Source organism: Yoonia sp. (genome assembly GCF_017854565.1).
Lineage (GTDB): Bacteria > Pseudomonadota > Alphaproteobacteria > Rhodobacterales > Rhodobacteraceae > Yoonia.
Window position 1 is genome coordinate 1 of sequence record NZ_JAFMHJ010000030.1, and the last position, 41,830, is coordinate 41,830.

The following is a 41,830-nucleotide window of genomic DNA, read 5'->3' on the forward strand; positions in this document are numbered from 1 at the left end:
TCTCCTCTGTCATGGAAACCTCCTGTCTGATGATTGAGAAGACCCCAATCATCAGGCAAGTTGGTCAAATCGCAAAATGCGCACTGTTACGAGCGTATCACGCCATCAGCAGAAAGCACCAATGCCGCGGAGCGGCTTCGTCCATGGGCCGTTAGCAGTCATATTGGCGTAGTCCAGCACCCATCAGTCTCAGGTCGAACCGGACCTCCGCTTGGAGTTGCACGAAGGTCCGGTTCTGATCGTTTGCTTGGTACGGAGTGATCAAGCGGTTGCCAAATATGCACCTTTACCGAGGTGGTGATATGACCCCATCACCGTAGGGAACTGATAAGCCCCGGCGATCAGGAAAGGGACGGAACCCTGATCGCCGGGTAAACACTACGCCACCAATCTATAACCACCAGATTCGGTCACAAGAAGGCGCGCATTGGACGGATCTGGTTCTATTTTTTGACGAAGACGGTAAATATGTGTCTCCAATGTGTGCGTCGTCACGCCCGCATTATACCCCCAGACCTCGTGTAACAGCACATCGCGGGGCACAACGCCGTCGGTTGCGCGGTACAGAAACTTAAGGATATTCGTCTCTTTTTCGGTCAGCCGAACCTTCTTATCGTCTTCTGTCACAAGCATTTTCTGGGCTGGCTTGAAGGTGTAAGGCCCAAGCTGGAACACCGCATCTTCGGATTGCTCGTGGGTGCGCAGCTGGCTGCGAATCCGGGCCAAGAGCACGGGGAACTTGAACGGTTTGCTGACATAATCATTGGCACCCGCATCAAGGCCATAAATCGTGTCGGCATCGCTGTCCTGCGCCGTCAGCATCACAATCGGGCATTTTATGCCTTGTTTGCGCATCAGCCGACACAGCTCGCGACCATCGGTGTCGGGCAGGCCAACATCGAGGATCATCAGATCGTAAAGACCTTCCTTGGCCTTGACCATCGCGCTTGCGCCATCATCGGCTTCGAAGACATCGAAATCCTCTGTCATCAGCAACTGTTCACCCAGCGCCTCGCGCAGATCGTCGTCGTCGTCGACCAGTAGAATTTTCTTGAGCTGTCCCATGACATTCTCCTTCGCTATGACTAATCAAGTGTGCTTAAGACACGTATCCGACAAGCCATCGTGCAAATTTTTCACACGGACGTGTGATTTCACCGTGAATTGTTTCACTTTGCTGCGAAAATAGCTATCTGATGAAACAAACACGAGGCGGACATGCATGGGCTTTTCCCCGGATATTACAGAACGGCTGGCCCGCGCACGTGCGGATCTGCGGATGGGCGTGCCGATTGTGCTGGACGACGGTGCCGTTGTGTTGGCCGCCGAGACGCTGGATGCCACGCGTCTGGCATATCTGCGCACATTGGGTGGCGCTCCGGTGCTTGTGGTGACAGGCAGGCGCGCTGAAACGCTCAAGGCGCGCGCCTATGACGGGGATGTTGCCCGCATTTTGCTGCCGCGCGATGTTACCCTGTCGTGGGTCCGGTCCGTCGCAAATCCTGCCGATGATCTGCGCGCCCCGATGAAAGGCCCCCTGCAAAGCCAGCGCGACGGATCAGCCGACCTGCACCGTGCCGCAATTGCGCTGACCAAGGCCGCGCGCCTTCTGCCCGCCGCTGTGGTGCTGCCCGTCGCTGATCCGGCGTCCTTTGCCGCGACCCATAACCTGACGCTTGTTCCGGCGGATGCCGCCGTGGATACCGGCCTTAGCCCGCTGCACGAAATCGTCAGCGCCCGCCTGCCGCTTGCGGTGTCCGAAGCGGGGCGTTTGCACATTTTCCGTCCCGACGATGGTGCCGAGGAACATTATGCCGTTGAAATAGGCCGGCCTGATCGGTCAGAACCTGTGCTGTCGCGGCTACATTCTGCTTGTTTCACGGGTGATCTGCTGGGGTCGCTGAAATGCGACTGCGGTCCGCAGCTGCGTGGTGCTCTGGCGCAAATGGGCGCCGAAGGGGCAGGGGTCCTTCTGTACCTAAATCAAGAAGGGCGTGGGATTGGGCTTGCCAACAAAATGCGCGCCTATTCACTGCAGGATCAAGGGTTTGACACCGTGGAGGCGAACCACCGGCTGGGTTTTGAAGATGACGAGCGGGATTTTCGGATCGGCGCGGAGATTCTCAAACGGATGGGGTTCAATGCGGTGCGCCTGATGACCAACAACCCCGCCAAAGTGGCCCGTATGGAAAGTGCCGGTATCACAGTGACGGAACGCGTGCCGCTCAAGGTTGGTGAGAACCGACACAATGCGGCATATCTTGCAACCAAGGCCGCGAAATCCGGGCATTTGTTTTAGCCCGGCGTTGCCAAACCGTAAGGTGGATTGAAATCCACCCTACGAGATTGATCGGTAGATGAACCGCACTGACCTTGTCCTGACCCCGACCCACCTGCGGTTCATGAACCGCCGTTTCCCCCGCACCATTGGGCGCGGCGGTGTGACCGGTCGCAAGGCAGAAGGCGACGGGGCCACCCCCCGTGGCACGCATTGCATCGTCGGGATGCTGTACCGGCCAGATCGGATGGCGCGGCCCACCGACTGGGCACTGCCGATCCGGCCCGGTGATCTGTGGTCAGATGATGTGCGCGACCCCGACTACAACATGATGGTCCGCGTCCCGCATCGCTTTGGCCATGAAAACCTGCGCCGTGCCGACCCGATGTATGATCTGATCATTCTGACCGATTGGAACTGGCCCTACGCAGTCAAAGGGCGCGGTTCCGCTATTTTTCTACACCAATGGCGGGGTCCGGGGCGACCCACGGCGGGTTGCGTGGCGTTTTCACGGGCTGACCTGTGCTGGATTGCCCGCCACATACGCCACGAAACACGGCTTGTTATCGTATAGCGGCTGGACCTTATGCCTATATTTAGGCAACACTGGAAGGCACGCATATGAAACACCAAGGCCCATTCATGACCCCTGAAGAAATCGCACAACTGCCCTACCGGCCCTGCGTCGGCATTATGCTGGCCAACACGCGGGGGCACATCTTTGTGGGCCAGCGGATTGACCGCGATACCGACGCCTGGCAAATGCCCCAAGGCGGCGTGGACAAAGGTGAAAACACCCGCGATGCTGCCCTGCGTGAACTTCAGGAGGAAACGGGCATTACCCCCAACCTTGTCACCCTCGAGGCCGAAACCGCTGGCCTGATCCCGTATGATCTGCCGCATGATCTGGTGCCGAATATCTGGAAAGGCCGCTATCGGGGGCAAGAACAGAAATGGTTCCTGATGCGCTTTCACGGTGCCGATGATCAGATCCAAATCGCAACGGCCTACCCGGAATTTTCGCGTTGGAAGTGGATCCCGTCAGGCGCGTTGGTCGACGCGATCGTGCCCTTCAAGCGGGCGGTCTATGAACAGGTTCTGGCCGAATTCCAAACCAAGCTCTGACAACAGGAGCCGCCGCATGCAACTTTCCACCCTCGTTGTGATCCTCGCTTCAATCGCCGGACAGGCCGCCGCACTTAGTTGTGTGCAGCCCGCCCCGATTGCGACCTTCCAGCGGGTCGCGGCGGCGCCCGATGCGTATTTCGTTCTTTATGGTGATCTGACCTTTGACGAAGGCGCGCTGCCGCCTGCCGTGTCGAACCGCCGCACGACTGATCCCGCGCCCATCCCCGCCCGGTTTCGTGGCAAGGGACTGACGCTTGATGGCTTCACGTCCGATTACATCAGCCCGGCCACCCTACAGGTCAGTTGTGCCGGGCCATGGTGCGGCACGGCGCGCAGTGGCGGTGATGCGCTGTATTTCGTGCGCGCCGACAGCGACCCGGTGACGATGCAGGCCGAACCCTGCGGCGGCATGATCTTTCAGGACCCGTCGCAGGCGGTGCTGGACGCGCTGACATCGTGCATGCGCGGTGACACCTGCTCAGCGCAGCCGTTCAAGTAACCGCAGCGACGCATAACCATCCGGCGTCAAGCCCTGACTGCGCTGATAGCTTTGGATCGCGGCCACACTGTTTGGCCCGATCCTGCCATCCACACCTTGCGTCGAAAATCCCGCAGACGTCAGACGTTGCTGCAACTCGACCCGCTCGGCGCGCAGCAAGCCGCGTTCGCCGGCGGGCCAGGCGGCCTGTAACGGCGCCAGCCCCCTGATGCGGTCGCCCAAATGGCCCACGCCGATGATATAGGCCTGCGCATTGTTGTACCGCCCGATCACGTCATAGTTGCGGAACACCAGAAACGCGGGCCCACCGGCGCCGGTCGGCGTGATCAGTGCCGCTTCGCCATAATCCGGGACCATCTGCCCATCGACACCACGCACACCCTGCTGGCCCCAATCCGCAGGGGACCGGCGCGCCGCACGCCCCGATTGACCAAAGTCAAAACCACGCGGCAGCCGCACCTCGACCCCCCAGGGCTGGCCCTGCTGCCAGCCAAAACGGCGCAGATATGCGGCGGTCGATGCCAGCGCATCACTGGGATCATCGGCCCAGATATCGCGCCTGCCATCCCCGGTGAAATCCACAGCATAGGCCTGATACGACGTTGGAATGAACTGGGTGTGCCCCATCGCGCCTGCCCATGATCCGGTCATGTTGCGGGGCGCCACATCGCCGCGCTGCAAAATCCCAAGCGCTGCGACCAATTGTTCTTCGAAAAACCGGCCCCGTCGCCCGTCGTAGGCCAGCGTGGCCAGCGTTGAAATCAGCGGCGTATCACCCCGGCGTTGGCCATAATTGCTTTCCATGCCCCAAATCGCGGTGACCACATGGGCATCAACACCATATGTGGCCTCAATACGTCCCAGCAGGTTGGCATATTGCTGGGTCATCCCCCGGCCAGTGGCGACGCGCGTATCGGATGCGGCCGTGGACATATAATCGCCCAAGGGTTTGACAAATTCGGCCTGATTGCTGTCGCGGGCGATACTGTCTGGCAGGTACTGGGCCCCGGCAAATGCCGCGTCGAATGTCCGGTCGGAAATACCGGCGCTGCGGGCACGGCCGCGAAACCCGGCTATCCAATTGCCAAATCCACCGGCCTGCGCGCCAGCACCATGTGCCGTTGCCATACCGGCAAGCGCCGTTGCGATAAATGTTCGACGATGCACTGCAAACCTCCATTATTGGTTTTCGCAGAGATTAGCACACCCGCCGCCGGATCAAAATCAACTCTCCGCCAGATCGGCGGTATATGCCGCCGACGCGCGCGGCCTAATGCCGCGTGCGTTTCACCTTGCGCGCCGTCTTGGCCGCCTTTTTCTTGGCTGATCCCACCTTGCGGCGCGGTGGCTTGCCACGGCCCCGTGACGGTCCGCGCGGCATGGTTTTTTCGTCCAGGGTGATCAGCTCTACGATCAGCCCGCCGGTCACCGGCGCGGCCTCGATCAGCTTGACAGTGACCCGCTGGCCAAGACGGATCACAACCCCGGAATCCGCGCCCATCAACGTCTGGGTTTCGGGATCATAGTGGAAATATTCCGCGCCCAGCGTGCGGATCGGGATCATCGCGTCGGCGCCGGTTTCGTCCAGCTTCACAAAGACGCCAAACTTGGCAATCCCGCTGATCCGACCCCCAATTTCATACCCGATTCGGTCTGACAGAAACGCGGCAAGATAGCGGTCGGTGGTGTCACGTTCGGCGGCCATCGACCGACGCTCTGTGTCGCTGATCTGTTTTGCGGTCTCGGGCAACTGCGCGATATCGTCGGGCGACAAACCGTCCTTGCCCCAGCCATGCGCAGCGATCAGCGCACGATGCACGATCAGATCGGAATACCGGCGAATCGGCGATGTGAAATGCGCATACGCCAGCAGCGCCAGCCCGAAATGGCCAAAGTTATCGGGGTTGTAATAGGCCTGCGTCATCGACCGCAACGTCGCCATATTGATCAGTTCATCATTGTCGGTGCCCTCGGCCTGCGACAATAGCCGGTTCAGGTGCGCCGTCTTCAGCACCTGTCCCTTTGCCAGCGTCAGCCCCGACGCCGCTGCGACCTCGCGCAGTGCCTCCAGCTTTTCGGGTGCCGGTTCTTCGTGGACCCGGAACAGCAGCGGCGATTTCTTGGCGACCAGCGTTTCTGCGGCGGCGACATTGGCCAGCACCATGAATTCTTCGATCAGCTTATGGGCGTCCAGCCGCGCCTTGAAATTGACCGACGCCACCTTGCCGTTGTCATCCAGCACGATTTGGCGTTCAGGCAGGTCAAGATCCAGCGGCTGCCGCGCCGCACGCGCCTTGGTCAGCGCATCGTAAGCAGCATACATCGGCCTGATGATATCATCCATCAACGGGGCAACCTTGTCGCCCGGCTGCCCGTCCATGCCCGCCTGCACCTCTTGATAATTCAGCGCGGCGACCGATTTCATCAGCCCACGGCAGAACTCATGGCTGATCTTGTTGCCGTGGGCATCAATGCGCATCGCAACCGCGACACAGGCGCGTTCGACACCTTCATGCAGGGAACACAGGTCCCCCGACAGCCGGTCGGGCAACATCGGTACGACGCGGTCAGGGAAATAGCTGGAATTGCCGCGCTTGCGCGCCTCGCGGTCCAGTTCCGATCCCGGACGCACATAGTATGCCACATCGGCAATCGCGACCCATATGATGAAACCACCCTCGTTCTTGGGGTCGGGGTCCGTCTGCACGTAGCAGGCATCGTCGCGGTCGCGGGCGTCAAATGGGTCAATCGTGATCAGCGGCAGGTCGCGCAGATCCGTGCGGCCGTCCAGCCCGGCAGGTATCGCAGCATCCGCCTCGGCAACGGCCGCATCAGAGAAGTGATCGGGAATACCGTGCTGGTGAATAGCAATCAGCGACACCGCACGCGGCTCTGTCGGGTCGCCCAAACGGGCAACGATCCGCGCCTTGGGCAGGCCTAGGCGGCCCTTTGGCCCGGCCTGTTCGGCCTCGACCAATTCACCATCTTTTGCGCCGCCAGTCGCGCCGGCGGCGACAACCCACTGCCGGTCCGACCCTTTATCGACGGCCAGCACACGCCCCCCTTCGGACCCTTCCCGGTAGACGCCCAAAATCCGCAATGGGTTGGTCCCGATCCGGCGGATCATGCGGGCGGTGTGGCTGTGGTCTTCGGTCTTATCGACGGTCACGCGCCCGAGAATACGGTCGCCCGCACCTAACGCGGGATCACCCGCGCGCGGCAGCATCAAAATGCGTGGCTCGGCGCCCTGACCTTGCCATTCCAAAGGCCGCGCAAACAAATCACCGTCTGCGTCGGGCACCAAAATCTCCAGCACGGATACCGGCGGCAGGTCTTCGGCATCGCGATAACTGCTGCGCCGCTTGGTCAGCTTGCCCTCCGTCTCCAGCTCTCTGAGCAGGCTCTTGAGGTCAATGCGCGCTGCGCCTTTGATGTCAAAGGCCTTCGCGATATCGCGTTTGGCAGCTTTGGTGGGGTTCTGGGCGATCCATTCAAGGATCTCGGATTTGGATGGGATGCGTGTCATGGGCCAGCATTAGCACGCGGCGAAAGGGCCGTCATCACAATATATACGCCAGCGATTCTGGCGGAAAAGGGTGGGCACGACAGGTAAGGATCAGGCGAAATAATCGGTCAAAATCCGCCGGTAAATCGCCTTGAGTTGGACGATCTGCGCGACCGCGACCCGTTCATCCACCTGATGCATGGTCTTTCCGACCAGACCGAATTCCACGACCGGACAGTGATCCTTGACGAACCGCGCATCCGACGTGCCCCCCGACGTCGACAGAACCGGCTTCCGGCCTGTCTCGGCCTGCACCGCCGCACTGATCAAATCCGACAAATCGCCCGGCGGCGTCAGGAAACTTTCGCCTGATACCTTGACCGTGTTGTCAATCCCAACACCGTATTCCGTGGCGATCTTTGCGGCTTCGCCGTTCAGCCAGTCAATGATGGACTGGCTGGAATGGGCGTCGTTAAACCGCACATTCACGGTCGCACGGCAGGTCGCCGGGATCACATTCGTCGCCGGGTTCCCTGTATCAATAGTCACCACGGCCAAGCTTGACGCATCAAAATGTTCTGTCCCCTCGTCCAGTACATGCGATGACAACCGATCCATCAAACGGGCCATCGCCGGCAGGGGGTTTTTCGCGCGGTGCGGATAAGCGGCATGGCCCTGCACCCCGCGCACCGTGAACCACACCGTCAGAGACCCACGTCGGCCAATCTTCATCGCCTCGCCCATCACATCCGGGCAGGTCGGTTCGCCCACCAGACAAACCGACATCGCCTCGTTGTTGGCAGCCATCCAATCCAGCAAGGCGGTCGTGCCATCCAATGCATCGCCTTCCTCGTCCCCGGTAATGGCCAATACGACCGCACCGTCAGGGGGCGTTTCGGTCACAAAATCAATCGCTGCGGCAGCAAATGCGGCCACACCGGATTTCATGTCCGTGGACCCTCGACCATAAAGATAGCCATCCCTGATCTGGGCGCCAAACGGATCCACGGACCAATCCGCCGCGTCGCCAATCGGCACCACATCGGTATGGCCGTTAAAGCCGAACGTCCGGTTCGCCCCCCGACGACCCCAGCGGGCAAACAGGTTCGCAACGCCGCCGCGATCCACACGGGTGCAGGTGAAACCCGCATCTGACAACAGCCGTTCCAGCAAAACGAGAGCGCCGCCCTCAATCGGCGTGACCGAGGGGCAGCGGACCAGATCAGCGGTCAGGGCAACGGGATCAATGGGCATGGGGCAGGCTCCTTTGCGCTATGGCTAGCGTGAAGGGCGGGGGGATGCAATTCACCGGGTGTGCGAATGTGCGGACGTGGACGTAATCCCCTTTCCATGGGGGTCTGATTTATGTCGCGATGAATTTCCAATGCAGTCCCAACATCATGTCCCAAATCAAAGTCGTGGCGCCTGCTTTCACATCGCGCGAGTTCATAAATGTGGGCGCGCGGGTGGCTAAGAACTAGATTGCGCCGAACACAAACTTGACTAAAAATAGAGCAAAATGGACATAAATTGGCCTAACTTTTGGGCGAAAAAAAAAGTCAACCCATAGTGTTTTTTATAGTAGAGAGTACGAAATGAGAAAAGTTGTTGGAGTCGCATTGCTAGCTGCCCTGTTCGCCGGGCCTGCGCAAGCGCAACAGGCGTCGTCAGGTGTCTCACCCTTTGTCATGAACACATTGTTCATCGTCTTCTGCGGCGTTCTGGTCATGTGGATGACAGCAGGCTTCGCGATGCTCGAAGCGGGCTTTGTTCGCGAGAAAAACGTCGTCAGCCAATGTGCCAAGAACATCGGTCTTTTTGCTATTGCATCGACGGCATTCATACTGAGCGGATACGGCCTCATGTTCCCAAATGGAAACTGGATCATGCCTGGTGTCTTGGGATTTTCTGGTGCCATCGAGATCACGGATGTTGTTGACAGTGGATCCGATTTCGTCGGTCGCGGTCATGCCGGCGCCGCTGATATTTTCTTTCAGTCCATGTTCTGCGTGGCTGTTGCGTCCATTGTGTCCGGAGCCATTGCTGAGCGCGTAAAGATTGTGTCGTTCTTCATCTTCACTGCCGTTTTGACAGCCGTCATCTATCCCATTCAGGCCTCCTGGACATGGGGTGGCGGATTCTTGGCTGCTGACCTTGGTTTTAAAGATTTGGCCGGTAGTACGGTTGTTCACGTCGTTGGCGGTGTTGCAGCATTGACCGGCGCGCTGTTTGTCGGTGCGCGCGAGGGGCGATTCATCGACGGAAAGAAAGTTGCCCTTGGCAATCACTCTTTGCCGCTGGCAACGATTGGGACCTTGATCTTGTGGATGGGGTGGTACGGGTTCAATGCGGGCTCCTACCTCAGCTTTGCATCAGATGCAGACGCAGCTAATGTGTCTCGCATTTTCCTCAATACGAACTTGGCCGCCGCAGGCGGGGTCATTGTTGCAGCGTTTCTGTCGTACCTGCGGGAGTTTCGCTTTGATCTTGCCTTCATGCTCAACGGGGCACTTGGTGGCTTGGTCGCGATCACTGCAGAGCCGCTCTTCCCTACACCCTTCTGGGCGTTTGCGGTTGGCATGGGCGGCGGCTTGATCATCTTCTGGGCCACTCAGATTCTCGACTACTTCAAAATTGACGACGTCGTGGGGGCCGTCCCGGTTCATCTGTTCTGCGGTATCTGGGGAACCATTGCTGCGGGTTTCACAAACCCTGACGCGTCCGTTCTCGGGCAGCTGTCCTCAGTCTTGATCGTCATCACCTATGTTGGCGTGACGACCAGCATTGTCTGGATCGCGTTAAAAGAAACGTTGGGTGTTCGCATATCGGCTGCCAAGGAAGCATACGGCATCGATAAAAGCGACTTCGTACTGGACAACTGATTTTTCAGTTATTGCGCGGCAAAATATGTAGCCAAGGCAAACCAAAATGGTTCGCCTTGGCCACGATAGGCAGGCCGTCGTTTGCTAAATACACAATGAATAATCGGTAAGAGAGTTGCGATAATCGCGGTGGCCTCTTTTGGGAGTACGGTAAATGAAAATGCTGGCGTGCGGTATTGCAATGTCGATTGGGGCTTTAGCGAGCGACGTGATGGCTGACCAAATTTTGACCGTTGATGGAGAAGAATATTTGCTGTCTTCTCTGTTGGAGAATTGCCAGCGCATAACCGGCGATCCCGAGGCGCAGATGGACTGTATCAGCGCTATTTCCCAGCTGCTCGCTGCAAAATCCGGCGAAGCACAAGAAACCGCTGTGTCCGTGACCCAAGCCTTGGATGCTTTGCGGGCTGTGGCCCAGTATCAAGACGACGAGTCGGGCCTGTCGATTACCGGATCGGACTGCAGCATCCACATCGTCTATTTCAACAACTATTTTCACATCAGTCGCCGTAACATTTCAACGATCGACCTGTTCAGCGCACAGTTTGATGCGTCGAAATTGCAGTATGATCAAATTGTCGAGGTTCAAGGAGCGCAAGCTCCGTTGTTACAAGGGTTCATGGCCCCCGGAACGAATGCGACGATGCGTGGTGGTGTCGCCCTCGAGTCGGCACAGCATAACTTTTCACCCAGATCTCCCCGGACGACGATGGACGTTTATGCCAACGAAGTTGTCAGTCAACTGCCGGCCAAGGAAGATCAAACATTCGACTTTGTGCTGATCCATCCGAAACGCAGCCAAGCCAGCGCTGATATCTGGAGCGCTTTTGAGACTGTCGTGAAGGCATGCAAGCAGTGACCGCCCTCTTAAATCGCTCACAGCAAAATTGCCAAAGTGGACTTTGGCCGCAGTAGCGCAAATCGTCAAAGTGGGCGCAGAGCGTCTGTTCGTGGCTGCGCTAAATGACGCCTGTTTGGATTCTGAACATACGTAACGCCTACGCCGCCAAGACCTATTTATCGTCCCCGAAAAACGGCGTCATCTGCGCCACGATCACGCTGTTTTCTTCCAGCGCGCGCTGCATCAGTGCCTTTTCTTCGTCGTCAATGTCGTGCCCCTCTGCCAGCCGTTCGTCCAGCGTGCCATAGCCCGATACATCCAGCGGGGCCAAGTCAGCCTGTTTCAGGATCGCGACGGTTTCGCGTACCGCCTCGGCCTCGTCCACGCCGCTGGCATAGCACATCAGGGCCGCGCCCGTGGCACCATCGGGCAGGCCGTCACCCGCGTTGCGGCCCACCTCGACCAGCAATGTGTAAACCTGCTGACGACTTGGTTTCTTGGTCATTGCGTACCCTTTTCTTCCCAGCGCGACCGGACTGCCCATATGGTCGAAACGATAATGACAATCTGCAACGGCGCATAGATCAGCACCATCAAGAACAGAATTGTCACAAACAGCGGCAATTGCATCACATAGACAAACATCAGTGCAGGTTGCCATATCGCAGCCAGCACCACGGCGATGATGATGATGTCGATAACCACCGGCCCCCACGCCTCGCGGAGCGACGGGTGTTCACCCGCCGCAATGCGTTTGCGCGCCAAGGTCCGGCTGATGATCATCTAATCGCGCAACAGGTCGTTGATACCGGTCTTGGACCGGGTCCGCTCGTCCACGCGCTTGACGATGACGGCGCAATACAGGTTGATGCCGTTCTTTGATGGCATGGACCCCGCGACGACGACCGAATAGGGCGGCACTTCACCATACATGACTTCACCGGTTTCGCGGTCAACGATCTTGGTCGATTGGCCGATGAACACGCCCATCCCCAGAACCGAACCCTCGCGGATGATACAACCCTCGACGACTTCGGACCTGGCCCCGATAAAACAGTTGTCTTCGATGATCGTCGGGCCGGCCTGCATCGGCTCCAACACGCCGCCAATGCCAACGCCACCGGACAGATGCACGTTCTTGCCGATCTGTGCGCATGACCCAACCGTGGCCCAGCCATCAACCATCGTGCCTTCGTCAACATAGGCGCCAAGGTTCACAAACGACGGCATCAGCACAACGCCCTTGCCGATGAATGCCGACCGCCGCACGATCGACCCCGGCACCGCGCGGAACCCCGCGTCGCGCCACTGGGTTTCGCCCCAGCCGTCAAACTTCGATGGCACCTTATCCCACCAGGTCGACCCGCCGTTGCCGCCGGAAATCGGCTCCATGTCGTTCAGGCGGAATGACAACAGCACCGCCTTCTTGGCCCATTGGTTCACATGCCACGACCCATCTTCGCGCTTTTCCGCCACACGCAATGCACCGCTGTCCAACGCATTCAGCGTCTCTTCGATGGCATCGCGGGTTTCACCCGTCGTTGCAGGGCTGATCGTATCGCGGGCATCCCACGCGGCTTCGATTGCGGTCTCAAGGGCGGCGTTGGACATGGGTGGTCTCCAATTTCCTATGGTCAGCTATTGGAACGCGCTATAGACCACAAAAGGCCAAAAGCGCAATGCGAGGAAAAGCAGTATGCAAGACAACCGACGCCACCCGTTCCGTGACAGTCACGAGGACCGGGAAGCAGCAACGCATACGCCCGATACCGCCCAGACACGGGCGCCGTCCTATAAACTGGCCTTCGCCGACGATGACTTCATGTACCGCGAAGAACTGCGCCCCGTGCGGCTGCAACTGGAGCTGCTCAAGCCCGAAATGCTGATGAACGAGGCGGGGATCAACTCGACCATCGTTCTGTTCGGTGGCGCGCGCATTCCCGATCCGGTGAACAAGGCCGGCGCGGGCACCAAAACCCTCGCCGATCTGACGAAATATTATGCCGAGGCGCGGCGCTTTGCCCAGATCATGACCGCCAAATCGCTGGCCAAAGGCGGCAAGGACGACGTGATCGTCACCGGCGGCGGTCCGGGTGTGATGGAGGCGGGCAATCGCGGCGCGGCGGATGCGGGCGGCAAATCCATCGGCTTCAACATCGTCCTGCCCCATGAACAGGCGCCGAACGAATATGTCACGCCAGAGCTGTGTTTCAACTTCCACTACTTCGGTATCCGCAAGATGCACTTCTTGATGCGCGCCTCTGCGATCTGCGTTTTTCCGGGGGGGTTCGGCACGCTCGATGAAATGTTCGAAGCCCTGACCCTCATTCAGACCGGTCGTATGGCGCAGGTGCCGTTCTTGTTATTCGGCCGGTCGTTTTGGGAAAAGATCATCAACTGGGACGCATTGGCCGAAGCCGGCACGATATCGGCCGATGATCTGACGCTGTTCCGCTTTGTCGAAACCGCGGAAGAGGCCGTTGCAGCCTTGGAAAACTGGGCCGGCAGGGGCGAAAAGCGTGGGGTGCTGCCGGGCCGCTAGGGGCTGCTATTACGGTGGTGGCCCGCGCGGCGGGGGGGCATTTCATGAAAAACTCAACGGTCAGCCGGTCCATCTGCCGGGCCTGCGCACGGCATCAGTGCCACAGCCCACACACGACCGGCGGCCCAGCCACACGACGCACGCACGCCAAACCCCTATCAGTGGCTGTGCCCGCCATGACAGCCACAGGGGGCACAGTGCTGCCCTAAACGGCCCGTGCGAACGATGTGGCCATGTGCGAAAACGGTATGCCAAACCGCCGGATGAATTTTGCATGACGAAAGCCAAGGTCGGCCGCACTACAGATTTCCTTGCCTGACCGGTCTGCCAACGTCAGCCCGCCACCGCTTTTCACAAACCGATATCCGTGCTTTCGCAATCGTATCTGCACGTCGTTCCAATCATCCGCTGCCGTCAAATCGTCGGACAACTGTGCGCGCAGCGGGGCCAGCGCCTTGTCCGTCTTGACTGCCTTTGTGCGCAGCCGGCGGCGCAAATCATGCCGCAGCGCATTGCGCAGGATGTCGCCAATCGCCGCATCGTCGCGCCCACCCAGATGTTCCAGGGCGTCGACCAGTTCGGGGGGTAAACCAAGCACTATCTGTTTCATGCCGTCAATGGACCAGAACAGAGTGAATATTAAATTAAAGTCCGGTCTCTGCCGCGATTTCCGCCCGGGTTTTTCGCGCCCGCTCGGTCGCGGATTTCAACTGCCCGCAGGCCGCCATGATGTCTTCGCCACGCGGTTTGCGTATGGGCGACGAATACCCGGCCCGATAAATGATATCGGCAAAGGCGCGAATGCGGTTATTCGACGACCGCTTATAGGGCGCGCCGGGCCATTCGTTGAACGGGATCAAATTGATCTTGGCGGGAATACCTTCAATCAGTTTCACCAAACGGCGGGCATCGGCGTCACTGTCGTTCACCCCTTCCAGCATCACATATTCAAAGGTGATTCGCTCGGAGTTAGACACTTTGGGGTAATTGCGCAGCGCCTCGAGCAGATCAACCAGCGGCCAGCGCTTGTTGATCGGAACCAGCTTATCGCGCACCTCATCGGTGGTGGCATGGAACGAAATCGCCAGCTGGCAACCAATCTCTTCGGCGGTTCGGGCGATCTCGGGGACCACACCAGAGGTGGACAGCGTGATGCGGCGCCGCGATAGCGAAATCCCCTCGGGGTCCATCGCGATCTTCATAGCGTCGCGGACGTTTTCGAAATTATACAGCGGCTCACCCATGCCCATCAGAACGACGTTCGACAAAAGACGGTTCTCGTCCCTTGGCGCACCGGGGACCGGCCATTCGCCCAGATCGTCACGGGCCAACATGATCTGCCCGATGATTTCCGCCGTTGTCAGATTGCGCACCAGCTTCTGGGTGCCCGTGTGACAGAACGAACATGTCAGCGTGCAACCCACCTGCGATGAAATGCACAGCGTGCCGCGATCAGTCTCGGGGATGTAAACAACCTCGACCTCATGACCGCCTGCAATCCGCACCAGATACTTGCGGGTGCCATCGCCAGACACTTGCCGGGTCACGACCTGCGGCAGCCCGATCACAAAATTCTCGGCCAAAGTCGCGCGAACGCTTTTCGACAGATTTGTCATCTCGCCAAAATCGCGCACACCCCAATGATACAGCCACTGCCATATCTGGTTCACCCGCATCTTGGCTTGCTTTTCCGCGATACCGACCTTGATCAAGACATCGCGCATTTGATCGCGCGACAGACCGATCAGGTTCTGCGGCCCCTCCGGCAACTTGCGAGGAATGGTCAGCACGTCGTGCGTGATAGGGGCGTTGGCGTCCATGTCGATACTCCGGATCGAGGGTCAAGCCTGTCATATAAGGGAAACGGGCGGCTTTCACAAGAAAACCAACCCGCTTCTTCCGAGCTTAAATATCCCCGCCGGAGGCGACGCATTTTCTAGAAAATGCGTCTACCCTGCACAGCGGCTTGCGGCCTCTTCAACCGCCGCGGTAAAGCCCAGCAAACTAAAGGTATCCTGCGTTTGCGTGCCGCGCCCGGAACGCCCCGTCACGATGGCGTCCGCGCCGCGCTTCATCGCCGCCACGAATTTGGCATCATCCTCGGGTGTTGCCGGCCATGCGGTCTCATTCTCTGTGAACATGTCGAACGAAGTGCCGTCAACCTCCATCGTCACGGTGGATCCGCTCGCAAAAGGATAGCCCCCCGCAAACATCACCTGTCCTGCGACACCCTCAGCGGGCCGGAAGAAAACGATCAGGCGGATATCACCCCGGCGCACCGACACGATCGTGCCTTCGCGCTCGTTCACCGTCTCCTTGGGCGCAGACACGGCCCAGCATTCGTTCGGATCACTTTCGACAAACACGCTCCAGTCGGTGTTCGCCGCAACCCGGTTTTCACTTTCTTGCGCCCAGGCGGAGCCCGCCACAAAGACCGTTGCTACGACACCAATCGCGCGGGAAATATTCAAAATCATATTACAGCCTCCAAGCTGTCCTTGCCTCTGGATGCCCCCGTTTTCGCCTCGGTGCATCTGACGACACCTTTTCGGCTGGCGGGAACTGTTTCAACTCGATAGCCACTAGGGTAGCAAAAAACCGCCCGTGGGGGAAAGCCCCCAAAACGACGGGCTAATTGCTAACCCAAAGGATATACAACCCAAAAAGGCGAAAGAATGGCAAATCCTGTTGATATGGTTGAAGTGTGGCGCGCAGAGCTGCTGGAATGTGTCCATCAGGGCCATGCCGTTGTCTGTGACGAGACCGGCGCGATCATGCACGCATGGGGCGACCCTGAGGCGATAATTTACCCGCGATCATCGTGCAAGATGATCCAGGCATTGCCACTGCTGGAAAGCGGGGCGGGCGCGCGCCTGTCGGTGGCGCAATTGGCGCTGTCGTGTGCGTCACACCAAGGTGCGGCGATCCACACCGACCGCGTGGGTGCCTGGCTCGCGGATATGGGCCTGACCGATGACGATTTCCGCTGCGGCCCGCAGACCCCCGACGATAAGACCGCGCGCGATGCGCTGATCCGTGCCGATGCGCAGCCCTGCCAGATGCACAATAACTGCTCGGGCAAGCACGCGGGCTTTCTGACGCTGACCCAGCACCTGAAGGCGGGGCCGGACTATGAAAAAATCGACCACCCGGTGCAGCAAGCCTGCAAAGCCGCATTCGAAGAGGTGACCCAGGAAACCAGCGCAGGCTATGGAATTGACGGCTGTTCGGCGCCCAACCATGCCTGCAGCCTGCACGGCCTCGCCCGCTCCATGGCGTTTTTCGCCAGCGCGCACGACCGGTCCGATACCCGATCCCGGGCGGCACAGGCATTGGTTCAGGCCATGGTCACCTACCCGGAATTGGTCGCCGGTGAAACCCGCGCCTGCACCGAACTGATGCGTGCCATGGACGGCAAGGTCGCGATCAAAACCGGGGCAGAGGGCGTGTTCGTCGCCATCATCCCCGAAAAACGGCTGGGCGTTGCGCTCAAGATCACCGACGGCGCGACCCGTGCCAGCGAATCGGCGCTTGCCGCGATCTTGGTGAAACTGGGCGTGCTGAACCCAGCGCATCCCGCGACCATCGCCCGTCTGACGCCCACCCTGCGCAACCGGCGCGATCTGGCTGTCGGCGGCATCCGCCCTGCCGCCGTGCTGCAATAGGATATCACCATGCCATTCACCCTTGCCACTTGGAACATCAACTCGGTCCGCCTGCGCGAAGATATCGTCGCCAAGCTGATGCACGAAGAAGCTCCCGATGTGCTGTGCCTGCAGGAATGCAAAAGCCCCGTCGACAAGATCCCGCTCGCGCAGTTTCAGGCGCTGGGCTACACCCACATGGCCGCACGTGGCCAAAAGGGCTATAACGGCGTCGCAATTCTGTCGAAAATTCCGATGGTCGAGGTCGGCGCGGAAGATTTTGCCAACCTCGGCCATGCCCGCCATATCGCGGCGCGGCTGGATAATGGTGTGACAATCCACAACCACTATGTCCCCGCAGGCGGCGATGTGGCTGACCGCGAAGTGAACGAGAAATTTGGCCAGAAACTCGACTATCTCACCGACATGCGCGACGCGTTCCATGCAAGCAAACCTCAAAAATCCATCCTCGTCGGGGACCTCAACATCGCCCCCCGCGAAGATGACGTCTGGGACCATAAGAAACTGCTCAAAGTGGTCAGCCATACCCCCGTCGAAGTGGCGCATTTCGCCGATGTCATGGCGGCAGGCGACTGGGCCGACGTGACCCGCAACGACATTCCCGATGGTAATCTCTACAGTTGGTGGTCTTACCGCGCGGCGGACTGGGACGCTGCCGACAAGGGCCGCAGGCTCGACCATATCTGGGCGACCACTGACATCGCGAACGCGGGCCACTCCAGCCGCGTTGTCCGCCACGCGCGCGGCTGGGAACGGCCCAGCGACCACGCCCCGGTCTTTGCAACCTTCGATCTGTAGTCTGAATTCGCCAACCTCAATTTCCGATGGATCGTTTGATGAGACTATTCAACCTGGGTCTTCCGAAATCCGGAACGACCACCTTGCAGGCCGCTCTCACCCGGTCGGGGTTGAAGGCGGCGCATTGGACGGCGCAAAAAACAACACGGTTTGGCCGAAAGAAGACCGAATTCTATGTCGGTCAAAGTATTTATTCCAACTACCTGTTGGGACGCGATCCGTTGTTCGATCTCAAGCATTTCGATGCGATTACGCAGGCGGACGTCATCATGCCGCCGTTCAGTTTGTGGCCGCAGATGGACATGGCACTGCTTGCGCAGATACGTCACCATCACCCAGACTGCCTCTTCATTTTGCTCAAGCGCAACCCAGAAAAGGTCGCCGATAGTATCAAGCGTTGGTACGACATGCAGGACCGCTTTTCGGCGCTTGGTGCGCCCGGCTTGCTGCCGCAAAAAGCGGCATCTTTTGATGGGATGGTGGCATGGATCAACGGCCACTACAAAGATATGAACGGCACATTTGGTCAGACGGCGCAGTATCTTGAACTTGATATCGAAGACGATGATGCCCCAGACCAGCTTGGCAAGGCACTTGGTATCACGATCAAATGGTGGGGTCGTGAAAACGTAAACCAACCCACTGCGCTTTGAGATAAAATAGCAGCGGAATAACGCCGTCAACCCAATTGAACAGGACATGGTTTTGATATGATGATGCATGCATTGATACAGCGCGAAGACGGGTTTTCCGGCACGCAAACCGGGCCGGATATCGCTGACCTGACGCCGTTTCTGACCCACGCGGAAATCGACGTGCCCACCCCCGGTCCGGGGCAGGCGCTGATCAAGGTCCACCTTGCCGCCGTCAACCCATCCGATATCCACTTTATCAAAGGGGAATATGGGCAACCCCGCAGGCGCGGCGTCCCCGCCGGGTTCGAAGGCGTGGGCGAGGTGATCGCAGGCGATACCGCGCTGATCGGGCACCGGGTCAGCTTTTTTGCCACCGCATCGGGCACTTGGGCCGGATATGCCTTGACCGACGCGTCGGGCCTTGTCCCATGCCGCGCGGATCTTGCGGTAACCGATGCCGCCGGGCAATTGGTCAACCCGCTGACCGCTATCGCGATGTTCGATATGATCCGCAACAGCGGCGCTGACAGCTTCATCGTGAACGCCGCAGGCTCGCAACTGGGTAAACTGCTGATTGCATTGGGCCGCGATTATGGCATCCAACCCATTGCCGTGGTCCGCCGGGCCGAACAGGCCGCCGCCCTCAAGGCGCTCGGCGCGGCGCATGTCATCGTGACCCGCGACCCCGATCCGCTGGATCAGGCGCAGGCCATCTTCGAATCCCTCAAGCCATGCATCTTGCTGGACGCGGTGGGCGACCAATTCACCGCTGATCTGTTCTTTGCGATGCCCAGCGGCGCCCGCTGGATCAACTACGGCAAATTGTCCACCGATGCCCCCAAGCTGACCCAACTGGGCCAGCTGATTTTTCAGGCCAAGCAGATCGAAGGTTTTTGGCTGACACGCTGGATGAAGCAGGCAGACCCCGCCCGCATCCCCGAGGCGTTCAGCGAAATTCAAAAGCGCTTCGTCACCGGCAAATGGACCACCGACGTGGCCGGGATCGTTCCGCTGTCCGCCGCCATGGAAAAGCTGCCACAGGTGCTGGCCATGCCTGATGGCAAAGCCTTCATTGATCCCCGTGCCTAGCATTCAGATGCGCGGCGACGCCAAGGGCGGCGATGCAATTGGTTGCTGAATTGTGACGTTTTCGGCTTTCGTCATATCAGCTGTTGCAGATGTGGCCCGAATCCGCGACATGCGTGGGTCACGCCCGTCAGTTTGTTGAAAAACCGGATGCGGGTTGCTATCTAACGACTACGCCCCGCGTCGGGGCTTTGGCGGCGCACCACCTAGGAGGACAATGAACTGTCTCTTTCCACCACGGCTGCCGTTGCAGTCAATAGCGGGGCCCTCGCAATGAATGCCCTGAAAACCGCGACCAGCGAAACCCTACTGGCCGCCGTGCTGAAATCCCTTGATGACGACAAAGCCGAGGATATCGTGCAGATCAATCTGCGCGGCAAATCCGAAATGGGCGACTATATGGTCATCGCGACTGGCCGGTCCTCACGGCAGGTGACGGCAATTGCCGAAAAGCTCGCAGACCGGCTCAAGCAGGAATTCGGCGTCATTTCCAAAACCGAAGGCAAGGAAACAGGCGATTGGGTCCTTGTTGATACCGGCGATGTGATCGTGCATATCTTCCGTCCCGAAGTCCGCGAATTCTACCAGCTCGAAAAAATGTGGCAGCCCGGGGCCGCTACGGTCAGCTGATGCGCGTCCATATCTGCGCTGTGGGCCGATTACGGCAAGGCCCGGAGCGCGACCTTTACGACGATTACCTCACCCGGTTTGACCGCACCGGGCGCGCCTTGGCGCTTGGTCCCGCCCAATTGACCGAGGTCGAGGATAAAAAAGGCGGCGGAATGGCCGCCGAAGCCACGTTGCTGCAGCGCGCCATCCCTGACGGGGCGCTGATTTGCGCCATGGATGAACGGGGCAAGGTTCTGACCTCTCCTGCTTTCGCGGCCCAACTGGGCCAATGGCGTGATCAAGGCCGCGCAGATGTGGCCTTTGTCATCGGTGGTGCCGATGGGATCGACCCCAGCCTGCGCGCGCAGGCCGACACCGCGCTTAGCTTTGGGAAAATGGTCTGGCCGCATATGCTGGTGCGTGTGATGCTGGCCGAACAGCTCTACCGTGCTGCGTCAATCCTTGCCGGTTCACCGTACCACCGCGCATAGCGGTTTGCGCCCGGCTCCTGATGCGCTAAACCAAAGCCAACACATAGGAATAGGAATCCGCCATGCCCAGCCCGAAACCCGTTGTCCTGTGCATTCTCGACGGCTGGGGCCTGCGTGACGACCCGATCGGCAACGCGCCAAAATTGGCCGATACCCCCAACTTCGACGCCATCATGCAGGGTCCGCACGCCAAATTGCTGACCCACGGCCCTGACGCGGGGTTGCCATCGGGCCAAATGGGCAACTCCGAAGTCGGGCACACCAATATCGGCGCAGGCCGTGTCGTCGCGATGGACCTTGGCCAGATTGACTTGGCGATCGAGGACGCCTCCTTTGCCACGGCGCCTGCGATCCGGGATTTTATCGCCCGGATCAAGAAAACCGGCGGCACCGCGCACCTTATGGGCGTCGTCTCGGACGGCGGCGTGCATGGCCATATCGACCATATCATCGCAGCGGCGACAGCGCTCGCCGATGCGGGCATCCCGGTTGCGATCCACGCCATCACCGACGGGCGCGACGTGGCGCCATCCTCGGCCGATCATTTCATGAAAACCCTCCAAGACAGCCTCTGCGCAGGCGCCGAAATCGTCACCGTGATCGGGCGCTACTATGCGATGGACCGCGACAACCGCTGGGAACGGGTCGCAACCGCCTATGACGCGATGGCCAAAGGGCAGGGCGACCGCGCCGCAACCCCTGATGCGGCGATTGCTGCCGCCTATGCGAACGGCAAAACCGATGAATTCATCCCCGCCACCGTTATCGGCGATTACGCTGGTTTCAAAGACGGCGACGGGCTTTTCTGCCTCAACTTCCGGTCCGACCGGGCGCGCGAAATTCTTGCCGCCATTGCCGACCCTGAATTTGACGGCTTTGAACGTGTCATGCCCCACCTTGCCGCCTGCCTTGGCATGGTCAGCTACTCCGATCGGCACGACGCATGGTTTACCACCGTCTTTCCCAAGCGCGACATCCAGAACACGTTGGGCGCATGGGTCGCCAAACACAACCTGCGCCAGTTCCGTCTGGCCGAAACCGAAAAATATCCACACGTCACCTTCTTTCTCAACGGCGGCAAGGAGACGCCAGAGAAGGGCGAAGACCGCTGTATGCCCAAATCGCCAAAGGTCGCGACCTACGACCTGCAGCCCGAAATGTCCGCCCCTGCGGTCACGGCGGCTTTCGTGACGGCAATTGCAGACGGCTATGACCTGATCGTGGCCAACTACGCCAACCCCGATATGGTCGGGCACACCGGTGACCTGAACGCCGGAATCAAAGCCTGCGAAGCGGTGGATCACGGACTGGGCGAGGTTCTCAAAGCGCTTGACGCGGCGGGCGGCGCGATGATTGTCACCGCAGATCATGGCAATTGCGAAATGATGATCGACCCCGAAACCGGCGGGCCGCACACCGCGCATACCCTCAACCCGGTGCCGGTGATTCTGGTCGGCGGTCCCGCCGGGGCCAGCTTGCGCGATGGCCGCCTTGCCGATCTCGCGCCAACGATTCTTGATCTGATGGGTCTTGCACTGCCCCCTGAAATGACCGGCACAAGCTTGATCGTCAGATGAGGATCGCGGCGCTCTTGATCTGTCTGGCCCTGCCAGTTGCAGCACAGTCCCCCGGCGACGCGGCTCAGGCCGCAGCACAGCGGCTCGAGGCGGCGCAGATGCGGATGGCCGAAGCACGCGGCGCGCCTGACCGGGTCAAGGCCCTCACCGAAACCGTTCAGGCCTACGAGGACGGGTTGACCGCGATGCGCGACAGCCTGCGACAGGTCGCGATGCGCGAAACCGCCATCGAGACCGACCTTGATCAGAACCGCGAAGAGGTCGCAAAACTGCTCGGTGTGCTGCAAACCATCAGCCAGACGCCAGCACCGGTATTGTTGACCCACCCCCGCGGGCCGCTTGGCGCGGCGCGGTCGGGCATGATGGTGGCCGATGTCACGCCGGCGCTTCAGGCCAAAGTGATGGTGCTGCAGGATCAACTCACCGAAATCACCCAGTTGCGGACCCTGCAACAAGACGCGGTGCGCATGCTGACGGATGGGTTGGGCGGGGCGCAAACCGCACGGGCGGCGCTGGGCCTTGCCATTTCGCAACGCACCGACCTGCCGCTCCGGTTCCAAGAGGACCCGATTCAAACCGCATTGCTACTGGCCAGCACCGACACGCTTGCCGCCTTCGCCAGCCGCATGGCCGACAGCGCGCCTGACCTCGACACCCGGATCGCACCGACCGGCAATCTGCCGCTGCCGGTGCGTGGTCAGGTTCTGCCCGACGGCGACCGGGCCGGTATCTTGATCGCCGCAGCCCCACGCGCGCTGGTCACGGCGCCGATTGCCGCGACGATTCTGTTTCGCGGGCCGCTGCTGGAATATGGCAATGTCATGATCCTCGAACCCTCTGCCGACGTGCTGTTTGTGATCGCCGGACTGGCCGAAGTTTTTGGCGAGCCGGGTGAAATCGTCGCTGCCGGGGCGCCATTGGGGCTTTTGGGCGGGGAACAGTTGGGTGTTGACGGTATTTTGACTGAAAACAGCCAGATTGGTGCCGACGATGGGCAGCAAACCCTTTATCTCGAGGTAAGAGAAGGGCAGAGTCCAGTAAACCCCGACGCTTGGTTTGCGCTGGAACAGGAATAGGACACGGTATGAAAAAGTTGATGATGGCCGCCGTTGGCGGCGCCGCTTTGGGTCTGATCGCAAGCAGTCAGCTTGCCGGACCGCTTCTTGCGCAAGAGGCCCAGAGCAACGCGACTGTCTACGAACAGCTTGACCTTTTTGGCGATATCTTCGAACGGATCCGGGCCGGATATGTCGAAGATGTGGACGAAAAAGACCTGATCGAGGCTGCGATCAACGGCATGCTCACCTCGCTTGATCCCCATTCCAGCTATCTGTCTGCCGATGATGCCGCAGCGATGCGGGTACAGACATCGGGCGAATTCGGTGGACTGGGGATCGAGGTGACGCAGGAAGATGGCTGGGTCAAAGTCGTGTCCCCGATGGACGGAACCCCTGCGGATGCAGCCGGTATTCAGGCCGGTGACTTTATCACGGCGGTGGATGGCGAAAGCGTGCTGGGGCTGACGCTTGATGATGCGGTAACGATGATGCGCGGCCCTGTCGGGTCCGAAATTATCGTGACAATCGTGCGCGAGGACGAGGTTGAACCATTCGACGTGTCGATCATCCGTGACACCATCAAACTGACCGCCGTGCGCAGCCGGACCGAAGGCAACGCCGTGGTGCTGCGTGTGACGACATTTAACGAACAGACATTCCCCAACCTGCGCGACGGTCTGGAAAAGCAGATCGAAGACGCCGGTGGGATCGAAAATGTTGACGGCATCGTGCTGGATCTGCGCAACAATCCGGGCGGTCTGCTCAATCAGGCGATCTATGTTTCCGATGCCTTCCTTGATGCGGGCGAAATCGTGTCGACCCGTGGCCGCGACCCATCCGACGGGGAACGCTTTAACGCTGCCATGGGTGATCTGGCACAGGGCAAACCCATCGTTGTGCTGATCAACGGGGGTTCGGCCTCCGCGTCCGAAATCGTCGCGGGTGCATTGCAAGATCACCGGCGTGCGATTGTTGTGGGGACAAAATCCTTTGGCAAAGGGTCGGTGCAAACTGTTGTGCCATTGCGCGGCGAAGGTGCGATGCGGTTGACCACGGCGCGTTATTACACGCCGTCGGGACGGTCCATTCAGGCGCTCGGCATCTCGCCTGATATCATCGTTGAACAGCCCCGGCCGCGCCCCGTCACTGACACAGAAGAGGAAACGCCGCCACGCCTGCGCTCCGAAGCTGACCTGCGCGGATCACTGAACAATGACAGCCTGACCGAGGATGAGATCCGCCAGATCGAAGAAGACCGCGCCCGCGCCGAAGCTGCAGCACAGCTGCGCGAAGACGACTATCAACTGGCCTATGCGATTGATATTCTCAAGGGTCTCAACGCATTGGGTCCAACGACGCTTGGCGCGAACTAGACCAGATATGTGATGCATTGATGCCCGCCCCCGATTGGGGCGGGCGTTTTCATCGGTCTGCGGTGCCACGGGCATGGGTGGGTTGAAACCCACCTTACGGTCTGGCTATGCCGTGTCCAAATTCGATGTCCGGCACATCCTGCGCAATTCCGTGTCCGCATATGTCAGTATTGTTGACTTAGGTTGAATTTTCGTCATGTTGACCGCAACAACTGCACGGAGAGGAAGCGCTATGTTGTGGGATCAGGTTTTTGCATCGCGTATTTCGCGGATGAAAGCATCCGAAATCCGCGAGCTTCTCAAGCTGTTGGACCAACCCGACATCATTTCCTTTGCCGGTGGCATCCCCGATCCCGACCTGTTTCCAACGGCGGCCTTCAAGGCGGCCTATGCCGATATTTTCGACACCGGCGCGCAGGCAGAGGCCCTGCAATATTCGGTCAGCGAAGGGTATGCGCCGCTACGTCAGTGGATTGCGGCCCAGATGGCCAAGCTGGGCGTGCCCTGTGACATCGACAATATCCTGATCACCTCTGGCTCGCAGCAGGGCCTTGATTATCTGGGCAAACTGTTTCTATCGCCGGGTGATACGGCATTGGTCGGCTGGCCGACGTATCTGGGCGCATTGGGCGCGTTTAATGCCTACGAGCCGCACTATGACCGGCTGACACCCAACAGCAACCGTGCGCCGCAGGATTATGCCGATACGGCTACGGCACATGGCGGACAGGTCAAATTTGCCTATATGTCCGTCGATTTTGCGAACCCGACCGGTGAAACGCTTGCCCGTGACGGACGCCAAAACATTCTGGACCTGGCTGCCGCATTGGATATCGCCGTGATCGAAGACGCGGCCTATCAGGCGTTGCGCTATGATGGCGATGCGATCCCGCCGATCCTTGCGCTGGAAATTGCCCGTACCGGCAGCATCGACGCCTGCCGCACCATCTATTGCGGCAGCTTTTCCAAGACGCTGGCACCGGGGCTGCGGGTCGGCTGGGTCTGCGCCGCCAAGCCGGTGATTTCCCAACTTGTCTTGATGAAACAAGCCGCCGATTTGCATTCATCGACGATCAACCAGATGGCCATAGCCACCGTCGCCACGACGATTTTCGATGATCATGTGACCAGACTGCGCAACACTTACCGCGCGCGCCGCGATGCCATGTTGCAGGCGCTTGCCACGTATATGCCCGCTGGCGTGACATGGACCAAACCCCAAGGCGGCATGTTCGTCTGGCTGACCCTGCCAACCCACATGGACGGGGCGGCGTTGCTGGCCAAATCGCTGGACACCCAGCGAGTCGCGTTCGTACCGGGGCGCGCGTTTCATGCGGACGGGTCCGGCGGAAACACCCTCAGGTTGAGCTTTTCGCTGGCCGACGAGGCGATGATCGACCAAGGGATCAAACGTCTTGGCGTGCTGCTGTCTGCGGGCTGATTATCCCTTGGTACGCTCTGCCGTGGGGTCATAAAACGGGCGCAGCTGCGCCTGCGCGTGCACCCGCGTTCCCATCACATCAATCTCAAACCGGCTGGCCAGCAGGTCGGACACGCTTTCGCCGTCGCAAGGCACATACCCCATGCCAAGCGCGGCCCCCAGATGGTGCCCATACCCCCCCGACGTCAGATGGCCGACCACGGCACCGTGGCGGACAATCGGCTCATTGTGATACAGCAGCGGTGCGGGATCGGTCAGCCTGAACTGCACCAGCCGCCGCGCCAACCCTGCATCACGCTTGCGCAGCACCGCATCGCGGCCAATGAAATCGGCCTTTTCGGTCTTCACCGCAAAGCCAAGACCGGCCTCAAGCACATGATCTTCGCAGGTAATATCATGCCCGAAATGCCGAAATCCTTTTTCCAGCCGGGCGCAATCCATCATATGCATCCCGCACAGCCGCAGGCCCAGCCCTTGGCCCGCCGCATGCAGCGTTTCAAACACATGGGCGGCCATATCGGTGGATACGTAAATCTCCCAGCCCAGCTCGCCCACATATGTAACCCTGTGGACGCGCGCCAGGGCCATCCCGATTTCGATCTGCTGCGCGGTTCCAAAGGGATTGTGCGCGTTTGAAAAATCCGCAGGCGATACCCGTTCCAGCAACCGCCGGCTGTTGGGGCCCATCACGGCCAGCACGCCTTCTCCGGCTGTCACATCGGTGATCACGACGTTAAACTCGCCGACATGCCGCTGCATCCAGACCTGATCGGCCTGCCGCGTCGCCGCCGGGGTGACCACCAGATAGCTCAGTTCGGACAGGCGGGTAATCGTCACATCCGCCTCGATCCCGCCGCGCGGGTTCAGGAACTGACTATAGACGATCTTGCCCACCGGCACGTCATACTGCCCGCCCGCGACATAGTTCAGAAACGCCGTCGCATCGCGCCCTTCGACCCGAATTTTGCCGAACGACGTCATGTCATACATGCCGACATTGGTGCGGACCGCGTTCAGTTCGGCGGCGACATTGCCAAAAAAGTTCTGCCGCTTCCAACTGTATTCATAGACCGGCGCTTGCCCTGCGTCGGCAAACCAATTGGCGCGCTCCCAGCCCGCCAATTCCCCCATGACAGCGCCCTGATCCAACAAATGCTGGTGGAACGGTGTCCGCCTGATCCCGCGTGCTGTGGCCTTTTGGCGATAGGGAAAATGGTCGGCATAAAGCAGACCCAAGGTTTCCTTTGACCGTTCAAACAGATACGTCTTGTTGCCCTGAAACGGCTGCATCCGGGCGATATCAACATCGCCCAGATCAAACGGCTTTTCCCCCTGATCCATCCACTGCGCCAGGGCCATGCCCGCGCCACCCGCCGACTGAATCCCGATCGAATTGAACCCGGCCGCAACCCAGACATTGTCCATCTCGGGTGCCAGTCCCAGATGATAGGCGTCATCGGGGGTAAAGCTTTCGGGACCATTGAAAAACGTGTGTATCCCCGCGTCTGCCAGCATCGGCATCCGGAGCACGGCAGCCTCCAGGATCGGCTCGAAATGGTCAAAGTCCTCGGGTAGCTGGTCAAATTCGAAATCGGCAGGAATGCCCGCCATGCCCCAGGGTTTTGCGACCGGTTCAAACGCGCCCAGCAGGATTTTACCCGCGTCTTCCTTGTAGTAGGCACATTCGTCCGGCACCCGCAGCACCGGCATGCTGGTCAGCCCGGCAATCGGCGCGGTCACGACATAGAAATGTTCGCAGGCATGGAGCGGCACATTCACCCCCGCCATGCGACCAACCGCGTGGCCCCACATGCCAGCGCAATTCACCACCATATCGCAGGCAATCGTGCCGGTTTCATCGCCGTTGGCCCAGTCAACCGAACTGACCCGGCGACCGGCATGATTGATCGCCGTGACCGCAGTGCGCTCTGCCACCACGGCCCCGTTCATCCGGGCTCCTTTGGCCAAAGCAAGGGCGATATTGCCCGGATCGCCCTGACCATCCAGCGGCAGATAAACCCCAGCCGTCACACCGTCCGTGTTCAGATGCGGGTATCTGGCCTTTACCTCGGTTGGTGATATCTCCGCGACCTCAACACCAAAGGCACGGGCCATTGCGGCGGCACGGAAAATCTCTTCGCGGCGCTCTTGGGTCAGGGCAACGGTGATCGAACCCACACGCTTGAACCCGGTCGCCACACCTGTCTCGGCCTCCAGATTCCCGTACAGCTCTTGGGAATACTTTGCCAATTTGGTCATGTTCGCCGTGGCGCGCAACTGCGCAATCAGCCCGGCGGCGTGCCAGGTGGTGCCAGACGTCAACTGCTTGCGTTCCAGCAGCACCACATCCTTCCAGCCCAGTTGGGTGAGGTGGTACGCCACCGAACAGCCGATGACACCGCCACCGATAATCACAACACGGGCTTTGTCAGGAAGCGGGGCCATGCGTCACACGATCCTGTGTCCGGCCGCGCGGATCGCTGCGGCCAGTGTGGCAATATGGGGCGGGCCAACCTCGCAACAGCCGCCGACGATCGTCGCGCCCTGCGCGATCCAACCCATCGCAAATGCGGCATAGGCGTCGGGGCCCAGATCATGCCGCGCCGACAGGCTGTCCACCGTAGGCTTATCCTTTAGGAAATCCGCTGTGATCTGCGTAAACCCATTGGCATAGGCCCCAAACGGCAGGCCGCTGCGCGCCAGCACATCCAGCGCGGCGGCCATCGCCTCGGGGGCGGCGCAATTGGCCAGCACCGCAGCCGCTCCATCGACGGCGATCGGCAATACCTCTGCCAACAGCTCGCCCGACCGCAACCGCGTGCCATCGGCATCGTTTACCGTCATCGAAAGCCACACGGGTTTGCCCGCCGTGCGTGCGCCGTCCAGCACCGCGCGGGCCTGCGCAACCGATGCCACCGTTTCGCAGATCATCAGGTCTACATGGGGGGCCAACATCTGTGCCACCTCGGCATATAGCGGCATTGCCTCGGCGTGATCGGGATGGATATCAGGGCGATAAGACGCCCTGAGCGGGCCAATCGACCCCGCGATGCGGTGACCGGCGCAGGCGGTCCTTGCCTCGGCGATGGCGGCCAGATGCAAGGCGGCAAACTGGCTTTCCAGCGGCGTTCCGGCAAGACGGTCGTGGTGGATCGCATAGGTGTTGGTCGTATGCACCGTGGCACCCGCCGCAACATAATCGCGGTGCACATCTGCGACCATGCCGGGGTGGTCGATCATCACTTGGGTTGACCACAGGTGCGTGGGGGCGTCACCCGCACGGTGGACCAATTCCTGGCCCATCCCGCCATCCAGAAGGGTAATATCAGTCATGCTTTGATCCGTTCGTTTTCAGGGTCCCAAAGGGGCTGATCGGCTTCTATGGTAGCTGCGAAACTGACGCCATAGATTTCGATTTCGACCGATGTGCCGGGCACCGCCAAATCGGCGCGGACCATCCCAAGCGCGATGGATTTGCCCACCCGGTATCCCCACGCCCCCGACGTCGTCTCGCCCACGACCTGTCCCGCGTGCAAAATCGTTGACATATAGGGCGCGTCGCACGGCCCCGGATCGTCCAGCGTCAGTGTGACAAATCGCTTTGCCACGCCGCGCTGCTGCTCGGCCAGTAACGCGGCCTTGCCCATAAAATCCGGCTTGTCGTATTTGATGAACCGCTCCAACCCGCCTTCCAGCATCGAATAATCGGTCGAAAGGTCGCCCTTCCATGCGCGATAGCCTTTTTCGATCCGCAAGGCATTCAGCGCGAACATGCCGAATGGCTTCATCCCATGCGGCGCACCCGCAGCGGTCAGAGACGCGTAAATCTGTGGCGTGTCGGCAATTTTGCTATGCACCTCCCAGCCCATCTCACCCGCGAAGGACACCCGCACAAGCTGCACCCAGATATCACCGATCTGCGCCGATTGATGTGTCAGCCACGGGCCGCTCAGGTCCGCATCTGTCACGCTGCCCAGAATATCGCGCGCCTTCGGCCCGGTCAGAATTTGGCACGAAAATGCGTCGGTCACGTCGGTCAGGCTGAACCCGGCGTCATCGGGCATATGATCCCGCAACCACGCCATGTCATGCCACTGCGCCACAGCGGCGGTGATCAGGAAAAAGAAATCATCATCCAGCCGCATCGCTGACATTTCCGTCACGATCCGGCCCCGGTCGTCGGCGAAATACAACAGGCCGATGCGCCCCACCTTCGGAATGCCGCCCGTACAAAGCCCGCGCAGGAAATCGGCGGCCCCCGGTCCCTGTAGGCGGAACCGCGAAAACCCCGGCAGGTCAAGCAGGCCCGCCGCGTCGCGCACAGCTTCGCATTCCGCCTTGATCCGGGGTTGCCACGGGCCCGCACGGCCCCAGGTCTGCGTCGCCGCCTCGGACAGATCATCGCCGGGTTGCGCAAACCAATTGGCCCGCTCCCACCCATTATAGGCGCCCATCACGCCACCAAGGGCGCGGACCTGCGCATCGACCGGCGACAGCTTTTTGTCGCGCCCGGCGGGCCAGATATGACAGGGGAAATGCATTGCGTATTCGTGGCCATAGGTTTCAACAGCCTTGGCGTGGCAGTAATCCTGATCGGTGTAATCGGTAAACCGGCGCGGATCACAGGCCCACATGTCCCATTCCGTCTGCCCATCCACGATCCATTCGGCAGCCACCTTGCCCGCACCGCCGCCTTGGGTAATGCCAAACGTAAACACACAGGCCTCATACGCATTCCTGACGCCCGGCATCGGTCCGATCAATGGCAGCCCATCGGGGGCATAGGGGATCGGGCCGTTGATCACCCGACCCACACCGGCCGTCCCAAGGATCGGGACCCGCGCCATCGCATCCTCGATATACCATTCCAGCCGTTCCAGATCGTCGGGATACAACTGGAAGCTGAAATCATCAGGCAGCGGATCATCGGGCGTGACCCAATGCGCGCGGCAGTTCCGTTCGTAGGGGCCAAGGTTCAACCCGTTCTTGTCCTGCCGCAGGTAGTACGAACTGTCCACGTCCCGCAGCAACGGCACCTTGCGGCCATGGGCGTCGGTCCATGCCTTTAATTCCGGAATCTCTTCGGTCAGGAAATATTGGTGCGACATGGTGACCATCGGGACGGTGCGGCCGCCATACGGCTTGAACCACTCGCCCACGCGCTGGGCGTAATACCCGGCGGCATTCACGACCTTTTCGCAGGCGATATCACCTTTGTCGGTATGCACGATCCAGCCACCGCTGGTCTGGGTCACACCCGTGGCACCGCAAAACCGCTCGATCCGGGCGCCCATCTGCCGCGCGCCTTTGGCCAGCGCCTGGGTCAGCTGGGCGGGGTCAATGTCCCCATCATCAGGATCATACAGCGCACCGGCCAGATCATGGGTTTCCAAAAACGGATAGGCGGCCTGTGCCTGATCCGGCGTCATCAGGTCCAGCGACAGCCCCTGATAATTCCCCATGCTGCGCGCACGGGCGAATTCCTGCATCCGCTCCTTGCTATGCGCCAGCCGGATCGACCCGGTGACGTGGTAGTTCATCGGATAATCCACCTCGGCAGCCAAACCTTTATAAAGCGCCAAGGAATAGCGCTGCATGTTCATCACCGCCCAAGACGTGCTGAACGACGGGCAATTCCCGGCCGCATGCCAGGTCGATCCCGCCGTCAGTTCGTTCTTTTCCAGCAATACGCAATCGGTCCAGCCCTTTTTGGCCAGATGGTACAGGGTGGATACACCCACAATGCCGCCACCAATGATGACGACGCGGGCAGACGTCGGGAAATCAGCCATTTTGTGCCCCTTTCAATAGACTGGCGGTGAGATCACCCAGATGATGTCACAAATCTCGGCATATGGATTGGCCCAGCGGAACGGCTCGCCGCGCAGGCGAAAACTGTCACCCTTGCCAAGCTGAAACATCGTGCCGTCGATCCACAGGTGGAACCGACCGGCGGTGATATATCCGATCTCTTGCGTCTGGCGCGCCTGATACGACATCAGCGCGGCACCGGGCGCAAATGATGAATGAACCACCTCAAAGTCGTCGGTCAGATCCGGTGACAATAATTCCTCAACCAGTCCGGGCGCGCGCGATCCAATCGGCCTGCGGGCATGGGCGCGCACGATCATGCCGCTTTCGGCGGCATTGGTGCTGGTCTGCACAAAGCTTGAAATCGACACATCCAGCAGCAACGCCATGGCCGACAGATCGTCCGTCGTCGGGGTCGAGATGTCACGCTCGACCTGACTAAGCCATCCGACAGACCGGCCCAGCCCGTCTGCCAAATCGGTCAGTGTCATCCCGCGGGCCTTGCGCAGGGCACGCAAATCAGCCCCAAGTGGCCGTCCAGCCCGACGATTGGTCACCTGCATGATGCACCCGTGAAAAAACACCCCTGATATTTCACTATGCACAGGCTCCATACGATTGCAACAATGCTTTTAAACGGTGGTGCGCAATTAATCGTAAATTGCCAGCTACTTTTCAAACACGGCTTTCAGCATCGCCGCCATTGCATCTGCATCGCGTTGATCAAATGCGTCGGGTTGGTTGCTATCAATGTCAAAGACACCGATCAGCGCGCCTGCCGCGTTCAACACGGGCAGCACCAGTTCGGATCGTGTGCTGCTGGCGCAGGCAATATGGCCGGCAAACGCATCGACATCCGGGACCAACTGCACGGTCCGCGTCCGCGCAGCAGCGCCACACACACCGCGGGTGAACGGAATGACAAGGCAGCCGTGCCCGCCCTGATAGGGGCCGATCTTTAATATCCCGGGCGCCGTGACCCGGTAAAATCCGGTCCAGTCAAAACGATCATCGCTGTGATGCACCTCGCAGGCGACAGTCGCCATGAGCGCGACGGCGTCATCTTCGCCAGCGGTCAGGGCCGCGATGGTTTGGGCTAGGGTAGGATAGTCGACACGCATGCGGACACCTTCGGGAGCAAGAGGTCCCGGGTCAAGCCCGGGACGGTTGCGCCTCTCACTACCTGAGAGGGGTGAAAAGTCCAGCCGCGCTATGGCCGCTCAATCGCGATGGCTGTGCCTTCGCCGCCGCCGATGCAAATCGCGGCCACACCCCGTTTCAGCCCGCGTGTTTCCAGCGCATGCAGCAGCGTGACAATGATCCGTGCGCCCGACGCCCCGATGGGGTGCCCCAAAGCGCATGCGCCGCCGTGCACATTGATCTTCTCACGCGGCACCCGCATCTCGCGCATGAATGCCATCGGCACCACCGCAAACGCCTCGTTCACCTCCCACAGGTCTACATCGTCAACAGACCAGCCGATTTTCGCCAGCAGCTTTTGCGCGGCGGGGACAGGCGCCGTGGTGAACCAGCCGGGCGCCAGCGCGTGGCTTGCATGGCCCAGGATGCGCGCCCGGCCCGGACCCGCCTGCGCGCCATCGGCCAGCACCAACGCCGCCGCGCCATCGGAAATGCTTGATGAATTGGCCGCAGTCACCGTGCCGCCTTCGCGAAACGCGGGTTTCAACGTCGGGATCTTCTCGGGCCGGGCCTTTGCGGGTTGCTCATCGGCGCGCACGATCACATCCCCACCGCGCGTGCGCAACGTGACTGCGGCGATCTCGGGGTCAAACGCGCCGCTGTCCTGTGCGGCCAAGGCATTCGCCAGCGACGCCAACGCATATGCATCCTGATCGGCACGGCTGAACTGAAACTTCTGCGCGCAATCTTCGGCAAACGTCCCCATCAGACGTCCCTTGTCATAGGCATCCTCCAGCCCGTCCAAAAACATGCTGTCCAGCGCTTGCTGGTGACCGATCCTTGCTCCGGCACGCATATTGGGCATCAGATAGGGCGCATTTGTCATGCTCTCCATTCCGCCGGCAATCATCAGCTGCGCGCCACCCACTGCGATCTGATCAAACGCCATCATCGTGGCCTTCATCCCCGATCCGCACATCTTGTTCAGGGTGGTGGCGGGCACATCGTCGCCCAGACCCGCGGCAAATCCGGCCTGCCGGGCGGGCGCCTGACCTTGCCCCGCAGGCAACACACACCCCATAAGAACCTCATCCACCGTGGTCACACCGGCGCCCGCCATCGCAGCCTTGATCGCGGTGCCACCCAATATCGGCGCTGCAACCTCCGCAAACACGCCCTGAAACCCGCCCATCGGCGTACGCGCAGCCCCTGTGATGACAACCTTCTGCATTCCCAGCTCTCCTTTTGATCACGGCCAAGGCTATGACCCACGCACCAAAAGGAAAAGCCCTCAAACGGTCACAATCTTATCACGGTCCCGCCGTGATCACGGGGCAAACATACCTCATTGCCAAACGGCTAAACCCGGCGCCACCTGCCAAAAGCCCCCACCTAAGCAGGCGGCGCCGGGACAAAATCCCCCAAATCCCCCTGATATTCCGATTGCGCCCGACACGCATTCCCCTACGTTCGTGCCAACGAACAAGGGAACCACCATGCGCGACTTTCACAAACCTGGCCGCTCGGCTGTCTATGCAACCAACGGCATCTGCGCCACGTCGCACCCGCTTGCCGCCAAAGTCGCCGTTCAAATCCTCGAGGCAGGCGGCAACGCCATGGACGCCGCCATCGCAGGCGCGGTTCTGCTGGGCATCTGCGAACCGCAAATGACCGGCATCGGCGGCGACTGCTTTGTGCTGCTGACCCCTCCGGGCGAAGACCGCGTCGTCGCGATGAACGGCTCTGGCCGGGCGCCTGCCGGTCTTGACGCCGCAACGCTGCGCGCCAAAGGCCAAACCGTCATCGCCCCCTACAGCGCCGACGCCGTCACGATCCCCGGCGCAATTGATGCGTTTTGCCAGTTGTCCACAGATTTCGGCAAGCTGGGACTCAAGGCCATCCTCGCCCCCGCGATCCATTACGCCGAAACCGGTGTGCCCGTCGCGCCCCGCGTCGCGTTCGACTGGGCGCTGGCCACCGACAACCTGCAAGGCAAAGCGCGCGACCTGTATCTGATGAACGGGCAGGCCCCGATCCCCGGCCAAACCTTTGCCGCGCCCGGTCAGGCCGACGTGCTGCGACGTATCGCCATGAATGGGCGCGCCGCCTTCTACGAAGGTGAAATCGCCGAAGATATGGTCGCATCCCTGAACGCGCTGGGCGGCACCCATACGCTTGATGACTTCGCTGACACGACCTGCGACTACACCGACCCGGTCACCGGCGGCTACGGCGGGCTGGATTTGTTCGAGCATCCGCCGAACGGGCAGGGCGCCACGGCGATCCTGATCCTGAACATACTGAAACATTTCGACATCGCCGGTATGGACCCATGGGGCGCCGAACGCGCCCACATCGAAGCCGAGGCGACGAAACTTGGCTATGACGCCCGCAACCGGTTCATCGCCGACGCCGATCACACGACCCGGCTGGACCATATGACAGCGCCGGAAACAGCCGCGAAACTCGCGGCCCTGATCGACCCCGCCAAAGCGATGCCCGCCGGGCTGCCGGGGGCCGAGGCGGTGCATAAAGACACCATTTACATCACCGTGGTGGACAAGGACGGCATGAGCGTCTCGCTGATCTATTCGGTGTTTCATTCATTCGGCGCGGGCATTGCATCGGACAAATTCGGCATCCTGTTCCAGAACCGCGGCGCGGGCTTCACCCTCGAAGACGGGCACCCCAACGAGGCGAAGGGCGGCAAACGCCCGATGCACACGATCATTCCCGGCCTGCTCAAGAAAGATGGCAAACCCTACATGCCCTTCGGCGTTATGGGTGGTGCCTATCAATCCACCGGACACGCCCGGTTCGTCACCAACGTCACCGATTTCGGGCTGTCCCCCCAAGACGCGATCGACGCCCCCCGGTGCTTTGCGGATGGTCCCGTGCTGAACGTCGAAAACGGCTATAGCGATGCGGTCAAGGCGACGCTGCGCGATCTTGGTCACAACGTGCAAACGCCGCAAACCGCCATCGGCGGTGCCCAAGCGATCATGATCCACGACACCGGCGTGCTCGAAGCAGGTAGTGATCCGCGCAAAGATGGCTGTGCGTTAGGTTACTGACGGCGGGCGGGGTTTGCCCCGCCCCGTCACCGCGCCCCGCGCAATGACCGCAAAAATAATCCGATTCCACCCACCAGCAGCACCAGAATGACGATCAGATCAAATGCGCTCATGCCGCGCAGTTGCAGGGTCATATTTGCGATGACACCAAAGACCAGCGCGACGATGGACCCGGCGGCCAGAACCCAGCCGATCCAATTGCGCGCATTGTAAAATATCATGCCCACGCCGAACATGAAGGGGATCAGGATCATGCCGCTGGTCACTGGCAGCCCGGCCACCCGGAACGCCACACTGCCCATGCCGAAATTCGGGCGCACCACGATCCCATTCAGCAGCAGATACCCGCCACCGATCATCATGATCAGGCCGATCAGAAAACTGCCGGTGCCGCCATCGTTCCCGCCCGCGCCGCGTCGTGCCATCAGGCTCTCCACTCAATCAATGGTCCGTGTGTATGCGATCCTTCGATGGGGTGGAACCCATGCGGTGCAGATGCGTACAGTTGTACGTACACGATATGTACGGGGTCTGTACGCACTATTTCTGCCTGCTACTTCAGCGCCATGTGGCGGTTCACGTCCTTGTAAAGCAGGTATCGAAACGGCCCCGGCCCGCCCGCATAACAGGCCTGTGGGCAGAACGCGCGTAACCACATAAAGTCGCCCGCCTCAACCTCGACCCAATCTTGGTTGAGCCGATAAACTGCTTTGCCTTCAAGCACATACAGCCCGTGTTCCATCACATGCGTCTCAGCAAAGGGGATCACGGCACCGGGTTGAAGCGTGACAATATTCACATGCATGTCGTGGCGCATATCGCCGGGATCCACAAAACGGGTCGTGGCCCATTTCCCGTCTGTCCCCGGCATTGCAGTCGTCGTGCCGATGCTTTCGTCACATACAAAAGCCACGGGCGCATCGATCCCGTCAACCTGTTGATAAGACTTGCGAATCCAATGAAATTTCGCCAGCGTTTCACCATCGTTCTTAAGCTGCCAATCAGACCCCGCAGGCAAATACGCATAGCCCCCGGTCCCAATCCGATGCCCCTCTCTCCCGATCTGCAAAGTGACCCCGCCCGCAACCACAAACAGCACGGCCTGTGCGTTTGGGTCGGTTTCTGGCCGTGTGCTGCCACCGCCCGGTGCGACCTCCATGATGTACTGGCTAAACGTCTCGGCAAAGCCCGAAAGGGGGCGGGCCAGAACCCACGCGCGCGTCTTGTCCCAAAACGGTAGGTTGCTGGTCACAATATCGGTCATGACGCCTTTGGGAATAACGGCGTAAGCCTCTGTAAAGACTGCGCGATCTGTCAATAGTTGGGTCTGTGGCGGCAGGCCACCGGTCGGCGCATAATAGGGGCTTTTTGGCATCATGTGTTCCTTTGATTGCCGACATTAGACCCTATGCCCGTCACCTATGAAAGAGGCGGCAAACCAATAGGAACCTTCTGTTTTCTTTGAAGGTTCAGACGCTGGGCGCCGCTGCAAACGGCAGATGCCCGGTCTTGACCCAGACCTTTGCACCGTTCCTGCCCGCCGTTATTTCGATGGAGTCGCCGTCGGGGCTGCGCAGCCACGATCCGGCCCGCAAATCATCATCGCCAGCCTGCAGCGTGCCGTCCAAAACCAATAATTCCGCCCCGCCAGCGGCGGCATCCGACCAGCTTGCCCCGGGTGCCAACGCCAGATAACGCACCGTTTCACGGTCATCTTTATGCAGCGTTTTCAATGTGATACCCTTGGCCTCCGGGGTGAGATCACTTGCCATGTCGATCCGGAATTGGGTGCGGTCTTTTGGATCGAACTGCCACAGCTTTACGAAAATCACGCAGCCGGCTGCCGCGCCCGGTGTATGCGCGGACGTCGGCGGGTTGCGAACATAGGTCCCCGCCGGATAATCGCCGTGTTCATCCTGAAACACCCCGCTTAACACGATAAACTCTTCGCCGCCGGTGTGCGTATGCGCCGAAAACTGACTGCCGGGCGCATAGCGGACAATGCTTGTCGCGCGCGCCACCTCGTCTCCGATCCGGTCGAGCATGCGGCGGTCAACACCGGGAATAGGGGATGCCTGCCAAGGCAGATCATCAGAGTGGATCAGGGCGCGCTTGGTGAAATCTGCGTTAAGTTCCATCATGTTACCTTAAATTGGTGCGAGCGTTATGCCTGCGTTTGCCAGATGCGTGCGAATGCCACGCGCCATTTTTACGGCATCTGGCGTATCGCCGTGCAGGCAAATTGTATCAATGCGGCACGGGATTTGCTTGCCACTTTCGGAAATGATTGCTTCGATTTCGAGCATCGCCAGAATACGGGCCGCTGCAACCTCGGCATCATGCAATACCGCGCCCGGCTTGCTGCGGTGGACAAGGGTCGCATCATCCTCATAGGCGCGGTCAGCAAAAATCTCACCGGCCCAATTGCAGCCAAGATCACGCACCACGCTTTCCATAGCTGTCGCAGCCAGCACCATGATGATGATGTCCGGATCGACGTCCAGCGCAGCCTGATAACATGCACGGGCCAAGGTCGTATCGACCGAGGCCATGTTGGACAAGGCGCCGTGCAGTTTCAAATGGCGCACGGTGCCGCCCGCGCGACGCGCAACGGCCTGTGCCGCACCTAATTGATAGGCCACGGCGTTGGCAATCTCGTCATGGGGCAACGGCAAGGGCCTGCGCCCGAACCCTTTGAGATCGGCAAATCCCGGATGCGCGCCGATACTGACACCCTTGGCGACCGCCGTTTTCATGGTTTGCGCCATGACGTCAGGATCACCGGCATGAAAGCCACAGGCGATATTGGCAGAGGTCACGATATCCAACAGCGCCGCATCATCGCCCATCGTCCAAGGGCCGTACGCTTCGCCCATATCAGCATTCAGATCAACTTTGCGGATCATATCGCGGCCTTTCGAGGTCATCGCCGGGTGTCACGCCGCTGATCAACTGATAGCCCAGAAGGTCGGCGATATCGCGCGGATCGCGGACGCGGGGTTGGCATAGCTGCCGCAACGCGCGGCGTACTGTCTGATCTGACTGGGCTGTCGCATCGGCCTCGGCCAAAGTGAGAAACTGAAATCGCAGCGCGGCACCGGGCATCGCTTGTGCGACGCGCGGCAGATCACCGGGCACAACTGTCCCGATACGGGGATAGCCGCCGATGGTCTGACATTCCGCCAAAAGGATATATGGCACACCTTCGCCGGTCATCTGAATGTCACCCGGCACAATCAGATCGGACAGGATGTTAAGCTGACCCGATGTCGCAAAACCGGTGCCTGCGTGGTCCAGCCGAATGCCCTGACGATTCCCGCGCGGGCTGCGCTGAAATGTCGTTTCGGCAAAGCTTTGCAAGGTATCTGCGGTGAAATAGTCCGTTTGCGGGCCGGGCATAACGCGCACCGTGCCACCATTCAGCCGGTCACTTTGCGGCAGCAGCATTGGCCCGGCAAGCGGATCGGTGTCGCGGCCCAATTGCAGGGTTTCGCCGATTTCAAGCCTGTGCCCGATACCGGCTGTCAAATGCGTTGCGCGGCTGTCCATGACCGGATCTGTTGTGATGCCGCCAGCAAATGCCAGATAACCGTAAACGCCCTTGCGGACGCCGCCGATGGTCAAGCGTTGACCGGCGCGCAGCAGTTGCGTGGTGTTATGCTGTACCGGGGTGCCGTCGATACTGGCCTGCATTTCGGCACCAGTCAGCGCGATGCGGGTGTCGGCACTGACACTGAACACGCCGCCCATGCCCATCATTTCGAGAACGGCGTTCTGGTTGTCGGTTGCCAAGAGCGTGGCGGCCTCCAGCACAGCGAACCGATCCGCCGCACCGCCTTGGGACAGGCCGCGCGCGGTCCAGCCGGGACGGCCCAAATCCTGCACCGTTACACCGGGGCCGACGCTATGAATGGTCAATGTCAGCATTAGCTCAGCACCTTGCAAGTGGCGCCGCCATTGGTGTCGGTATTTTGGTGCAATGTGGCGAATTCGCTGTCCGATATCTGACGAAACGTCACCGCATCGCCGGGCGCCAGCGCAAATGGCTCTGGTGCGTCGGGCCGGTAGACAGCAAAGGCTGTCTGCCCGATATGCCGCCAGCCGGTGGGCGCGTCAGCGGCAAAGATGATCAGCTGTCGAACAGCGGCCACCAAGGCACCGTTTGGCATCTTCTCGGTCAGGCTGGTCTGGCGCGGAATGTCCCAAGCAGGTGGCAACATGCCAAGGTAGGGCTGGCCGGGGGCAAACCCGATGGCAATGACGCGCAGGGTCTGTGCCTCGATTTCGGCAATGGCCTGTTCCGGGGTGTAACCTGCCAGAGCGGCCGCTTCGGCCAATTGCGGGGCGTAGTCGGGGCCAAAAGCGACGGGTATTTGCCAAAGTCGTTTCGGGCTGCCATCTGCGCTGTCCAGCTTGCCGCAGGCGATCTGCAGGGCACGGGTGACGGCCGCCCGGTCGGTCAATTCGCGGTCAAACGCGACCCGCACCGAGGTCAAGGAAGACGCAACTTCTGTCACGCCGGGCAGGGCCATCGCGTCGACCTGATTGCGAAATGCCAATGCTCTTTGATTTGCCTGTTCGGATAACTCTCTTGCGAACCGCACAAGAATACCATCCACGCCCAAGGGCCGAAATTCTGGTGGTGGCAACTGAATCATGGCGCTGTAATCCGTCTGTCGTTTATCACCCTTTAGTGTGAACCCGCCTACGGTTTGTCAATGCTGATGGGGTCAGATGATCTGGGGTTCCAGCGAATTAAGCAACATGGCCTGCCCAATTGCCGAGCGTATTTGTTCCCCGCCGTATGGTCTTGCAACAATAAATGCGGGCTCTTCACCGGCTCCTGTCAGTAGGCGTTCAGGAAAAGCAGTGACAAAAATTGTGGGCACTTGGCCCGCGTGCCGCACAATATCGGCCACGGCATCAATGCCAGAGGAGCCGCTGCCAATTGAATATCCGATAGAATTAGGTCGGGCGTTGCGTGCCTAACCAGTGCAACGGCCTCGGTTCGGGTGCGGGCGATGCCGAACAGATCGTGACCCAGTTCGATAATTCTATCGTGCATATCAGCGGCGATCAGGGCCTCGTCCTCGATCATCATGATGCGGCCCTTTGCGCTGTGGCGCATCTCTTGGCGCGCGGTCGTCAGAAGTGCTTCGACGCGGTTGGCCGGAATCTGCATGATTTCTGCGATCTGGCGTGTCGTAAAACCTTCGATCGACTTCAGCAGCAAGGCTTCGTGGGCATCGGGGGTCAATGATGCACGGATGCCGACCGCTTTGGAGCTGGCGTCATCAACCGGCCTGCGGAACTTTGCCCAGATTTGGTGAAATGCACAAAACTGAAGTGGTCCGGCAAAACTGGACAGCGTGCTAAGATGTATCCAACCCGAACGAA

Annotated in this window: 41 protein-coding genes; 18 read left to right on the forward strand and 23 right to left on the reverse strand. The window is 60.1% G+C overall.

Annotated elements, in window-relative coordinates; all coding sequences use genetic code 11:
- Positions 1–378: 378 nt before the first annotated feature.
- Positions 379–1,065: a response regulator transcription factor gene (locus tag QZ196_RS12195; RefSeq protein ID WP_296426767.1), complete on the reverse strand. Its 687-nt coding sequence runs from the start codon at positions 1,063–1,065 to the stop codon at positions 379–381.
- 157 nt (positions 1,066–1,222) lie between these two features.
- Here QZ196_RS12195 and ribA point away from each other — a divergent pair, with 157 nt between their 5' ends.
- The 4 genes from ribA (at position 1,223) to QZ196_RS12215 (ending at position 3,905) form a co-directional block, all read left to right on the forward strand.
- Positions 1,223–2,299 (forward strand): GTP cyclohydrolase II, encoded by a 1,077-nt coding sequence (gene ribA / locus QZ196_RS12200; RefSeq protein WP_296426769.1) that lies wholly within the window; start codon positions 1,223–1,225, stop codon positions 2,297–2,299.
- Positions 2,300–2,357: 58 nt separating this feature from the next.
- Positions 2,358–2,852, forward strand: a complete 495-nt coding sequence (locus tag QZ196_RS12205) for a L,D-transpeptidase family protein (protein WP_296426771.1) — start codon at positions 2,358–2,360, stop codon at positions 2,850–2,852.
- Between the two features lie 68 nt (positions 2,853–2,920).
- On the forward strand, positions 2,921–3,403 hold the full coding sequence (locus tag QZ196_RS12210) for an RNA pyrophosphohydrolase (protein WP_296426773.1): 483 nt from the start codon (positions 2,921–2,923) through the stop codon (positions 3,401–3,403).
- A 16-nt stretch (positions 3,404–3,419) separates the two neighbouring features.
- Positions 3,420–3,905 carry a hypothetical protein gene (locus tag QZ196_RS12215; RefSeq protein WP_296426775.1) on the forward strand — a complete coding sequence of 162 codons (486 nt, stop codon included), beginning with the start codon at positions 3,420–3,422 and terminating at the stop codon, positions 3,903–3,905.
- Here the strand turns inward: QZ196_RS12215 and QZ196_RS12220 are convergent.
- The 3 genes from QZ196_RS12220 to dapE all read right to left on the reverse strand — a co-directional run bounded on the left by QZ196_RS12220 (position 3,885) and on the right by dapE (position 8,664).
- Entirely contained in the window at positions 3,885–5,033 is a 1,149-nt protein-coding gene (locus QZ196_RS12220) for a lytic murein transglycosylase (RefSeq protein WP_296426844.1), read from the reverse strand. The genes QZ196_RS12215 and QZ196_RS12220 overlap by 21 nt on opposite strands.
- A 142-nt stretch (positions 5,034–5,175) precedes the next feature.
- Positions 5,176–7,431: a ribonuclease R gene (gene rnr, locus QZ196_RS12225; protein WP_296426776.1), complete on the reverse strand. Its 2,256-nt coding sequence runs from the start codon at positions 7,429–7,431 to the stop codon at positions 5,176–5,178.
- A gap of 90 nt (positions 7,432–7,521) precedes the next feature.
- Complete coding sequence (gene dapE / locus QZ196_RS12230) at positions 7,522–8,664, reverse strand: succinyl-diaminopimelate desuccinylase (RefSeq protein ID WP_296426777.1); 1,143 nt, start codon at positions 8,662–8,664, stop codon at positions 7,522–7,524.
- A gap of 341 nt (positions 8,665–9,005) precedes the next feature.
- Between dapE and QZ196_RS12235 the strand changes: the two genes are divergently transcribed.
- Positions 9,006–10,292: an ammonium transporter gene (locus QZ196_RS12235; RefSeq protein ID WP_296426779.1), complete on the forward strand. Its 1,287-nt coding sequence runs from the start codon at positions 9,006–9,008 to the stop codon at positions 10,290–10,292.
- A 154-nt stretch (positions 10,293–10,446) separates the two neighbouring features.
- The gene (locus QZ196_RS12240; RefSeq protein ID WP_296426782.1) at positions 10,447–11,151 is read left to right on the forward strand and encodes a hypothetical protein; all 705 of its coding nucleotides are present in this window, start codon (positions 10,447–10,449) and stop codon (positions 11,149–11,151) included.
- Positions 11,152–11,305: 154 nt separating this feature from the next.
- Here QZ196_RS12240 and QZ196_RS12245 read toward each other — a convergent pair whose 3' ends face one another.
- The 3 genes from QZ196_RS12245 to dapD are packed head-to-tail and all read right to left on the reverse strand — an operon-like array spanning position 11,306 to position 12,744.
- Positions 11,306–11,638 (reverse strand): hypothetical protein, encoded by a 333-nt coding sequence (locus tag QZ196_RS12245; protein WP_296426784.1) that lies wholly within the window; start codon positions 11,636–11,638, stop codon positions 11,306–11,308.
- Entirely contained in the window at positions 11,635–11,916 is a 282-nt protein-coding gene (locus QZ196_RS12250) for a hypothetical protein (RefSeq protein ID WP_296426786.1), read from the reverse strand. Before QZ196_RS12250 ends, QZ196_RS12245 begins: the two co-directional genes overlap by 4 nt.
- A complete protein-coding gene (gene dapD, locus QZ196_RS12255) occupies positions 11,917–12,744 on the reverse strand; it encodes a 2,3,4,5-tetrahydropyridine-2,6-dicarboxylate N-succinyltransferase (protein ID WP_296426788.1) in 828 nt (275 codons plus the stop codon).
- A gap of 85 nt (positions 12,745–12,829) precedes the next feature.
- Here dapD and QZ196_RS12260 point away from each other — a divergent pair, with 85 nt between their 5' ends.
- The gene (locus QZ196_RS12260; RefSeq protein WP_296426789.1) at positions 12,830–13,675 is read left to right on the forward strand and encodes a TIGR00730 family Rossman fold protein; all 846 of its coding nucleotides are present in this window, start codon (positions 12,830–12,832) and stop codon (positions 13,673–13,675) included.
- Between the two features lie 205 nt (positions 13,676–13,880).
- Here QZ196_RS12260 and QZ196_RS12265 read toward each other — a convergent pair whose 3' ends face one another.
- The 3 genes from QZ196_RS12265 to QZ196_RS12275 all read right to left on the reverse strand — a co-directional run bounded on the left by QZ196_RS12265 (position 13,881) and on the right by QZ196_RS12275 (position 16,152).
- Positions 13,881–14,285: a hypothetical protein gene (locus tag QZ196_RS12265; RefSeq protein WP_296426791.1), complete on the reverse strand. Its 405-nt coding sequence runs from the start codon at positions 14,283–14,285 to the stop codon at positions 13,881–13,883.
- Positions 14,286–14,319: 34 nt separating this feature from the next.
- The gene (rlmN, locus tag QZ196_RS12270) at positions 14,320–15,495 is read right to left on the reverse strand and encodes a 23S rRNA (adenine(2503)-C(2))-methyltransferase RlmN (protein WP_296426793.1); all 1,176 of its coding nucleotides are present in this window, start codon (positions 15,493–15,495) and stop codon (positions 14,320–14,322) included.
- Between the two features lie 129 nt (positions 15,496–15,624).
- Complete coding sequence (locus QZ196_RS12275) at positions 15,625–16,152, reverse strand: invasion associated locus B family protein (protein ID WP_296426795.1); 528 nt, start codon at positions 16,150–16,152, stop codon at positions 15,625–15,627.
- 198 nt (positions 16,153–16,350) lie between these two features.
- Here QZ196_RS12275 and QZ196_RS12280 point away from each other — a divergent pair, with 198 nt between their 5' ends.
- From QZ196_RS12280 to QZ196_RS12325, 10 genes are all read left to right on the forward strand, one after another.
- Positions 16,351–17,340 carry an asparaginase gene (locus tag QZ196_RS12280; RefSeq protein ID WP_296426797.1) on the forward strand — a complete coding sequence of 330 codons (990 nt, stop codon included), beginning with the start codon at positions 16,351–16,353 and terminating at the stop codon, positions 17,338–17,340.
- A 9-nt stretch (positions 17,341–17,349) separates the two neighbouring features.
- A complete protein-coding gene (locus QZ196_RS12285; RefSeq protein WP_296426799.1) occupies positions 17,350–18,138 on the forward strand; it encodes an exodeoxyribonuclease III in 789 nt (262 codons plus the stop codon).
- A 38-nt stretch (positions 18,139–18,176) separates the two neighbouring features.
- Entirely contained in the window at positions 18,177–18,791 is a 615-nt protein-coding gene (locus QZ196_RS12290; protein WP_296426802.1) for a sulfotransferase, read from the forward strand.
- 60 nt (positions 18,792–18,851) lie between these two features.
- Complete coding sequence (locus QZ196_RS12295; RefSeq protein WP_296426804.1) at positions 18,852–19,862, forward strand: zinc-binding dehydrogenase; 1,011 nt, start codon at positions 18,852–18,854, stop codon at positions 19,860–19,862.
- A gap of 270 nt (positions 19,863–20,132) precedes the next feature.
- Positions 20,133–20,489 carry a ribosome silencing factor gene (gene rsfS, locus QZ196_RS12300; protein ID WP_296426806.1) on the forward strand — a complete coding sequence of 119 codons (357 nt, stop codon included), beginning with the start codon at positions 20,133–20,135 and terminating at the stop codon, positions 20,487–20,489.
- Positions 20,489–20,959: a 23S rRNA (pseudouridine(1915)-N(3))-methyltransferase RlmH gene (gene rlmH / locus QZ196_RS12305; protein WP_296426810.1), complete on the forward strand. Its 471-nt coding sequence runs from the start codon at positions 20,489–20,491 to the stop codon at positions 20,957–20,959. The genes rsfS and rlmH overlap by 1 nt, the downstream gene beginning before the upstream one ends.
- 62 nt (positions 20,960–21,021) lie before the next feature.
- The gene (gpmI, locus tag QZ196_RS12310) at positions 21,022–22,536 is read left to right on the forward strand and encodes a 2,3-bisphosphoglycerate-independent phosphoglycerate mutase (protein WP_296426812.1); all 1,515 of its coding nucleotides are present in this window, start codon (positions 21,022–21,024) and stop codon (positions 22,534–22,536) included.
- Positions 22,533–23,612 (forward strand): peptidoglycan DD-metalloendopeptidase family protein, encoded by a 1,080-nt coding sequence (locus tag QZ196_RS12315; protein WP_296426814.1) that lies wholly within the window; start codon positions 22,533–22,535, stop codon positions 23,610–23,612. The genes gpmI and QZ196_RS12315 overlap by 4 nt, the downstream gene beginning before the upstream one ends.
- A gap of 8 nt (positions 23,613–23,620) precedes the next feature.
- Complete coding sequence (locus QZ196_RS12320) at positions 23,621–24,967, forward strand: S41 family peptidase (RefSeq protein WP_296426816.1); 1,347 nt, start codon at positions 23,621–23,623, stop codon at positions 24,965–24,967.
- 232 nt (positions 24,968–25,199) lie between these two features.
- Positions 25,200–26,408: a PLP-dependent aminotransferase family protein gene (locus tag QZ196_RS12325; protein WP_296426818.1), complete on the forward strand. Its 1,209-nt coding sequence runs from the start codon at positions 25,200–25,202 to the stop codon at positions 26,406–26,408.
- On the opposite strand, the gene QZ196_RS12330 is transcribed toward QZ196_RS12325, so the two are convergent.
- From QZ196_RS12330 to QZ196_RS12355, 6 genes are all read right to left on the reverse strand, one after another.
- Entirely contained in the window at positions 26,409–28,853 is a 2,445-nt protein-coding gene (locus QZ196_RS12330) for an FAD-dependent oxidoreductase (RefSeq protein WP_296426820.1), read from the reverse strand.
- Between the two features lie 3 nt (positions 28,854–28,856).
- Positions 28,857–29,741, reverse strand: a complete 885-nt coding sequence (locus tag QZ196_RS12335; RefSeq protein ID WP_296426822.1) for a homocysteine S-methyltransferase family protein — start codon at positions 29,739–29,741, stop codon at positions 28,857–28,859.
- Complete coding sequence (locus QZ196_RS12340; protein ID WP_296426824.1) at positions 29,738–32,200, reverse strand: FAD-dependent oxidoreductase; 2,463 nt, start codon at positions 32,198–32,200, stop codon at positions 29,738–29,740. The genes QZ196_RS12335 and QZ196_RS12340 overlap by 4 nt, the downstream gene beginning before the upstream one ends.
- Before the next feature lie 12 nt (positions 32,201–32,212).
- The gene (locus tag QZ196_RS12345; protein WP_296426826.1) at positions 32,213–32,782 is read right to left on the reverse strand and encodes an XRE family transcriptional regulator; all 570 of its coding nucleotides are present in this window, start codon (positions 32,780–32,782) and stop codon (positions 32,213–32,215) included.
- Between the two features lie 105 nt (positions 32,783–32,887).
- A complete protein-coding gene (locus tag QZ196_RS12350) occupies positions 32,888–33,340 on the reverse strand; it encodes a GAF domain-containing protein (protein WP_296426828.1) in 453 nt (150 codons plus the stop codon).
- Positions 33,341–33,429: 89 nt separating this feature from the next.
- The gene (locus QZ196_RS12355; protein ID WP_296426829.1) at positions 33,430–34,590 is read right to left on the reverse strand and encodes an acetyl-CoA C-acyltransferase; all 1,161 of its coding nucleotides are present in this window, start codon (positions 34,588–34,590) and stop codon (positions 33,430–33,432) included.
- 265 nt (positions 34,591–34,855) lie between these two features.
- On the opposite strand from QZ196_RS12355, the gene QZ196_RS12360 reads away from it, so the two are divergent.
- Positions 34,856–36,433: a gamma-glutamyltransferase family protein gene (locus QZ196_RS12360; RefSeq protein WP_296426831.1), complete on the forward strand. Its 1,578-nt coding sequence runs from the start codon at positions 34,856–34,858 to the stop codon at positions 36,431–36,433.
- Between the two features lie 26 nt (positions 36,434–36,459).
- Here the strand turns inward: QZ196_RS12360 and QZ196_RS12365 are convergent, their stop codons facing one another.
- The 7 genes from QZ196_RS12365 to QZ196_RS12395 form a co-directional block, all read right to left on the reverse strand.
- Entirely contained in the window at positions 36,460–36,858 is a 399-nt protein-coding gene (locus QZ196_RS12365) for a hypothetical protein (protein ID WP_296426832.1), read from the reverse strand.
- Positions 36,859–36,986: 128 nt separating this feature from the next.
- Positions 36,987–37,808: a bifunctional allantoicase/(S)-ureidoglycine aminohydrolase gene (locus QZ196_RS12370; RefSeq protein ID WP_296426834.1), complete on the reverse strand. Its 822-nt coding sequence runs from the start codon at positions 37,806–37,808 to the stop codon at positions 36,987–36,989.
- A 94-nt stretch (positions 37,809–37,902) separates the two neighbouring features.
- A complete protein-coding gene (locus QZ196_RS12375) occupies positions 37,903–38,571 on the reverse strand; it encodes a cupin domain-containing protein (RefSeq protein WP_296426836.1) in 669 nt (222 codons plus the stop codon).
- A 9-nt stretch (positions 38,572–38,580) separates the two neighbouring features.
- Positions 38,581–39,339 (reverse strand): 5-oxoprolinase subunit PxpA, encoded by a 759-nt coding sequence (locus QZ196_RS12380; protein WP_296426838.1) that lies wholly within the window; start codon positions 39,337–39,339, stop codon positions 38,581–38,583.
- Positions 39,323–40,360: a biotin-dependent carboxyltransferase family protein gene (locus QZ196_RS12385; protein ID WP_296426839.1), complete on the reverse strand. Its 1,038-nt coding sequence runs from the start codon at positions 40,358–40,360 to the stop codon at positions 39,323–39,325. Before QZ196_RS12385 ends, QZ196_RS12380 begins: the two co-directional genes overlap by 17 nt.
- Positions 40,360–41,091, reverse strand: a complete 732-nt coding sequence (locus QZ196_RS12390; protein ID WP_296426841.1) for a carboxyltransferase domain-containing protein — start codon at positions 41,089–41,091, stop codon at positions 40,360–40,362. Before QZ196_RS12390 ends, QZ196_RS12385 begins: the two co-directional genes overlap by 1 nt.
- 188 nt (positions 41,092–41,279) lie before the next feature.
- The coding region (locus QZ196_RS12395) for a sigma factor-like helix-turn-helix DNA-binding protein (RefSeq protein WP_296426843.1) at positions 41,280–41,830 on the reverse strand (551 nt) is incomplete at its 5' end.

Coding starts and splice junctions, on each gene's coding strand:
- QZ196_RS12195 (WP_296426767.1), bottom strand. CDS start 1,065: ATGGGACAGCTCAAGAAAATTCTACTGGTCGACGACGACGACGATCTG.
- ribA (WP_296426769.1), top strand. CDS start 1,223: ATGGGCTTTTCCCCGGATATTACAGAACGGCTGGCCCGCGCACGTGCG.
- QZ196_RS12205 (WP_296426771.1), top strand. CDS start 2,358: ATGAACCGCACTGACCTTGTCCTGACCCCGACCCACCTGCGGTTCATG.
- QZ196_RS12210 (WP_296426773.1), top strand. CDS start 2,921: ATGACCCCTGAAGAAATCGCACAACTGCCCTACCGGCCCTGCGTCGGC.
- QZ196_RS12215 (WP_296426775.1), top strand. CDS start 3,420: ATGCAACTTTCCACCCTCGTTGTGATCCTCGCTTCAATCGCCGGACAG.
- QZ196_RS12220 (WP_296426844.1), bottom strand. CDS start 5,033: ATGGCAACGGCACATGGTGCTGGCGCGCAGGCCGGTGGATTTGGCAAT.
- rnr (WP_296426776.1), bottom strand. CDS start 7,431: ATGACACGCATCCCATCCAAATCCGAGATCCTTGAATGGATCGCCCAG.
- dapE (WP_296426777.1), bottom strand. CDS start 8,664: ATGCCCATTGATCCCGTTGCCCTGACCGCTGATCTGGTCCGCTGCCCC.
- QZ196_RS12235 (WP_296426779.1), top strand. CDS start 9,006: ATGAGAAAAGTTGTTGGAGTCGCATTGCTAGCTGCCCTGTTCGCCGGG.
- QZ196_RS12240 (WP_296426782.1), top strand. CDS start 10,447: ATGAAAATGCTGGCGTGCGGTATTGCAATGTCGATTGGGGCTTTAGCG.
- QZ196_RS12245 (WP_296426784.1), bottom strand. CDS start 11,638: ATGACCAAGAAACCAAGTCGTCAGCAGGTTTACACATTGCTGGTCGAG.
- QZ196_RS12250 (WP_296426786.1), bottom strand. CDS start 11,916: ATGATCATCAGCCGGACCTTGGCGCGCAAACGCATTGCGGCGGGTGAA.
- dapD (WP_296426788.1), bottom strand. CDS start 12,744: ATGTCCAACGCCGCCCTTGAGACCGCAATCGAAGCCGCGTGGGATGCC.
- QZ196_RS12260 (WP_296426789.1), top strand. CDS start 12,830: ATGCAAGACAACCGACGCCACCCGTTCCGTGACAGTCACGAGGACCGG.
- QZ196_RS12265 (WP_296426791.1), bottom strand. CDS start 14,285: ATGAAACAGATAGTGCTTGGTTTACCCCCCGAACTGGTCGACGCCCTG.
- rlmN (WP_296426793.1), bottom strand. CDS start 15,495: ATGGACGCCAACGCCCCTATCACGCACGACGTGCTGACCATTCCTCGC.
- QZ196_RS12275 (WP_296426795.1), bottom strand. CDS start 16,152: ATGATTTTGAATATTTCCCGCGCGATTGGTGTCGTAGCAACGGTCTTT.
- QZ196_RS12280 (WP_296426797.1), top strand. CDS start 16,351: ATGGCAAATCCTGTTGATATGGTTGAAGTGTGGCGCGCAGAGCTGCTG.
- QZ196_RS12285 (WP_296426799.1), top strand. CDS start 17,350: ATGCCATTCACCCTTGCCACTTGGAACATCAACTCGGTCCGCCTGCGC.
- QZ196_RS12290 (WP_296426802.1), top strand. CDS start 18,177: ATGAGACTATTCAACCTGGGTCTTCCGAAATCCGGAACGACCACCTTG.
- QZ196_RS12295 (WP_296426804.1), top strand. CDS start 18,852: ATGATGCATGCATTGATACAGCGCGAAGACGGGTTTTCCGGCACGCAA.
- rsfS (WP_296426806.1), top strand. CDS start 20,133: ATGAATGCCCTGAAAACCGCGACCAGCGAAACCCTACTGGCCGCCGTG.
- rlmH (WP_296426810.1), top strand. CDS start 20,489: ATGCGCGTCCATATCTGCGCTGTGGGCCGATTACGGCAAGGCCCGGAG.
- gpmI (WP_296426812.1), top strand. CDS start 21,022: ATGCCCAGCCCGAAACCCGTTGTCCTGTGCATTCTCGACGGCTGGGGC.
- QZ196_RS12315 (WP_296426814.1), top strand. CDS start 22,533: ATGAGGATCGCGGCGCTCTTGATCTGTCTGGCCCTGCCAGTTGCAGCA.
- QZ196_RS12320 (WP_296426816.1), top strand. CDS start 23,621: ATGAAAAAGTTGATGATGGCCGCCGTTGGCGGCGCCGCTTTGGGTCTG.
- QZ196_RS12325 (WP_296426818.1), top strand. CDS start 25,200: ATGTTGTGGGATCAGGTTTTTGCATCGCGTATTTCGCGGATGAAAGCA.
- QZ196_RS12330 (WP_296426820.1), bottom strand. CDS start 28,853: ATGGCCCCGCTTCCTGACAAAGCCCGTGTTGTGATTATCGGTGGCGGT.
- QZ196_RS12335 (WP_296426822.1), bottom strand. CDS start 29,741: ATGACTGATATTACCCTTCTGGATGGCGGGATGGGCCAGGAATTGGTC.
- QZ196_RS12340 (WP_296426824.1), bottom strand. CDS start 32,200: ATGGCTGATTTCCCGACGTCTGCCCGCGTCGTCATCATTGGTGGCGGC.
- QZ196_RS12345 (WP_296426826.1), bottom strand. CDS start 32,782: ATGCAGGTGACCAATCGTCGGGCTGGACGGCCACTTGGGGCTGATTTG.
- QZ196_RS12350 (WP_296426828.1), bottom strand. CDS start 33,340: ATGCGTGTCGACTATCCTACCCTAGCCCAAACCATCGCGGCCCTGACC.
- QZ196_RS12355 (WP_296426829.1), bottom strand. CDS start 34,590: ATGCAGAAGGTTGTCATCACAGGGGCTGCGCGTACGCCGATGGGCGGG.
- QZ196_RS12360 (WP_296426831.1), top strand. CDS start 34,856: ATGCGCGACTTTCACAAACCTGGCCGCTCGGCTGTCTATGCAACCAAC.
- QZ196_RS12365 (WP_296426832.1), bottom strand. CDS start 36,858: ATGGCACGACGCGGCGCGGGCGGGAACGATGGCGGCACCGGCAGTTTT.
- QZ196_RS12370 (WP_296426834.1), bottom strand. CDS start 37,808: ATGCCAAAAAGCCCCTATTATGCGCCGACCGGTGGCCTGCCGCCACAG.
- QZ196_RS12375 (WP_296426836.1), bottom strand. CDS start 38,571: ATGGAACTTAACGCAGATTTCACCAAGCGCGCCCTGATCCACTCTGAT.
- QZ196_RS12380 (WP_296426838.1), bottom strand. CDS start 39,339: ATGATCCGCAAAGTTGATCTGAATGCTGATATGGGCGAAGCGTACGGC.
- QZ196_RS12385 (WP_296426839.1), bottom strand. CDS start 40,360: ATGCTGACATTGACCATTCATAGCGTCGGCCCCGGTGTAACGGTGCAG.
- QZ196_RS12390 (WP_296426841.1), bottom strand. CDS start 41,091: ATGATTCAGTTGCCACCACCAGAATTTCGGCCCTTGGGCGTGGATGGT.